Annotated in this window: 51 protein-coding genes and 1 tRNA gene; 27 read left to right on the top strand and 25 right to left on the bottom strand. The window is 54.6% G+C overall.

Annotation, left to right across the window (positions count from 1 at the left end):
• Positions 1 to 86: 86 nt before the first annotated feature.
• Positions 87 to 662, top strand: a complete 576-nt coding sequence (locus PJE062_RS13415) for a cytochrome b (protein WP_050773925.1) — start codon at positions 87 to 89, stop codon at positions 660 to 662.
• Between the two features lie 46 nt (positions 663 to 708).
• On the opposite strand, the gene PJE062_RS13410 is transcribed toward PJE062_RS13415, so the two are convergent.
• Complete coding sequence (locus PJE062_RS13410; RefSeq protein WP_008549638.1) at positions 709 to 1,257, bottom strand: sugar O-acetyltransferase; 549 nt, start codon at positions 1,255 to 1,257, stop codon at positions 709 to 711.
• A 177-nt stretch (positions 1,258 to 1,434) separates the two neighbouring features.
• Between PJE062_RS13410 and PJE062_RS13405 the strand changes: the two genes are divergently transcribed.
• Positions 1,435 to 1,974: a hypothetical protein gene (locus tag PJE062_RS13405; RefSeq protein ID WP_208982304.1), complete on the top strand. Its 540-nt coding sequence runs from the start codon at positions 1,435 to 1,437 to the stop codon at positions 1,972 to 1,974.
• A gap of 9 nt (positions 1,975 to 1,983) precedes the next feature.
• Here the strand turns inward: PJE062_RS13405 and PJE062_RS13400 are convergent, their stop codons facing one another.
• Entirely contained in the window at positions 1,984 to 2,613 is a 630-nt protein-coding gene (locus tag PJE062_RS13400) for an NAD(P)-dependent oxidoreductase (RefSeq protein ID WP_008550085.1), read from the bottom strand.
• A 67-nt stretch (positions 2,614 to 2,680) separates the two neighbouring features.
• On the opposite strand from PJE062_RS13400, the gene PJE062_RS13395 reads away from it, so the two are divergent.
• Positions 2,681 to 3,271 (top strand): TetR/AcrR family transcriptional regulator, encoded by a 591-nt coding sequence (locus tag PJE062_RS13395; RefSeq protein WP_008549617.1) that lies wholly within the window; start codon positions 2,681 to 2,683, stop codon positions 3,269 to 3,271.
• A gap of 12 nt (positions 3,272 to 3,283) precedes the next feature.
• On the opposite strand, the gene PJE062_RS13390 is transcribed toward PJE062_RS13395, so the two are convergent.
• From PJE062_RS13390 to paaG, 4 genes are read right to left on the bottom strand one after another with little or no spacing between them, the layout of a single operon-like run.
• Positions 3,284 to 3,895, bottom strand: coding sequence for a TetR/AcrR family transcriptional regulator (locus PJE062_RS13390; protein WP_008549518.1), 612 nt, complete (start codon positions 3,893 to 3,895; stop codon positions 3,284 to 3,286).
• Between the two features lie 15 nt (positions 3,896 to 3,910).
• Positions 3,911 to 5,224 (bottom strand): phenylacetate--CoA ligase PaaK, encoded by a 1,314-nt coding sequence (paaK, locus tag PJE062_RS13385; RefSeq protein WP_008549939.1) that lies wholly within the window; start codon positions 5,222 to 5,224, stop codon positions 3,911 to 3,913.
• A gap of 34 nt (positions 5,225 to 5,258) precedes the next feature.
• Positions 5,259 to 5,690: a hydroxyphenylacetyl-CoA thioesterase PaaI gene (gene paaI, locus PJE062_RS13380; protein WP_008550030.1), complete on the bottom strand. Its 432-nt coding sequence runs from the start codon at positions 5,688 to 5,690 to the stop codon at positions 5,259 to 5,261.
• A complete protein-coding gene (gene paaG, locus PJE062_RS13375; protein ID WP_008549812.1) occupies positions 5,690 to 6,520 on the bottom strand; it encodes a 2-(1,2-epoxy-1,2-dihydrophenyl)acetyl-CoA isomerase PaaG in 831 nt (276 codons plus the stop codon). Before paaG ends, paaI begins: the two co-directional genes overlap by 1 nt.
• Positions 6,521 to 6,767: 247 nt before the next feature.
• Here paaG and paaN point away from each other — a divergent pair, with 247 nt between their 5' ends.
• A complete protein-coding gene (gene paaN, locus PJE062_RS13370; protein ID WP_008550029.1) occupies positions 6,768 to 8,432 on the top strand; it encodes a phenylacetic acid degradation protein PaaN in 1,665 nt (554 codons plus the stop codon).
• Between the two features lie 75 nt (positions 8,433 to 8,507).
• Here paaN and iolG read toward each other — a convergent pair whose 3' ends face one another.
• From iolG to PJE062_RS13340, 6 genes are all read right to left on the bottom strand, one after another.
• Complete coding sequence (gene iolG, locus PJE062_RS13365; RefSeq protein WP_008549805.1) at positions 8,508 to 9,500, bottom strand: inositol 2-dehydrogenase; 993 nt, start codon at positions 9,498 to 9,500, stop codon at positions 8,508 to 8,510.
• A gap of 134 nt (positions 9,501 to 9,634) precedes the next feature.
• Entirely contained in the window at positions 9,635 to 10,459 is an 825-nt protein-coding gene (iolB, locus tag PJE062_RS13360) for a 5-deoxy-glucuronate isomerase (protein ID WP_008549959.1), read from the bottom strand.
• Positions 10,456 to 11,364 carry a myo-inosose-2 dehydratase gene (iolE, locus tag PJE062_RS13355; RefSeq protein ID WP_008549775.1) on the bottom strand — a complete coding sequence of 303 codons (909 nt, stop codon included), beginning with the start codon at positions 11,362 to 11,364 and terminating at the stop codon, positions 10,456 to 10,458. Before iolE ends, iolB begins: the two co-directional genes overlap by 4 nt.
• 5 nt (positions 11,365 to 11,369) lie before the next feature.
• Positions 11,370 to 13,202: a 3D-(3,5/4)-trihydroxycyclohexane-1,2-dione acylhydrolase (decyclizing) gene (gene iolD / locus PJE062_RS13350; RefSeq protein ID WP_008550098.1), complete on the bottom strand. Its 1,833-nt coding sequence runs from the start codon at positions 13,200 to 13,202 to the stop codon at positions 11,370 to 11,372.
• Positions 13,199 to 15,139 carry a 5-dehydro-2-deoxygluconokinase gene (gene iolC, locus PJE062_RS13345; RefSeq protein ID WP_198136864.1) on the bottom strand — a complete coding sequence of 647 codons (1,941 nt, stop codon included), beginning with the start codon at positions 15,137 to 15,139 and terminating at the stop codon, positions 13,199 to 13,201. The genes iolD and iolC overlap by 4 nt, the downstream gene beginning before the upstream one ends.
• Positions 15,140 to 15,280: 141 nt before the next feature.
• On the bottom strand, positions 15,281 to 16,132 hold the full coding sequence (locus PJE062_RS13340; protein ID WP_008549568.1) for a MurR/RpiR family transcriptional regulator: 852 nt from the start codon (positions 16,130 to 16,132) through the stop codon (positions 15,281 to 15,283).
• Between the two features lie 341 nt (positions 16,133 to 16,473).
• Here PJE062_RS13340 and PJE062_RS13335 point away from each other — a divergent pair, with 341 nt between their 5' ends.
• From PJE062_RS13335 to PJE062_RS13315, 5 genes are all read left to right on the top strand, one after another.
• A complete protein-coding gene (locus tag PJE062_RS13335) occupies positions 16,474 to 17,400 on the top strand; it encodes a sugar ABC transporter substrate-binding protein (protein WP_008549715.1) in 927 nt (308 codons plus the stop codon).
• Positions 17,401 to 17,520: 120 nt separating this feature from the next.
• Complete coding sequence (locus PJE062_RS13330) at positions 17,521 to 18,627, top strand: ABC transporter permease (RefSeq protein ID WP_008549515.1); 1,107 nt, start codon at positions 17,521 to 17,523, stop codon at positions 18,625 to 18,627.
• A gap of 2 nt (positions 18,628 to 18,629) precedes the next feature.
• On the top strand, positions 18,630 to 19,409 hold the full coding sequence (locus PJE062_RS13325) for an ATP-binding cassette domain-containing protein (RefSeq protein ID WP_008549691.1): 780 nt from the start codon (positions 18,630 to 18,632) through the stop codon (positions 19,407 to 19,409).
• A 201-nt stretch (positions 19,410 to 19,610) separates the two neighbouring features.
• Positions 19,611 to 20,723 (top strand): Gfo/Idh/MocA family protein, encoded by a 1,113-nt coding sequence (locus PJE062_RS13320; RefSeq protein WP_008550096.1) that lies wholly within the window; start codon positions 19,611 to 19,613, stop codon positions 20,721 to 20,723.
• A 303-nt stretch (positions 20,724 to 21,026) separates the two neighbouring features.
• Positions 21,027 to 21,102 (top strand) — tRNA-Phe (locus PJE062_RS13315).
• A gap of 96 nt (positions 21,103 to 21,198) precedes the next feature.
• Here the strand turns inward: PJE062_RS13315 and PJE062_RS13310 are convergent.
• Positions 21,199 to 21,660, bottom strand: coding sequence for an Lrp/AsnC family transcriptional regulator (locus tag PJE062_RS13310; RefSeq protein ID WP_037036903.1), 462 nt, complete (start codon positions 21,658 to 21,660; stop codon positions 21,199 to 21,201).
• 113 nt (positions 21,661 to 21,773) lie between these two features.
• Here PJE062_RS13310 and PJE062_RS13305 point away from each other — a divergent pair, with 113 nt between their 5' ends.
• Both PJE062_RS13305 and PJE062_RS13300 read left to right on the top strand, forming a co-directional pair.
• Complete coding sequence (locus PJE062_RS13305) at positions 21,774 to 22,916, top strand: amidohydrolase (RefSeq protein ID WP_037036900.1); 1,143 nt, start codon at positions 21,774 to 21,776, stop codon at positions 22,914 to 22,916.
• A gap of 14 nt (positions 22,917 to 22,930) precedes the next feature.
• A complete protein-coding gene (locus tag PJE062_RS13300) occupies positions 22,931 to 24,100 on the top strand; it encodes a diaminopropionate ammonia-lyase (protein WP_008549870.1) in 1,170 nt (389 codons plus the stop codon).
• A 17-nt stretch (positions 24,101 to 24,117) separates the two neighbouring features.
• On the opposite strand, the gene PJE062_RS13295 is transcribed toward PJE062_RS13300, so the two are convergent.
• From PJE062_RS13295 to PJE062_RS13275, 5 genes are all read right to left on the bottom strand, one after another.
• Positions 24,118 to 24,882: an ABC transporter ATP-binding protein gene (locus PJE062_RS13295; protein ID WP_008549493.1), complete on the bottom strand. Its 765-nt coding sequence runs from the start codon at positions 24,880 to 24,882 to the stop codon at positions 24,118 to 24,120.
• A complete protein-coding gene (locus PJE062_RS13290) occupies positions 24,879 to 25,934 on the bottom strand; it encodes an iron ABC transporter permease (protein WP_008549811.1) in 1,056 nt (351 codons plus the stop codon). Before PJE062_RS13290 ends, PJE062_RS13295 begins: the two co-directional genes overlap by 4 nt.
• Positions 25,934 to 26,923, bottom strand: a complete 990-nt coding sequence (locus PJE062_RS13285) for an iron ABC transporter permease (protein WP_014285022.1) — start codon at positions 26,921 to 26,923, stop codon at positions 25,934 to 25,936. The genes PJE062_RS13290 and PJE062_RS13285 overlap by 1 nt, the downstream gene beginning before the upstream one ends.
• A 9-nt stretch (positions 26,924 to 26,932) precedes the next feature.
• The gene (locus tag PJE062_RS13280; protein WP_008549973.1) at positions 26,933 to 27,856 is read right to left on the bottom strand and encodes a Fe(3+) dicitrate ABC transporter substrate-binding protein; all 924 of its coding nucleotides are present in this window, start codon (positions 27,854 to 27,856) and stop codon (positions 26,933 to 26,935) included.
• Positions 27,857 to 28,005: 149 nt separating this feature from the next.
• Entirely contained in the window at positions 28,006 to 29,283 is a 1,278-nt protein-coding gene (locus PJE062_RS13275; RefSeq protein ID WP_008550037.1) for an MFS transporter, read from the bottom strand.
• A gap of 298 nt (positions 29,284 to 29,581) precedes the next feature.
• Between PJE062_RS13275 and PJE062_RS13270 the strand changes: the two genes are divergently transcribed.
• From PJE062_RS13270 to PJE062_RS13240, 7 genes are all read left to right on the top strand, one after another.
• Positions 29,582 to 30,475: a GNAT family N-acetyltransferase gene (locus PJE062_RS13270; protein WP_208982302.1), complete on the top strand. Its 894-nt coding sequence runs from the start codon at positions 29,582 to 29,584 to the stop codon at positions 30,473 to 30,475.
• 14 nt (positions 30,476 to 30,489) lie between these two features.
• Positions 30,490 to 30,939 carry an ABZJ_00895 family protein gene (locus PJE062_RS13265; protein ID WP_008549832.1) on the top strand — a complete coding sequence of 150 codons (450 nt, stop codon included), beginning with the start codon at positions 30,490 to 30,492 and terminating at the stop codon, positions 30,937 to 30,939.
• Positions 30,940 to 31,124: 185 nt separating this feature from the next.
• Positions 31,125 to 32,714 carry an FGGY-family carbohydrate kinase gene (locus tag PJE062_RS13260; protein WP_008549655.1) on the top strand — a complete coding sequence of 530 codons (1,590 nt, stop codon included), beginning with the start codon at positions 31,125 to 31,127 and terminating at the stop codon, positions 32,712 to 32,714.
• A gap of 29 nt (positions 32,715 to 32,743) precedes the next feature.
• Positions 32,744 to 34,384 (top strand): signal transduction protein, encoded by a 1,641-nt coding sequence (locus PJE062_RS13255; RefSeq protein ID WP_008549576.1) that lies wholly within the window; start codon positions 32,744 to 32,746, stop codon positions 34,382 to 34,384.
• A gap of 172 nt (positions 34,385 to 34,556) precedes the next feature.
• Complete coding sequence (locus PJE062_RS13250) at positions 34,557 to 35,552, top strand: LacI family DNA-binding transcriptional regulator (RefSeq protein WP_008549623.1); 996 nt, start codon at positions 34,557 to 34,559, stop codon at positions 35,550 to 35,552.
• 269 nt (positions 35,553 to 35,821) lie between these two features.
• Positions 35,822 to 36,289, top strand: a complete 468-nt coding sequence (locus PJE062_RS13245; protein WP_083793253.1) for a nuclear transport factor 2 family protein — start codon at positions 35,822 to 35,824, stop codon at positions 36,287 to 36,289.
• A gap of 100 nt (positions 36,290 to 36,389) precedes the next feature.
• Entirely contained in the window at positions 36,390 to 37,178 is a 789-nt protein-coding gene (locus tag PJE062_RS13240; RefSeq protein WP_198136862.1) for a serine protease, read from the top strand.
• Here the strand turns inward: PJE062_RS13240 and PJE062_RS13235 are convergent.
• On the bottom strand, positions 37,175 to 37,843 hold the full coding sequence (locus PJE062_RS13235) for a DUF6058 family natural product biosynthesis protein (RefSeq protein WP_037036897.1): 669 nt from the start codon (positions 37,841 to 37,843) through the stop codon (positions 37,175 to 37,177). The two genes, PJE062_RS13240 and PJE062_RS13235, sit on opposite strands and share 4 nt — an antisense overlap.
• Positions 37,844 to 37,931: 88 nt before the next feature.
• Positions 37,932 to 39,614, bottom strand: a complete 1,683-nt coding sequence (locus PJE062_RS13230) for a methyl-accepting chemotaxis protein (protein WP_008549834.1) — start codon at positions 39,612 to 39,614, stop codon at positions 37,932 to 37,934.
• Positions 39,615 to 40,030: 416 nt separating this feature from the next.
• On the opposite strand from PJE062_RS13230, the gene PJE062_RS13220 reads away from it, so the two are divergent.
• From PJE062_RS13220 to PJE062_RS13210, 3 genes are all read left to right on the top strand, one after another.
• On the top strand, positions 40,031 to 41,632 hold the full coding sequence (locus PJE062_RS13220) for a peptide chain release factor 3 (RefSeq protein ID WP_008549619.1): 1,602 nt from the start codon (positions 40,031 to 40,033) through the stop codon (positions 41,630 to 41,632).
• A gap of 15 nt (positions 41,633 to 41,647) precedes the next feature.
• Positions 41,648 to 42,691: a class I SAM-dependent methyltransferase gene (locus PJE062_RS13215; protein ID WP_008549741.1), complete on the top strand. Its 1,044-nt coding sequence runs from the start codon at positions 41,648 to 41,650 to the stop codon at positions 42,689 to 42,691.
• Positions 42,692 to 42,856: 165 nt separating this feature from the next.
• Positions 42,857 to 43,555, top strand: coding sequence for a pseudouridine synthase (locus tag PJE062_RS13210; protein ID WP_008549867.1), 699 nt, complete (start codon positions 42,857 to 42,859; stop codon positions 43,553 to 43,555).
• Positions 43,556 to 43,564: 9 nt separating this feature from the next.
• Here PJE062_RS13210 and PJE062_RS13205 read toward each other — a convergent pair whose 3' ends face one another.
• The 3 genes from PJE062_RS13205 to PJE062_RS13195 form a co-directional block, all read right to left on the bottom strand.
• Positions 43,565 to 43,969 (bottom strand): hypothetical protein, encoded by a 405-nt coding sequence (locus PJE062_RS13205; RefSeq protein WP_008549836.1) that lies wholly within the window; start codon positions 43,967 to 43,969, stop codon positions 43,565 to 43,567.
• A gap of 93 nt (positions 43,970 to 44,062) precedes the next feature.
• Complete coding sequence (locus tag PJE062_RS13200) at positions 44,063 to 44,899, bottom strand: GyrI-like domain-containing protein (RefSeq protein WP_208982300.1); 837 nt, start codon at positions 44,897 to 44,899, stop codon at positions 44,063 to 44,065.
• 484 nt (positions 44,900 to 45,383) lie between these two features.
• The gene (locus PJE062_RS13195; protein ID WP_008549762.1) at positions 45,384 to 45,722 is read right to left on the bottom strand and encodes a hypothetical protein; all 339 of its coding nucleotides are present in this window, start codon (positions 45,720 to 45,722) and stop codon (positions 45,384 to 45,386) included.
• Positions 45,723 to 46,270: 548 nt separating this feature from the next.
• Here PJE062_RS13195 and PJE062_RS13190 point away from each other — a divergent pair.
• Positions 46,271 to 47,596 (top strand): hypothetical protein, encoded by a 1,326-nt coding sequence (locus PJE062_RS13190; RefSeq protein ID WP_008549547.1) that lies wholly within the window; start codon positions 46,271 to 46,273, stop codon positions 47,594 to 47,596.
• 83 nt (positions 47,597 to 47,679) lie between these two features.
• Here the strand turns inward: PJE062_RS13190 and PJE062_RS26970 are convergent, their stop codons facing one another.
• Positions 47,680 to 47,805 carry a hypothetical protein gene (locus PJE062_RS26970; protein WP_256377930.1) on the bottom strand — a complete coding sequence of 42 codons (126 nt, stop codon included), beginning with the start codon at positions 47,803 to 47,805 and terminating at the stop codon, positions 47,680 to 47,682.
• Positions 47,806 to 48,689: 884 nt separating this feature from the next.
• On the opposite strand from PJE062_RS26970, the gene PJE062_RS26910 reads away from it, so the two are divergent.
• Positions 48,690 to 49,376 carry a potassium channel family protein gene (locus PJE062_RS26910; RefSeq protein ID WP_008549642.1) on the top strand — a complete coding sequence of 229 codons (687 nt, stop codon included), beginning with the start codon at positions 48,690 to 48,692 and terminating at the stop codon, positions 49,374 to 49,376.
• A 188-nt stretch (positions 49,377 to 49,564) separates the two neighbouring features.
• On the top strand, positions 49,565 to 49,885 hold the full coding sequence (locus PJE062_RS13180) for a carboxymuconolactone decarboxylase family protein (protein WP_008549612.1): 321 nt from the start codon (positions 49,565 to 49,567) through the stop codon (positions 49,883 to 49,885).
• A 162-nt stretch (positions 49,886 to 50,047) separates the two neighbouring features.
• On the opposite strand, the gene PJE062_RS13175 is transcribed toward PJE062_RS13180, so the two are convergent.
• The gene (locus tag PJE062_RS13175; RefSeq protein WP_198136860.1) at positions 50,048 to 51,862 is read right to left on the bottom strand and encodes an ABC-F family ATP-binding cassette domain-containing protein; all 1,815 of its coding nucleotides are present in this window, start codon (positions 51,860 to 51,862) and stop codon (positions 50,048 to 50,050) included.
• A gap of 385 nt (positions 51,863 to 52,247) precedes the next feature.
• On the opposite strand from PJE062_RS13175, the gene PJE062_RS13170 reads away from it, so the two are divergent.
• The 3 genes from PJE062_RS13170 (at position 52,248) to PJE062_RS13160 (ending at position 56,002) form a co-directional block, all read left to right on the top strand.
• Positions 52,248 to 53,834 carry a peptide ABC transporter substrate-binding protein gene (locus PJE062_RS13170; protein WP_008549809.1) on the top strand — a complete coding sequence of 529 codons (1,587 nt, stop codon included), beginning with the start codon at positions 52,248 to 52,250 and terminating at the stop codon, positions 53,832 to 53,834.
• 105 nt (positions 53,835 to 53,939) lie between these two features.
• Entirely contained in the window at positions 53,940 to 54,863 is a 924-nt protein-coding gene (gene oppB / locus PJE062_RS13165) for an oligopeptide ABC transporter permease OppB (protein ID WP_008549535.1), read from the top strand.
• Between the two features lie 11 nt (positions 54,864 to 54,874).
• On the top strand, positions 54,875 to 56,002 hold the full coding sequence (locus PJE062_RS13160; RefSeq protein ID WP_037036889.1) for an ABC transporter permease subunit: 1,128 nt from the start codon (positions 54,875 to 54,877) through the stop codon (positions 56,000 to 56,002).
• Positions 56,003 to 56,005 lie beyond the last annotated feature (3 nt).

The following is a 56,005-nucleotide window of genomic DNA, read 5'->3' as shown; positions in this document are numbered from 1 at the left end:
CTTGTTCTCATTATGTAACGTAAAATGCGCCCCAGAATTGATCAGGAACTCGTAGGCAGGTTCCTTGAAAATGGATGGAGCATGCAATGACAACTCGATATCACCCGGTTTTGGTTACCTTGCACTGGATTGTCGCCCTTATGATTTTCATGGCACTGGTGGTGGGAGGCCCCATGCTGGCCGAAATGGATAACGCAGACCCGGAAAAGCTGACGGGCATGACAGGGCATATGATCTGGGGCATGACGGTTGGGGTGCTGATCATCCTGCGCCTCATCACCCGCTTTGTGACGAACAAACCCCGCAAGGCTGACGCGGGCAACGCCGCCCTCAACACGCTCGCTGGGCTGGCGCACTGGGCGCTTTACCTGCTCATTGCAGCGATGGTTGTCTCAGGCCTGACCATGGCCATAAACGCAGATCTCTTCGCAATCGCATTTGGCGGCTCTGGCCAGGCACTCCCGGCAGACCTGATGATCTATCCGGCACGCGTCGCCCACGGAGTGATTGCCACCTTACTGAGCGCGCTGATCCTGCTGCACATCGGCGGATGGGCCTTCCACCAGTTTATCCTGAAGGATCGATTGTTCAGCAGAATGTGGTTCGGCAAGCGAAAAGTATCTTCCGAGGCAGAAGAAACGCCTCAGGCGCTGAAGGCCTGATAGAAACAAGAGATGGCTGCTGGGATACACCCCGGCAGCCGTTGCTTTACCCGCGAATGCGAGCGGGATTGCCCACCACGGTTGCCCCGGCAGGCACGTCCTTGGTCACCACGCTGCCAGCACCAACAATGGCCTCATCGCCAATTGTCACGCCCGGCATGATGATCGCAGCCCCGCCAATCCAGACGCGTTTGCCGATGGTCACCGGCTTGGCAACCTCCAACCCGGCACAGCGTTTCTCTGCATCCTTATGGTGCTGCGCGCAATAGATCTGCACGTTCGGCCCCAGCATGGTCTGCGCCCCAATCCGTACCGTGGCGCTGTCCAGAATTGTGCAGCCTGCGTTGAGGAAGACCCTCTCTTCCAGATGAATGTTGACGCCATAGGAGCAATGGAACGGTGTTTCGATGATCGTGCTGTCCGTGGCACTGCCAAGCAAACCACGTAGGGCAGGGCTGATCAGCCCACGTTCACTTGGGTGCAGCGTGCGATGTTCATGCACGGCGCGATAGGCCGCCTGCCGCATCGCCTCCAGCTCATCATCAATGCAGGTGTACCACTCACCCGCCTCCATCTTTTCACGTTCTGTTTTCATGTGGGGCCATTCCTTGAGTCTTGCCGTAACTCTCGGAAAAATCGAAGAGTCTTGCAAGCAGCATTTTTACTGTCACCTGCATTTCGCCACGATCTGAGCAGCACATCAGCGGAATCTGCTGGTTTGCTTTGCCATAAAATGCGATGTAGAACATATAGTGAACAAATGGAGCTGGAGATGCAATGGCTACCTGGGTTCTATTGGAAGGAGAGGGACGGCCAGAGAAATATGTTTGTTGGCGGCTCGCTGCTGTCCTTCGAAGTCGCAATCCTGCTTTGGGAAGAGCTGGCAATGCCGCCATGCCTCATGTGGCAATGGCAGATTTTGCATAAAGCCTATGTGCGAGCATCCGGAGGAGAAGCAACAAAGCCGCTTGGCACCATCTCCTCTCAGATCGCCTACTGTCACTATGTTGGCTCACTCAAGGCGCAACCACCTGAAAGAGAAGAAATGAGAAAACCAAAATATGTCTGGGGCCCCGCTGAAGGAGCAAAGATCGGCGATGGCAGAGGCATTGGCCGCGTTCCCGATAATCCCGAGATTTGCATGCGCGTTGACCGCTTCACCCAGGAGAACGGTGCGATAGGCTGGTACTATGTGGTGTCCGAAGGTCGGGAGTTCATCGAAGACGGACACCGTCTCAGTAAATGGGAAGCCGTTTTGGCGGCTGAAGAAGTTTATGACAGCAGCGGCATCTGTAAGGCCTCTTTGATCTGACCGCACGCCTCAGGTGGAAATCCCCACGGCACGGCGAAGATACTGTGCATCTGAAAGCTGGCGACTGAGAAAACCGGCGATGTCTGCTGGGTTAATCTTCAGCGAAAGGCGCGGTTCAGATGCAGGGAAGTTCTCTTTGTAGCCACCGGTTGCCAGCTCTGGAGCAAACGCGCTAGGCCGCACGATGGTCCAGTCCAGACCGCTCACCCGCACCAGCTCCTCCTGCAGTTCATGGTCTTTGAACACAGGCCGCAACAACGCACCAAACATGATCCGCTTCCAAAAGAAGTTAAGGTTCGCCCAGCTCTCATGCGCCCCAAGGGTGGACTGACAGATCAGCCGCTTCACCCCGTGCTTTTGCATGCCCAGAATGACATTGCGGGTGCCGTCTGACCGGATCGTGCTGCTGCGCGACATGCCGGCTCCCAGTGTAATCACCACCGCCTCATGCCCTTCCACAGCTGCTGCCACCTCATCAGCAGAGGCCGCATTGCCTGCCAGAAGCGTTAAGTTCTCATGCTCAATCTTCAGCTTGTCGGGTGTACGGGCAAAGGCTGTCACCCTGTGCCCATCTGCCAGCATCCTCTCAGTGGCAAGCTTGCCAACGGTGCCCGTTGCACCAAATATGATCGTTTTCATAGTCATGCCTTTTTAACTTTACATGGTGTCAAGTTGACATCATGTCAATCGCATCTATATTGACACCATGTCAAGTCAGAATATTCCCACCCGAGATCGTATCCTGAAGTCCACCTGGCAATTGCTGGAAGCGGGGAATGGCAATGCTGTGCGCATGTCAGATATCGCAAAGGCCGCCAAAATCAGCCGTCAGGCACTCTACCTGCACTTTCCCAATCGTGCGGATTTGCTCACTGCCACAACGCGTTATTTGGATGAAGTACACGATATCGATGCAAAACTGGCAAAAAGCCGGAGCGCAGCATCCGGCACGGAAAGACTGGAAGCCTGGGTCGAGACCTGGGGCAATTACATCCCGACGATTTTTGGTGTGGCTAAGGCGCTCATGGCCATGCAGGAGACGGATGAAGAAGCCGCCGCGGCCTGGGAAGACCGAATCCTCGCCATCCGCGATGGCTGCGAAAAGGCGGTGCAGGCACTGAAAGCCGATGGCAAGCTAACGGATAAAATGAGCGAAGAAGAAGCAACCGATTTGCTCCTCACGCTCCTTTCCGTACGCAATTGGGAACAGCTGCGTATCACCTGCAACTGGACGCAAGACCGCTACATAGACATGATGCAGCAGCTCACCGCGCAGGCATTGGTAAAATCAGAGTAAGGGCAGGGGAGATCAGCTCGCCGCAGTTCCCTGAATGGAACGCGAGCCATTCAGCAGAAGCTGCACCACCAGATCCGCATATCCTTCGCGGCTCAGGTCGCCCCCCGGTTTAAACCAGAGGTAAGACCAATTGAGCATGCCGAACAGGCTCATGGTGACGGGCTTGATCAGCGCGTCGCCATCACCAAACTGCGGATTGGTGGCAGCCACAGCATCAGCAAAAATGGCAACCAGCTTGCGCTCTAGCTCAATGATGTCCTGTTTCTTCTCGGTTGGAAGAAACGAAAGCTCGTTGATCTGCAGCTTGTGCTCTGAATCTGCGTCCTCATAGGCCATCATCAGAGCACGGCACAAGCTACGCAAACGCTCCAGCGGCTCTTGCTCAGCCTGCCCAGCACTCTCCACCGCATCCACGAGCTCCTCAAGGTGCGCACTGATAATATCAATCAGCAGCGTCTCTTTGTTCTCATAGTAGTGATAGAGCAAAGCCTTAGAGAAGCCGCAGATCTTGGCGATCTGCGCCATGGATGTTTTGTCGTAGCCATGCTGCGCGAAGGCGCGCGCCGATAACTTCAATATGGATTTGCGTTTATCGTCATAATCCGCTGCTCTGGTGCGCGCCATGCTTTTGTATTTCCGTTAATCTTCTTTAGGCCGCAAGTCCACAACCCGCTTGGCCTTGCCTTGGCTTCGTTCTATGGAATTTGGCAGGCCCACGTCTACCCCAACCGAAATTCCGATGTTGTTTTTCACATGAACCGCCAGCTCTTTTGCGCTCGCCAGACGATCTGCATCAGAGGTGGCATGGGCAGCCGCTTCCACCTTCACCATCAGCTGATCCATGCGACCTTTGCGGGCCAGCTCAATCTGGTAGTGAGGGGAAAGGCCATCACAGCGCAGCATCTGCTCTTCGATCTGGCTTGGGAACACGTTCACACCGCGCACGATCATCATGTCATCTGAGCGTCCGGTGACCTTTTCCATGCGCCGCATCTTGCGGGCCGTGCCCGGCATCAGGCGTGTCAGGTCTCGGGTGCGGTAGCGGATGATCGGCAGACCTTCCTTGGTCAGCGTAGTGAACACCAGCTCACCCTCAGAACCGTCGGGAAGAACCTCACCGGTCACCGGATCAATAATCTCAGGGTAGAAGTGATCCTCCCAGATGTGCAGACCGTCCTTGGTCTCCACACACTCCTGCGCCACACCCGGTCCCATCACTTCCGAAAGGCCATAGATATCAACAGCATGCATATCGAAGGCTTGCTCGATCTCTTCGCGCATGGAGTTGGTCCACGGCTCAGCACCAAAGATGCCGATCTTGATGGAGCTCTTGCGCGGATCAAGACCTTCTTTGCGATACTCATCCAGAATGGAGAGCATGTAAGACGGGGTGACCATGATGATCTCAGGCTTGAAATCCTCAATCAGCCGCACCTGACGCTCTGTCATACCGCCAGACATAGGGATGACGGTACAGCCAAGCGCTTCTGCACCGTAGTGCGCACCCAGCCCGCCAGTGAACAGCCCATAGCCATACGCGATGTGCACTTTATCACCCGGCTTGCCACCCGCAGCACGAATGGAACGCGCAACAACACCTGCCCAGGTCTCAATGTCCTTCTTGGTGTAACCCACCACAGTTGGCTTGCCCGTGGTGCCGGAAGATGCATGAATGCGGCAGATGTCTTCCTCCGGAACAGCAAACATCCCGAACGGATAATTGTCGCGCAAATCCTGTTTGGTGGTGAAAGGAAACTTCGCCAGATCAGCAAGACTCTGCAAGTCATCCGGATGCACGCCAGCTGCATCAAAACTGTCTTTGTAGAACTTTACGTTCTCATATGCATGCCGAACTGACCAGCGCATGCGCTCCAATTGCAGCGCTTGCAGCTCCTCCCGTCCAGCCGTTTCAATAGGCTCCAGATCAGGCCTGCGTTCTTCAACCTCCAACATTTTCTCCTCCTCAAATGCTGGTCATCCAAATATATTAAGTGCTTAACTCGATATGGGTCCCTTTGATGGTCCTCGAGTTTCCGCGAAATTCTGCAATGCGTGCGCCGTCCTGATTGCACACATGAATGTCGTAGACGCCGGATCGGCCTTGCACGGTAATTTCCTCGGCAGTTGCCGTCAGAACATCATCCTCAAAGGCCGGGGCGAGATAAGTGATGGAGCATTGAAACGCCACAACACGCTGGTTATGGCTGTTGCATGCAAAAGCAAATGCGCTGTCTGCCAGGGTAAAAATGTACCCGCCGTGGCATGTCTTGTGCCCGTTGGTCATGCGCTCAAGGATCTTCATGGAGATCACAGCACGGCCCGGTGCAATCTCATCCAACGTCATGCCCAGAGCGCGTGTTGCTTCGTCTTCTTCCCACATGGAGGCCGCAACGGCCTCCGCCAATTCCTGCTTGTCCATTATCGCTTGCCTGAATACTTCGGAGCCCGCTTTTCCATGAAGGCAGTTACACCCTCCAGATAATCCGGCGTGCGGCCCGCTTCGCCCTGATAATCCCGCTCCAGATCAAGCTGCTCATCCAGCGTGTTGCCTTCAGAGGCATTCAGCGCCTGCTTGATCAGGCCAAGACCAATGGTCGGCCCCACAGAAAGCTCCTGAACCATGGCTGTGGCTTCCTCCAGAAACGTCTCGGCAGAAGAGCACTTCCAGATCATACCCCATTCCTCTGCCTGTGCAGCGGTGATCGGCGTGCCCAGCATGGCAAGCCCGCGCGCCCGGGCCGATCCCACAAGTCGCGGCAGGAAGTAAGTGCCACCAGAATCCGGTACCAGCCCGATCTTGGCAAACGCCTGAATGAACTTGGCTTTCTCAGAGGCAATCACGATGTCGCAGGCCATGGCAATGTTGGCGCCAGCACCAGCTGCCACACCATTGACCGCACACACGATCGGCATGTTGATCGACTTCAGTTTGCGGATGAGGGGATTATAAAAATCACCGATGGTCTGGGTGAGATCCGGCGGAGGGGAGTCGGGGGTCGGCTTCACGCGATCACCAAGATCCTGCCCTGCGCAGAACCCTTTGCCTGCTGCCGTCAGCAAAATTGCGCGGCAGTTTTCGTCCGCATCTGCGGTTTCCAGCGCGGCATAGAGCGCACGGTGCATCTCGTCATTGAACGAGTTCAGTTTGTCAGGACGGTTCAGTGTAATCACATGGTAGGTGTCTTTCACATCCACCAGAATGCTCTGCTCGGAAATGACGCTCGTCTCGCTCATGGTCTCTCCCTCCATATAGGTCTGTCATCACTCCCCAGTGAGCCACCGAATCTCCTCCAATGAACTTCCAAATTCATGAGGAGAGCCCTCTGGAAAACCTAATCACTTCGTAGGCTGGTCGATGGTTCTAGCAATTTTTGCTTGAAATGACTGACCGGTCGGTAAATTATTGTCTGGAAGTGAAACCGCTGTCAATTGGAATTCAACTCACACATTGGTCGAAGAAACACTGCGGCAACCGCAGGTTTTTCGAGGAGGAACAATGAGTAACTTTTTTGAAGCACATAAAGACACGCTCTTTCAGGCAGTAAAGACAAGTAAATCAAGAGATTACTGGTCTGCTTACCCTGAAATCGCCTCTGGCAAGATCTATGGCGAAACAGCAAAAGACGATCAGCTTGCAGAATTTGAGGGGATTCTTGGCAAGCCATTCGCACTGGGCCAGCCAACCAACGGCAACTGGACCGGTGCCGAAACCTCGCCCTATGGCAAGGAGTTGGGCGTCACTTATGAAGATGCAGATCCGGCAGAGCTGGTCAAAGCCTCACAGGAAGCAGGCAAGAGCTGGGCCAAAGCATCCGTTGAAGAGCGCGTCGGCGTTGCGCTGGAAATGCTGGACCGCATCAACAAAAAGTCCTTCCTCATCGCCAATGCGGTGATGCACACCTCCGGTCAGGCCTTCATGATGGCGTTCCAGGCAGGTGGCCCACACGCGCAGGACAGAGGCCTCGAAGCCGTTGCCTACGCCTATGACGCGATGACCCAGACACCAACTGAGGTGACCTGGACTAAGCCGCAGGGCAAGCATGATCCAATCGTGCTGGATAAGAAATTCCGCGTTGTGCCACGCGGTGTTGCGCTGGTCATCGGCTGTGCGACCTTCCCAACCTGGAACACCTATCCGGGCATGTTCGCAAGCTTTGTCACCGGCAACCCGGTTATCATCAAGCCGCACCCGATGGCGATTCTGCCAATGGCCATCTCCATTCAGATTGGCCGTGAGGTGCTGAAAGAAGCAGGCTTCGATCCAAACGTCCTGCTGCTGGCTGCAGATACCGCGGATGCACCAAAAACCAAGGAACTGGTCACTGCTGACGCTGTGAAGATCATCGACTTCACAGGCTCCAACGCCTTTGGTGAGTGGGTGCGTGAAAACGCAGGAGATGCATTGGTTTATACTGAGGAAGCAGGTGTCAACGCGATCACCATTGAGTCGACTGACAACCTGCGCGGCATGGCCAGCAACATCGCGTTCTCCCTGTCGCTCTATTCCGGTCAGATGTGCACCACTCCGCAGAACATCTTCGTTCCCCGTGATGGCATTAAAACCAACGACGGCAAGAAGAGCTTTGAGGAGGTGGCAGACGCCATCAAGATCTCGTTGGACAAGCTCCTCGGCGATCCGGCCCGTGCAGCAGCGATCCTCGGTGCCGTACAGAATCCGGCCACGCTGGAGCGTATCGATGCTGCTGGCAAGCTCGGCAAGGTGATCCGCTCATCCGAGCCTGTAGAAGGTATGAGCGGCGCTCGTTCTGCAACGCCAACACTGGTGGCAGTCGATTCCAAGAACGAAGAAGCCTACATGCAGGAACGCTTCGGTCCGATCTCCTTCATCATCGCTTGTGATGATATCGACGATGCTATCGCCCGCGCGGCAGGCTCCGCAAAGAGCCATGGGGCCATCACGGCAGCGCTGTATTCAACCGATGAAGCTGTGATCGACAAGGCCACCGATGCTTATGCCTGGGCAGGCGCACCGCTTTCTGTGAACCTAACTGGCAACATCTACGTGAACCAGTCAGCCGCTTATTCTGACTTCCACGTCACCGGCGCCAACCCAGCCGGCAACGCCAGCCTCACAGATGGCGCCTACGTCGCCAACCGCTTCCGCATCGCAACAGTGCGAAGACAGGCAGCCATGGCCTAAGGCAAGTTTTTGAGACACTAAAAAAGGGCCGGTGCTATGCATCGGCCCTTTTCATATTCAAATCTGAAAGCAGACTTAAGCGTTTGCCAGCTCGCGTGCTTTTGCAACTTCAGCTGTTGCAGCTTCTGCCAGCTCAAGAGCTTTCAAACCGTCGAAACCGTTTGGAGAGATCTCGGAGCCGCTGGTCAGTGCGTCAACAAAGGCAGTCAGCTCAATGCGGTAAGCTGCTTCATAGCGTTCCATGAAGAAGTCCATCAGAGGCTCAGCAGTGTAACCTTCGCCGTTTGCAACAGTCACGGTGGTGGTGCGCATGTTCTCAGCAGAAACCATGCCCTTGGAACCGTGAACTTCCACGCGCTGGTCGTAGCCGTAGGTCGCGCGGCGGGAGTTGGTGATGGTGCAGATCTTGCCGCTTGCAGTCTTCAAAGTTGCAGTAGCAGTGTCCACGTCACCAGCTGCGCCGATCTCTTCAGAAACGATCGCGCTGCCCATTGCATTCACTTCAACAACTTCTTCGCCAAGCAGGAAGCGAGCCATGTCAAAGTCATGGATCATCATGTCTTTGAACAGACCGCCAGAGCGCTTCACGTAGTCAACTGGTGGCGGGGAAGGGTCACGAGAGGTGATCTGAACCATCTCAACATCACCAATCACACCAGCTTCGATCTGGCGCTTCACTTCAGCGAAGTTCGGGTCAAAACGACGGTTGAAGCCAACCATCAGCTTTGCGCCGGTCTCTTCAACAACCTTCAGGCACTCACGAACGCGGTCGCCATCCAGATGGATCGGCTTTTCGCAGAAGATTGCCTTACCAGCACGTGCCGCCTGCTCAATCTGCTCAGCGTGCAGATCGGTTGGGGTCGCGATGATCACAGCGTCAATCGCCGGATCATTCATGATGGCGTCCAGACCATCAACGCGTGCACCAGTCTGAGCTGCGATTTCTTTTGCAGCATCTTCAAACGGGTCGTACACAGCCGCCAGTTTTGCATTTGCAAGCTGGCTTACAGCTTTTGCGTGGGTTTTGCCAATACGGCCAGCTCCCAACAGGCCAATTGAAACAGTCATAGCTTATCTTTCACAACAGCGTTTATATCGCGCACTCCAGCAGAGTTGCCTGGTGGGTCTCCCAAAAGAAGGCGCGTTTATTAAACGCATGCTCCCGCTTAAGAATTTACGGGAACATGCGGATATCAAATGCCTCAGGCGTCCGCAGGTTTTGCGTCGCGCTGAGCAATCCAGTCATGGTCAGGGTGGTTCTGGAAGCGCCATTTGCGCATCGGGCCAGCCATCACATTCAGGTAGTACATCTCATAACCATAAGGCGAGCCACATGGGTGGTGACCTTTTGGTACAAGCACAACATCTCCGCTGGACATCGCAATCGCTTCATCCAGCTCACCATCTTCAGTGAACACACGCTGGAAGCCGAAACCCTGCTCCGGGTTGAGGCGGTGATAATATGTCTCTTCCAGATAGGTCATTTCCGGGAAGTTATCTTCGTCATGACGATGCGGAGGATAAGACGACCAGTTGCCCTGAGGGGTGTAAACCTCGGTCACCAGCAGGCTTTCTGCAAAGTCCTGATCTTCCATGGCGATTGGGTGGATGTAGCGGGTGTTAGCACCAACGCCGCGCTCAACGCTTGGAATGTCATCCGGGCCAATCACGCGGGCAGGGTAGCTGCCGTCCTTTGCAGGGGCAGTACACACAGCCAGTGTCAGCTTGGTAACAGCGGTTGCGCTCCACTCAGCTCCGGCAGGAACGTACACACACCATGGTTTGATGCGCTCAAACACGTTCTTACGCTCACCAAGGGTGCCAAAGTCCTGACCATCAGAGGTGATGGTCGCTTTGCCTTCCACGATAACCAGAATGGCTTCTTTGCCCTTCATCAGTTCCTTGGCGCTTGCGCCTGGCTCCAGATGATAAAGGCCAAAGCCAACGTAGCCCCAACCAGCGCTTTCAGGCGTGATGTCATGCACCTTGCCCTCTTTGCCATTAGGTTTTATGAGAAGCTTGCTCATGCGACTACCTTCTTATCAAGACCAGCGCTCACAGCCATCTCGCGCAGTGCTTTCAGGCCCATGCTCTGGTAGGTGAACGGATTGCGTTGATCAGGATCCTGTTCTGCTTCAATCACCAGCCAGCCTTCATAGCCATGCTCAGCTGCAATCTTCAGCACAGGTTCAAAATCAACGCCGCCTTCTTTATCGCCAGGAACGGTGAACACACCGCGGCGCACGCCTTCCAGGAAGCTCAGGCGCTCGCCTTCAACCTGCTCACGGATGGTTGGACGAACGTTCTTCGCGTGCAGGTGACGCACACGAGCCATATGCTTCTTGGCAACTTCAACCGGGTCCGCACCGCCAAACCATGCATGGCCAGTATCCAACAGCAGGTAGGTGTTCGGGCCGGTCACTTCCATAAAGCGATCGATCTCTTCACCAGTCTGTACCACAGTACCCATGTGGTGGTGGTAAACGAGGGAGATACCCTGTTCAGCGCAGTAAGCAGCAATCTCTTCCACATCTGCACCAAACTTTGCCCACTGCTCGTCAGCCAGCACAGGCTTGTCTGCAAGCGCGGTGTCATCAGCACCGTGGATTGCGTTGGAGGTTTCGCAGGTGATGCAAACCTTACAGCCCATTGCTTTCAGCAGGTCGAGGTGAGGCTGGATCGCCTTCTTCTCGTCTTCAACGCTGTGCGCCAGAAGGTTCAGAGAATGCCAGCCGGAAACAAAGGCAAGACCGTGTGGTGCCAGTGCAGCTTTCAGCGCTTCTGGCTCGGTTGGCATCTTGTGACCTTTTTCGATGCCGTCGAAGCCGATTTCACCGGCTTCTTTGAGGCACTGCTCCAGAGAAATGTGCGCACCGAGAGTACGGTCGTCGTCATTGCTCCATGCAATTGGGTTGGTTCCGTAACGGATCATTGGCCTTAGTCCCCCAAACGCTGATTGGTCAGCGCGCTTTCGTAGCCCTTGCGAGCTTCATTTACTTCTTTTCTTTTTGATACTTCCGGCACAGCCACATCCCACCAATGACCACCTTCCGGCATGGTTGGCAGCGGATCGGTGTCGATCACAATGCAGTAGGACTTGGTGCTAGCTTTTGCGCGCTCAAGAGCTTCACCCAGCTCTTCAATGCTCTTAACGTGCTCAGAGGTTGCCCCCATTGCACCCGCATGTGCAGCAAAATCGATGTTGGATGGCTCAACGTGATATGCGTCATCCAGAAGGTTGTTGAAGTTGTCACCACCGGTCGCCATCTGCAAACGGTTGATACAGCCGTAACCGCGGTTGTCCAGCAGAACCACGATGATCTTGTGACCCAGCATGACGGAGGTCGCCAGCTCGGAGTTCATCATCATGTAGCTGCCATCGCCAACCATGACGACCACTTCATTCTCAGGCTTGGCCATCTTAACGCCAAGACCACCGGCAATCTCATAGCCCATGCAGGAGAAGCCGTATTCCAGATGGTAACCACCCGGCTTGTCGGTCTTCCAAAGCTTGTGCAGTTCGCCCGGCAAGCCACCAGCCGCACACACAACAGTGGTGTCTGCGTTGGACGCACGCTGAACTGCGCCGATCACCTGCGCATCAGTTGGCAGCTCATTGCCGCCCTCAGGTGCTGCAGTTGCGCTCTCAACAGCGGCGAGCCATGTCGCACGGTGAGACGCACCATCGGTTTCAGCTTTCCAGTTGCCCAGATTCTGGCTGAGAGCCTGCAGGCCAACACGCGCATCACACACCAGCGGAAGTGCGTTGTGCTTACCACTGTCATAAGACGCGGCGTTCAGCTGCAAGATACGACGATCCGGGTTCTTAAACAGCGCCCAGGAGCCCGTGGTGAAATCCTGAAGGCGGGTGCCCACAGCGATGATCAGATCAGCATCTTCCGCAATCGCATTCGCAGCTGCAGAACCGGTCACACCAATACTGCCCAGATTCAGTTCATGGTCCCATGGCAGAGCGGACTTACCAGCTTGCGTTTCAGCAACTGGTACATTGTGTGTCTCAGCAAAGCTCTTCAGATCATCCGTTGCCAGAGAGTAGTGCACACCACCACCAGCAATGATCATTGGCTTCTTCGCAGCGCGGATAGCAGCAACAGCAGTTTCCAGCTCCAGTGCATCTGGTGCAGGGCGGCGGAAGTGCAGGGTGCGCTCTTCAAAGAAGCTCAGCGGCCAGTCAAATGCTTCTGCCTGCACGTCCTGACACATGGCCAGAGTCACAGGACCACACTCAACCGGATCAGTCATAACCGCCATGGCGCGTGGCAGAGCAGTCAGCAGCTGCTCAGGACGCTGAATGCGGTCATAGTAACGGCTCACAGGGCGGAAGGTGTCGTTTGCACTGACAGTGCCATCCTGAAAGTCTTCGATCTGCTGAAGCACAGGATCCGGCGCACGGTTTGCAAACACATCACCTGGAAGCAGCAGAACCGGCAGGCGGTTCACGTGAGCCAGCGCCGCAGCAGTCACCATGTTGGTCGCACCTGGACCAATGGAAGTGGTCACAGCCATCGCACGGCGACGGTTGGACGCTTTGGCATAGGAGATCGCCGCGTGAGCCATGCCTTGCTCGTTGTGACCGCGATAGGTCGGCAGCGTGTCTTGGGCGTGATAAAGCGCTTCACCAAGACCCGCCACGTTACCGTGACCAAAAATAGCCCAGACGCCAGCAATAAAGCTGTCTCCCTCAGGCGTTTTCTGGGCTGCTAGATAGCGAACCAGAGCCTGTGCGGCTGTTAATCTGATCGTACTCATGCAACTTCTTTCTTATCCGCTCGGGCCTGCTCCCAGACAGAACCGAGACCTTCAAATTTCGCAGCCATGTTCGCAATGGCTTCTTCGTCAGAAATGTTTCCGCCAAGCCACTTCTCAGCAGCTTCAGCAAAAATGGTACGGCCTACAGCAAAACCTTTCACAAGGTCATACTTGCCTGCAACCTCAAAGCTCGCTGCGAGCTCTTCAGCCGGTGCATCAAGGCCAAGAACAACAATACCGCGGCACCAAGGATCATTTTTCTTGATCGCATCACAAGCTTTCTGCCAGCCTGCGTCGGTCTTCAATGGCTCCAGCTTCCACCAGTCAGGGTAAACACCCAGATCATAGAAGCGCTGAATGATGGTCGCGGTGGTGTCATCATCAACCGGTCCAACCTTGGACGGGATGACTTCCAGCAAAAACTCAAGATTATTTTCGCGGCATGCATGCGCAAGGCGAAGGATCGTTTCTTCCTGACGGGCCTTCATCTCAGCGCTGTCGTCCGGATGGTAGAAGCACAGCACCTTAACCACGTGCTCAACCGGCCATTCTGCCAGCTGTGAGCCAAGGTCCGGACCAATCTCCAGCTCCAGCGGGCGAGAGCCCGGTAGTTCAACAGGGCGGCCAATCCAAAGACCGGATCCGGTTGCTTTGAACAGAGCTTCCTCACCAAGACGGCCATCACACAAAATACCGTAGTCGTCACCACCAGCACGAACCTGCTGAGCAGCTTTGAGGCAAAGCTCTTTAAACTCAGGGATCTTGTCTTCAGAAGCGCCAACTTTGGCAGCCATGTCTTCCAGCTGAGAGCGATGGTCGAAGGCAAACACCTTCATGTTGGACCAGTCGCCCTTGCGGTTAGTCGCCCAGTGGATCTGCTCCAGCTTCTTGTCTTTACGCAGAGCGTGCTCGGTAGAACCGTTCTCAAGGAACCACTGCAACTCTTCCCAGCTTGGGTAAGCAGGTGCACAGCCGTGACGGGAGACTGCAAACGCACCACATGCATTGGCATAGGTGAGGGTGGTTTCCCAGGTCTCATCCTTCAGCCAGCCACGCAACAGGCCGGACATGAAGCCGTCACCAGCACCAAGCACGTTGAACACTTCAATCGGGAAGCCCGGACCGGACTTGCCGTCATCAAGGCTCGCGCCAATCTCGTCTTCAAACACCACAGCGCCCATAGGGCCACGCTTGCAAACCAGAGCAGCCTTGCTGACCTTACGCACGGCGTTCAGGGCTTCAAGGGTATCGGTAGAACCGCCAGCGATATGGAACTCTTCTTCCGTACCCACGATCAGATCAAATAGGTGCAAGTGCTTTTGCAGCTCCGCGGTCACTTTCTCAGATGCGATGAAGCGCTCTTCACCATCACCATGACCAGCAAGACCCCAGAGGTTCGGGCGGTAATCAATGTCCAGAGCAGTGCGGGCGCCGTTCTCTTTCGCAAGACGCAGCGCTTTAAGAACAGCAGCTTCTGTGCGTGGGTGCGAAAGGTGCGTACCGGTAACAGTTACACAGCCAGCTGAGGCGATGAATTCAGGATCAATGTCATCTTCGCACAGTGCCATGTCGGCACAGTTCTCACGATAAAAGATCAGCGGGAACTGTTCCTTATCGCGAATACCTAGAATAACAAGTGCAGTCAGACGCTCTTTGTCGGTGACAAGGCCATCGACACAAACGCCTTCTTTAACCAGCTGCTCGCGAATGAAGCGGCCCATGTGCTCGTCCCCTACGCGGGAGATCAGGGCAGACTTCAGCCCAAGACGAGCTGTTCCCACTGACATATTGGTTGGTGACCCGCCGACATACTTATTAAACGAAGACATGTCTTCAAGTCGGCTGCCAACCTGCGTTCCATACAGGTCGACCGATGACCGGCCGATTGTGATGACATCAAGTGATTTCAACGGATTCTCCCAATCAGGTACTAGCATTTCCTGAAAGATTACATATTCCAAAAATAATCACAAGTGGAATGTATGTTCAAAATAGAATGAGCTTCATTCCAAAATTTGGGGAAGCTCTCTTCCATTTTCGGTGCTGTGTGGGCTTCCCTTTGATTCCTTAGAGATACTCTAGGAGAGGGAGGTCCACTTTCGTGCATCGCCAACTGCAACAGCGATAGAAGTTGCAAGGCACATGGTTGTGGAGAGTGAACGGAAAGCGCCGTGCTCTGCCTCATTTACCTCCAGAACGGTTGAAGAAACGCGGGCGATTGGAGACAGAACACTGTCCGTCAAAGACACCACCGCCACGCCGCGACCAAAGGCCTTGCTGGCAAACTCAACCACCTCTGGAGAGTAGGGGCTGAAGGTCGCCACAAACAATGCATCGTTCTCATTGATGAACTGAACACGCTCTTCTAAAATCCCTCCCGTGTATTCCAAAAGATTGGTTCTGACGCCCATCTTGCCCAATGTATAGTGCAAGTAGCTAACCACCGGGTATGCACGCCTAAGTCCCAATAAGTGTATGTTTTCTGCAGCTGACAGCGCTTCGATGGTGCGTTCCAGCGCCACCGTATCCACTTGCCGCAGCAAATCATCCAGCGACTGCTTGGAGCGTTCCACGAAGTTGCCCAGAATGCTGCCAGGGGTGTTTGTTCCGCTTTCACGGATCTTGGTCAGGCGCTCTGTATACTCAGAGCTGCGGCCAACCAGTTGCCCCTGGAAGATCTGCTGCATCTGCGAGAAACCATCAAACCCCAGTGTTTGCGCAAAGCGTACAAGAGTAGACGGCTGCACGCCTGCAGCACTGGCAATCTCCGCTGTTGTGCCGAGAGCGATTCTGTCCGGATTTGCTAATGCGTACCGTGCGCACTGCAAAAGTCTCTTCGGCATGCTCTCCGAAAGAGTACTTATTCTAGCCTTCAGGCTCTCGTAATCCGAGGGAATGTCTGGGCTAATTGCATCTAAATTCTGTGTCATGAAAAAAATCTATTCCAAAACTTGAAAAACCGCAATGTACGTTCTATAAATTTGGAATGAATTTTCCGAATTGGAAAAATTTGGATGAATTCTACGATTGTAGGGCCGGTAACACGCGCTCTGTCCATCTACCTTGTATCTTGCAGATCCAGCACGGATTTGCCGCAAACAGGCTTGCGTTGATATAAAAGGGGATGGGTGCTTTCGCCCGTGGGACGGCTGAGCACTACAATATATGCGGAGACGCATTCGAACTCTGGTGTTTATGGACGAGATACACACCGGACTTCTAGGGGAAACCCTGACTTAAAATTGGCATGCGCCAATCTTGGGAGGTTTATATGAAAAAGACTTTACGCGCGTTCGTAGCTGCTGCTGCGATCATGACTGCACCTGCTGTAATGGCTGCTGACATTATTGTTGTGAGCCACGGCCAGGCAAACGACCCATTCTGGTCTGTTGTTAAAAACGGTGTAGACAAAGCAGCAAAGGACAGCGGCGCAAACGTTTCTTACCGTGCTCCAGAAACTTTTGACATGGTGGCCATGAGCCAGCTTATCGATGCAGCCATCGTTCAGGAGCCGGACGGAATTGTTGTGTCCATTCCAGATGGCGACGCGCTTGGTCCATCCATCACCAAAGCAGTGGAAGCTGGCATCCCTGTCATCTCTATGAACTCCGGTAGCGACGTGTCCGCAAGCTTCGGCACCCTGCTTCACGTAGGTCAGGACGAGTTTGACGCTGGTAAAGCAGCAGGTAAGAAGCTTGCTGACATGGGCGGCAAGGTCGGCATCTGCGTCAACCAGGAAGTGGGCAACGTTTCCCTCGACCTGCGTTGTGAAGGCTTTGCAGCTGGCTTCGGTGGCAACGTGACCGTTGTTCCAACCAACAACGATCCGGCAGAAGTAGAAGCTAAGATCAAAGCGACTCTGGAATCCAACGAAGACATCGACACCATCATGGGTCTTGGTGCTTCTCTCGTGGGTGAGCCAGCAGTAGCAGCGGTTGAAGCTGTCGGACGCACTGGTGAAGTAAATGTAGCAACCTTCGACATGTCCGCAGGCTTCCTGCAGGCAGTTGTTGACGGCAAAGCAGCATTTGCAATTGACCAGCAGCAGTTCCTGCAGGGCTACCTGCCAGTTATCTTCCTCGCTCTCAATGCAGAGTATGGACTTATTCCAGGTGGCAACGTTCCATCCGGTCCAAACCTGATCACTGCTGACAAAGCAGGCCAGGTTGTTGAGCTGTCCGCTCAAGGCATCCGCTAGGACGTATCCCCGAAAAGTGAAATTCGGTTTTCGGGTAAGGATACGTGACTGGCTCTAAGGAGCTTTGCTATGGGAGGGGTGCACACATCCCTCTCATCCATGCAAACTGAGGGAAATAAAATGTCCGATCTTGCTGTTGAGAGCGCGGACGAAAGAGTAAAAAAAATCTCGCTCATCTCCCGGCTCATGAAGCGTCCGGAACTCGGCGCTATTGCTGGCCTTGCTCTCGTAACAATCTTCTTTCTTTTCACTGCTGACTCCAAGATGTTCACCCTTGCGGGGGTCATGAACTTCATGACGCCTGCTGCCCAGCTCGGCATTCTGGCAATCGGAGCAGCACTTCTCATGATCGGCGGCGAGTTTGACCTCTCCGTTGGCTCCATGGTTGCGTTCACAGGGCTGATCTTCGGCGCGGCAATGGTCACCTTTGACCTGCCGTTGTTTGCAGCGATTATTGTCACCTTCATGGCGGCAGCTGCGATGGGTGCCCTCAACGGGCAGATCGTTATCCGCACAGGTCTGCCGTCCTTCATTGTAACGCTAGCGTTCCTCTTCATCTTGCGTGGTCTGTCTCTGGTTGGCCTCAAGGCTGCAACTGGTGGCTCCACCCAGCTCCGCGGCATTCGTCAGGAGTTTGAAGGTTCGTGGTTGGCTGAGTTCTTCAGCGGCGAAGCGTTTACACCCCTGTTCTACTGGTTGGCGGAAGCTGGCTGGATCGACACCTTTAAGTCCGGCAAACCAAAGGTCGACGGTGTTCCGGTTGACATCATCTGGTTCCTGCTGCTCGCTCTTGTGGCTACCTGGGTGCTTCTGCGCTCCCGCTATGGCAGCTGGATCTTTGCAGCTGGCGGCGACAGCAACGCAGCAAGCAACTCCGGTGTTCCGGTGCGCAAGGTCAAGATGTACCTGTTCATGTTCACCGCATGTTGTGCAGCGCTTGTCGCAATCCTCACCGTGATGGATGCAGGCTCCACCGATGCCCGTCGTGGCTTCCAGAAGGAGTTTGAGGCCATCATTGCAGCGGTGATTGGCGGTTGTCTGCTCACCGGTGGTTACGGGTCAGCAATTGGTGCATTCTTTGGCTCCATCATCTTCGGTATGGTGCTGATCGGCCTCAGCTACACCAATATCGATCAGGACTGGTATCTGGTCTTCCTCGGTTCCATGCTGCTGATTGCGGTGTTGTTTAACAACATGATCCGCAAGCGCGTCACAGGGGAGCGCTGATCATGACATCACCTATCGTAGAGATGAAGAACATCGAAAAGCACTTCGGTTCCGTAATTGCTTTGGCTGGTGTTTCCTTCTCTGTAATGCCCGGCGAAGTGCATTGTCTGCTTGGTGATAATGGTGCAGGTAAATCCACCTTCATCAAAACCATGTCCGGCGTGCACAAGCCAAGTAAGGGCGAGATCTTCGTTGACGGTCAAAAGCAGGTCTTTGAAAGCCCGCGCGATGCAATGAATTCTGGCATCGCAACGGTGCACCAGGATCTGGCCATGATCCCGCTCATGTCCATCACCCGCAACTTCTGGCTGGGCCGCGAGCCAGTCAAGAAGTTCGGACCAATCTCTTACTTCGATCACAAGTACGCAAACGAAGTGACCATGGAAGAGATGTCCAAGATGGGCATCAACCTGCGCGAACCGGATCAGGCCGTGGGTACATTGTCTGGTGGTGAGCGCCAGACAGTCGCAATCGCGCGCGCCGTGTACTTCGGCGCGAAGGTCCTCATCCTTGACGAGCCGACTTCAGCTCTGGGCGTACGCCAGACTTCAAACGTGCTCTCGACCATGGATAAGGTCCGCAAGAAAGGTGTTGGCGTCGTGTTCATTTCGCACAACGTTCGCCACGCCATGGCAGTGGGGGATCGTTTCACAGTGCTGAACCGGGGCAAAACCCTCGGCACTGCGAAGAAGGGCGAGATCACCGCTGAGGAACTACAAGACTTGATGGCTGGCGGGCAGGAGCTTGCCAGTCTGGAGGCATCATTGGGCGGCACCGTGTGATGCGTATTTCCGAGAACTAAACTCAGTTCCCGGTCCAGGCATACGCAACATACAGGTTGTTCAATGACACATTGAGGAGCGGCATTACCCGATCGTGCCGCTCCTTCTTTCTAGCAATGCTCCGTTTCAAAGCGCGTTCTGTGGGAACCAATTAAGAACAAGAACCCGCTTCGCTCTGGGAGCACTTTCAGGATTACTGAGATGGAAAAAATCGGCGTAGGTCTGATTGGAACCGGATATATGGGCAAATGTCATGCTCTGGCATGGAATGCCGTATCCGGTGTGTTTGGTGGTGAGCTCAAGCCAGAACTGGTAACGCTTGCTGAGGTGAATGAAGAGTTGGCAGCAGCGCGCGCAAAAGACTTCGGCTTTGCCAAGTCAACGGGCAACTGGCGCGATATGCTGGCCGATCCTGATATCCATATTATCTCGATTACCACGCCGAACGAGTTCCACCCGGAAATGGCGATTGCAGCACTCGAAGCTGGCAAGCACGTTTACTGCGAAAAGCCAATGGCACCTTCTTTTGAAGATGCCCAGAAGATGCTCGAAGCATCCCGCAAGTCCGGCAAGAAAACCTTCCTCGGCTACAACTACATCCAGAACCCGATGATGCGCCGTATCCGCGATCTGCTCAACTCAGGTGAGATCGGCGACGTGCTTCAGATCCGTCTTGAGATGGACGAAGACTTCATGGCCAACCCGGATGATGAATGGGGCATCAAGAGCGGCGCAGCTTCCGGTTTCGGTGCTCTGGATGACTTCGGCGTACACACCATGTCCCTGCTCATGGCACTGGACCTGCGCATTGCTAAAGTCATGTGTCACATGACCAAGCCTTACGCAACCCGCAAGGACGCATCCGGCAACGACAAGACCGTTGAAACCTACGATGCTGCTACCGTGCTGTTTGAACTGGAAAATGGCGGCAATGGTACTCTGCAGCTCAACCGTTCCGCATGGGGCCGCAAAGGCCGCATCGCCGTACAGATCTTCGGCTCCAAAGGCTCTATCGTTTATGATCAGGAACGCATGAACGAAATGCACGTCTACAAGGCGGAAGGTGACGTCGCAGGGCAGGGCTACACCACCATTCTGGCTGGTCCTGCACACGAACCATACGACCGCTTCATTCCGGCTCCGGGCCACGGCCTCGGCTTCAACGACCTGAAGATCATCGAAGTCAATGAGATCCTGAAGAGCCTGCAGGGACAGGAAAGCCACCTGATCGACTTCGAGCGTGGCATCTTCATCGAAGGCCTCGTTCAGTCCATGGCCAAATCCCACGAACAGTCTGGTTGGGTCACGGTTTAAGATCCATAGATATTGGGATGAAAAGGGTGCTCTAAAGCGTATCGCTGAAAAGTGGGAACCGGTTTTCAGATAAAGATACGCGGGAAACAAAGGCTAAAGCAGTTCATGTGCTTCAACGAAAATGCGAACTGCTTTAGCCTCGCCCTTTTTTGTGCGGTGATTTCTCAGCCACAAGGTCTTCAGCGAAAAAAAAGATTTAACCCCCTAAAAGCCTTTGGGAAAACTCTTTGAGGTGCTGGACAGACAAACTTTCCCACCCTATAAGACCCTCACCTCAGCGGGGCACACTGCCCAACGCGACAGGCCCGGATAGCTCAGTTGGTAGAGCAGCGGATTGAAAATCCGCGTGTCGGTGGTTCGAATCCGCCTCCGGGCACCACTTATCTTCTTGAAATTGTTGGATAGTAACCCACCAAACAATTGGTGTGTCGTTAGCTTGGCATTTCACTCCATCTGCTCGCTAAACTCCCCCCCATCAAACCGAAACCTTCACTCCTGTCTTAATCGGGTCCATCGAAACGAAGGTTTTGAATTTTTTGATGTTTCCGTTTTTGAAGAAAATGCGGCGGGTGAATTCTTCGTAGGCGGACATGCTTTCAACGACGACGACCAGCACAAAGTCAATCTCTCCCGTAACATAGAAGCATTGCTGGACTTCCGGGGCATCGCGGAAGATTTGCTTGGCGTCGTCGATATCGGTTGGCAGTTCGCTGACCAGTTCTACCTCAACAAAAATTGTGATCGGCAGTCCCACCATCGTTGGGTCAACAACAGCGACATTGGCAGCAATAACCCCTTCGGCTTCCATACGCCGGATACGGCGCTGGACAGATGGGGCGGACAAGTTGACGGCCTCGCCAATCTTTTGCTGAGAGGTGCGGTTGTCCGTTTGGAGGATGCGCAAAATGGCGCGGTCATATGAGTCTAGAGGCGTCATGTGAAAGATTATTGCATATCGCGAATGCATATTCAGTGCATTTTTCACGTTTGATGAAGTATTAATTCAGATGACCAATTGAAATGCAGCACGCTGCTTCTCGGGAGAATTTCATGGCTGACTTTGCCCATCGTCTTCAGGCCCTTCGGCATGAGTTTCATCAAAATCCCGAACTTGGCTTTCAGGAGGAGTGGACCAAGGCACGGATTGCTCGCCATCTTCGTGAGTTGGGCATTGAAACCCATGAGGGCGTTGGTGTTGTTGGCGTGCTAAGAGCGGGTAACAGCCATAAAGCCATCGGCATACGGGCGGACTTTGATGCGCTGCCCATTGCCGAGCTCAACGAGTTTGCGCACCGGTCTCGCAATGAGGGTGTGATGCATGCCTGTGGTCATGATGGACATACCACCATGCTGCTGGGGGCTGCTGAGCTTCTGGCCAAATCTCCTGAGTTTGACGGAACGGTTGTGCTCCTGTTCCAACCCAATGAAGAGCATGGGTTAGGTGCGCAGGCCATGATCGACGAAGGTGTCTTGCAGAATTTTCCAATTGATGAGGTCTATGGACTGCACAACCTGCCCGGAGAACCTGTTGGACGGATATCTACCCGGGCAGGAGTAATCTGCTTTAGCGAAAGCCTGTTTGGGATCACCATAAAAGGGCAGGGTGGGCATGCCTCAATGCCACAGGCTGGTCGCGAGACAATGACCCCTGCAGCTGAACTGGTTCTGGCGCTTCAAACCATCGTCTCCCGAAAGCTGCCACCGTCTTCTGGGGCTGTCGTTTCAGTAACCGAGTTTATCACCGATGGTCAGCGCAACGTCTTGCCGGGGCACACGCTGCTGAAAGGAGAAGTCCGTGCTGCAGCTCCAGAATACCGAAAACAGGTCGAGATCCATCTGAAGCAGATCGCAGAGGGTGTTGGTGTGAGCCATGGTGTCGATGTTTCTGTGGAGTTCCGCACGGAGTTTATTGAAGCGATCAATGATGCCGATGCCGCTTCTCATGTGATTGAAGCAGCCAGAATGATGGGGCTGGAGCACGATGGCGCCCGTTCATCCATGACATTTTCTGAGGACTTCGCAAACTTTGCGGCGCAAGTCCCCGGTTGTTTCCTTCTGATAGGAAACGGCACGGAAGGTGCCCACGCCAAACCATTGCACGCAGCTGACTATGATTTCAACGATGAGCTTCTGGAGACGGGAGCTCGGTTCTGGGCTGAGTTGGCAAAGCAGCGTCTCCCAAAAGGCGAGTAAGCAGGAGTATCCCTATGTCCAAAAGCATTTCGTACATTAAAGGGTATCCCGATTTTGGCCCGGCAGCGTTCTCCGTTTTGCCCGAAACTGCTTTCGCTCAGGCGATTGCCGAGATCACCCAATGGGAAGGATACGCACCCAGCTCGTTGTTTTCTCTTCAATCTTTAGCGCAGGAGATCGGGGTAGGGGCGATCCTCTATAAACATGAAGGTCCTCGCTTTGGTCTTGGAAGCTTCAAGGCCCTAGGCGGGGCGTATGCTGCGTTGCGTGTGCTGCAGCGGGAGGTATCACGCCGCACCGGAGACGAAGTCTCCCTCTCAGATATTCGTGAAGGGCACTACGCAGATCAGGTGAGCAACATCACCTTGGCATCCGCAACCGATGGCAATCATGGGCGGTCTCTTGCCTGGGGATGCCAGAGATTTGGTGCGCCCTGCAAAGTCTACATCCACGCGGAAGTCAGCGAGGGCCGTGAGCAAGCGATGCAGGAGCTGGGTGCAGAAGTCATTCGTATCGATGGCGACTACGATGCATCCGTTGAAATGTGTCGGAGTGAAGCTGAGGCCGCTGGTTGGTTCGTGGTTTCTGACACATCCTGGCCCGGCTATACAGAGCCCCCAAGGGATGTGATGGCTGGCTATGGTGTCATGACCCACGAGATTTTTAATGATCTGGAGAGCCCGCCGACCCATGTATTTTTGCAGGCTGGAGTAGGGGGAATGGCAGCAGCCGTTGCTGCTTCATTACGGCAGCACTGGAAGGATGAAGCCCCAAAAGTCTGCATTGTTGAACCGGACCTTGCTGCTTGTCTGTTTGAGAGCGCCAAGCAGCGGCAGGCCGCATCCGTTGAAATTGGCGAAGAAACGATCATGGCAGGCCTGTCCTGCGGCGTGCCCTCTCCAATGGCCTGGGAAATCCTGACCAGCGAATGCTCTCATTTTCTCACCATCAGCGATGACCTGATCGCCCCGACAATGCGCCGCCTCGCACACCCCCTTGGCAATGACCCAGCCATTCAGGCAGGCGAAAGCGGCGTCGCCGGCCTCGCCGCAGTGATTGAAGCCTCCAAAGACCCGAACCTCAGTTCCGAGCTGGACCTTACCCCAGAATCCAGCATCCTCCTGATCGGCTCAGAAGGCGTCACCGACCCTGAAATCTACGCTCAGATCATGGAAGACAGCTAGCTGTAGCTGTCTCCCTCTCAAACAGGCGTCACCACGGGTGTTTGCGAAACTGGATCAGCATAAACGTTGGTTGCGATTTCATAAACGGAGCTCACCAAAGACGGACTGACCACATCGTGTGGGGTGCCTTCTGCGAAGAGGGCGCCGTTTCGCATGACGATGAGGTGGTCGGCGTAGCGGGAGGCCTGCGCGATGTCGTGGAGGACGACGACGACCGTGCGGCCCTGACTGTTGAGTTGCTGAAGCAGATCCAGTGTTTCGTACTGATAGCGGATATCCAGATAACTGGTGGGTTCGTCCAGCATGATGTAGGGCGTATCCTGAGCCAGACACATGGCGATGAAAGCCCGTTGGCGCTGGCCGCCGGAAAGGTCCTTCAAAGCACGATCCTTGAAGCTGTAAAGCCCGGATGTGTGTAGGGCCTCTTCAACAATCTCAACATCGCGGCGACTGCGAATGCCCAGTATGGATTGATGCGGCGCGCGGCCATAGCCAACCAGCTGCTCAACGCTGATCCCAGTCGGTACAACAGGGCTTTGCGGCAGAAAAGCAATCTGCCGTGCAACGGTTTTAGCAGGTAGCCGATGGATCTCCTTCCCATCAACGGTGATGCTGCCCGTGTTGAGTTTGTTGATCTGACCAATGGTCTTCAGCAGCGTCGACTTTCCGCAGCCGTTAGGACCGATCAAAGCGGCATAACTGCCTTTCTGGATGGTCAGGTTGATGCTTTGAAGTGAAAACTCTTCGTAGCCAGAAGTCACGTTTGAAAGAACGATGCTCATGCGCTCTGTCCTTTTTGAGATCTGCTCATGATCCAGATGAAATAAGGGGCGCCCAGCATGGCGCTCAGGATACCTGCGGAAACCTCAATCGGGGGCGCAATGGCACGCCCGACAGCATCCGCCAGAACAACCAACAACGCCCCCACCAGCGCAGCTGTTGGCAGCAGCACGCGATGTCTGCCTCCAACCAGAGACCGGCTGATGTGAGGAGACATAAGGCCGATAAAGCCGATCACGCCCACAACGCCCACAGAGATGCTGGCCAGCAACGTGGCGACACCCAGCAGCAACAGCCGCATCTTGTTGGTGCTCTGGCCCAGACCGCGAGCCGTCTGGTCCCCCAGTTGTTGCAGATCCAGTTGATAGGACAGCACCATGGTCAGACCCAGCAGACCGATCAGTGGCAGCCAGATAGAGTGCACATGCGCCCATGTGCGCGCCCACAAGGAGCCGGTCAGCCACACAAGTGGATTGGAGATCTCCAGCGTGGCAGCTGTCACCAGCAGGTAATCAACGCCTGCATCACACACCATGCCCACCGCAATGCCCACCAGAGCGAGACGGGCAGGAGAGACCTGTCGCAAATGCGCTGCAAACAGAACAATCACGGCAGCAACGATGCCACCTAAAGCAGCAGCCACGGGCAGGTAGCTCACGGGCATCTCAGGCAGGAACATGATCGTTCCCAATGCTGCCAGCGCTGCACCGGAGTTGATGCCCATGATCTTAGGGCTCGCCAACGGATTTCGCACAATCGCCTGCACAATCACACCGGAAACTGCAAGGCTCGCACCGGCCATAAGGGCAATCAGAACCCGGGGCAAGCGCGACTTCCAGATGATGTAAGTCTGCTTTGGCCCTTCAAGATCAAACAGGCTGTTGACGATCACATCCAGCGGAATGCTGACAGCACCCACACCAAGGCTGATCATGCTGGCAGTGATACAGGCAATGAACAACAGCAGCTGAACGCGAAACGCTCTGGTGCCGCGATGGGTTTTAAAATCCACCCGCCACTGCGGAGGCGCAGAGGTCTCGGAGAGCACGCTCATCAGTCAATCTCCTTGGCGGTGATGGTCAGGTAAAGGAAATAGGGTGCACCAATCAAAGCGGAGACCACGCCAACGGCTGTCTCCTCAGGAAAGTTGATCAGCTTGGAAACGCCATCTGCAACCAGCATTAGGGTCGCGCCGCACAGCATCACGGCGGGAACCAGAACACGGTGATCCGTCCCAAACCCGGCACGGCACAAATGCGGAATGATGAGACCCACAAACATCACAGGGCCTGCAACGGAAACAGATACACCGGTCAAAATAGAAGCAAGTAGAATGCCGAACAGCAGGGTAAAACGTGGGTCTGAGCCAAGCCCCTTCGAGGCAGCTTCTCCAAGCGCCATCAGGTTGAGCTTGTGAGACATGAAGAATGTCATCACGCCGCCAGCCAGACACCACGCTAGCAGAGGCGTGGCCTGCTTCCAGCGCACATCAGCAATGTCACCGGTTGTCCATTGAATAACGGAAAGCGCTAGTTCGTCATCCAGCGTAAACGTAAAGCGCACCAGCGCAAATGCAAAAGCACTGACAGCCACACCGGAAAGGATCAGGCGCAGAGCGCTTAATGTGCCCTTCAATCCACCCGCCAGCGTCAGGGTCAGTCCACCAGCAAAGGCGGCACCCAGCACGGCCATGGTGTCTATGTTGAAGATCACGAGGGAAGGGAATACCAGTCCAATGGCTATGCCAAGGGCTGCGCCCTGGTTGATGCCGAGGATGGAGGGAGAGGAAAGCGGGTTGCGCGTTGTGGCCTGCAGCAGCAACCCGGCAAGGCCCAGGTTGGCGCCAATCAACGCGGCAATCAGGGTGCGTGGGGCACGGATGTCCCAGATAATGGAAAGGCTCTGTTCATCCAGCTGCGCAGACAGCGCGCTCAGAATCTGATCAAAGCCGATATCTTGCCGGCCACCTGTGGCAAGGGACAGCGCCGCTCCTGCGAGCAGCGCCATCCCCATAAGGCTCCAGTACATGGCAGTCAATGGCATGTGCGGATCTTAGTTCTGAACTTGCTTCATGATTTCAAGCAGATCAGTGGCGGTCATCTCTGCAGCCACCATGCCGCGCAGACGAGACCACACATGTGCTTCCACATGGAACACACGGTTGTTCTTCACGGCGCTGATGTTTTCGTAAAGCGCTTCACCCTTCCAGCCATCAGCAAACGATGGTGTGGCATAGGGACCAAGAATGAGAATGTCCGGGTTGACCGCAGACAGCTGCTCCAGAGAGGTCTTCACATAGTTGGCTTCATAAACCGCACCATTGGTCGGCTTCATGCCGCTGGCAAAACCAAAGCCTTTCAGCAAAGAGCCGTTGTAAGACACAGGGGAGTGCAGCCACAGACCCTTGGCGTTCGCTACACCAAACTGGATCTTGTAGTCGCCAGCATTTTTGAACTGCGCGCCAATCTCCGCCATCTTGGCCTTGTGCGCCTCAACACGGGCTTTCATCTCATCGGCTTTGCCAACAGCAGCACCAATGGCTTCCAGCTGCGCAATCGCGGATGGGTAGTCGCCGCCAAGGCTATCAAACACCACGGTTGGGGCGATTTCGGAAAGGGTCTCATAGGCCGCCGTGTGACGGGTCTTATCAGCAATGATCAGATCCGGACCCAGTGAGGCAATCACTTCAAGGCTTGGGGTCTTGCGGGTACCAACAGAAACCCAGTCATGACCAATCTTGTCGGTATACGCGCTGATAATGCGATCACGCTTCTTGTCGTCCGCAACACCCACTGGTGCCACACCAACAGCAGCCAGTGCGTCCACAAAGCTGTACTCCAGCACAACAATGCGCTGTGGCTGATCAGGAACGGTGGTGGTGCCCAGCTCGTGTTTGACGTCCCGTGCAGAAGCACCAAAGGCAACAAGTGTGGAAAGGGCTCCGGCAATGGCAGCGGCGAAAAGATTGGTTTTCATGAGCTTGACTTCTCAAAAGGATTAGCAAAAGCAACGGTTGTGTTCCGAGCTATTGTATACCTGATAATTATAGTCAAGTTTAAATAGGAGTTTTAACCTCATATTTATTCGTTAACGCAGGCATCCGGTGGATACCTGCGCAAAACCACTTAAGACGAAGGTTGCTCCGACATCTCGTCCACTTCCATTTCCTTGGCCACTTCTTCGTCCGCCAGAATAATCGTTTGCGGTGTCGCTGTGCGGGTTGGAGCCGAAGGAACAAACACACTCTTCTCGCTCTCCGCCACAGCAGAACGCTGAGTAAGGCGCCACAGGGTGAAGGCAAGAATGAGCGCATGAGCCGCAAAAGTGGACATGAACAGACCGATCGACCCGAACACGCTCATCAGCACACCGCCCAGAAACGGCCCGATCATGGAACCCACACCCAGCATCAGCAACAAGCCACCACTGGTCTGCATGGCATCTCCCGCATCCGCGTGGTCATTCGCGTGCGCAACCAGCACAGGGTAGAAGGTGTAGATTGCCGCGCCAAAAATCACAGCAGACGCAATGGCAATATTGGCGCTGCTGGTATCGGCAAACAGGAAGATACAGTCCGCCGCCAGCGCGACCATGGCAATCGCAATCACCACAAAGCGTCGGTCTGTGCGGTCAGAGATCATGCCAATCGGCACCTGTGCAAACGCACCTGCCAGAATGGAAGCACTCACAAACAGCGTAATACTGGCAATCGGCAAGCCAACCTGACCACCATACACCGCTGCCAGTGTGCCAAAGCTACCGTTGGAAACGCCCGTTAGCGTAACAGCCACCACGGCCACCGGAGAGTTCCGCCACAACCGTTTCAGATCCAGCTTCACCTGCGCCAGTGGAGCTGGGGCAGGGGTGCGGGTGACAGCGGTAGGAATAAGCGCCACTACATAAAACATTGAAGCGATGACAAAGAACTCAAAGCCATCAATCGGTCCCATGGAAAGCACGACCTGACCCGCAGTGGTCGCAGCAAGGTTCACCATAGTGTAGGTGCCAAAGATCACGCCGCGGTTGCCCGGGTTGGAGCGTTCCGTCAGCCAGCTCTCAACAATCATCGCCGCACCGGCAAAGGCAAAGCCAGCCAGAGAACGGAAAGCAACCCATGCAATCGGGTCAACCAACAGTGAAGAGGCAAGCACAGAAAGACAGGCCAGCGATGCCATCACACCAAAGGCGCGAATATGGCCCGCCCGCTGCACAATCTTCGGCACGCTTAAGCAGCCAGTCACATAACCAATCGCCCAGCCCGTACCAAGCAGACCGAGCGAGAGAGAAGAGAACCCCTCAAACGTACCACGCAGAGGCAAATGCATGCCGGTTACACCACCGGCAAAAAACAGAAAGGCGGACCCCAGCAGTAAGGATGCAATGGGAAGCAGGAACTGGCGCATGGCAACTACTCAGAAAATGGGCAGGTATCCCTGAAAAGACGAAGCCCCGAAAATCACAGTAGACGATAGAACCACACCCCCACCCAAAACGCGACAGCTTTCTTCACACACCCCTGTTTGAGAACACCTTTTCCCAAAATCCCCAAACCTCCACGGAAACGCAGCGTAGGAAACGGGAAGATGATCACTAATGCTTAAGGCGCACCCCACACAAACATTGAGCCATCGCCCTCAAACAGGGTAGGTATCAAAACAGGCGCACCGTTTGTGGTGATTCATGAGACATGGGGGGATTGGGGTGATTTTGTTTCAGAAGGCTTCGGCGTTTTCGATGGAGCAGTTGCATCGGGTGATGGTCTCGGCGTTTTCCGATTATGTCATTCAGATGGAAATGCCTCTGGCGGATTTTGAGAGGATGATCACCACTCGTGGGTTTGATCCTGAACTGTCTTGGGTGGCTGTTGAGGATGAGCAGCCGGTGGGCTTCTGGTTCATCGGCAAACAGGCAGCGTATCCGGGTGCTATCTATGCCGTCTCAACTGGTACCGTACCAGACGCGCGTGGAAAGGGCATTGCCAGCAAGCTCTTTGCCAAGGTTGAAGAGCATGCCTTGAAAGCAGGTTACGGCAAAATCCAGCTGGAGGTGATCACCAGCAACACGACGGCTGTCAAAGCCTATGAGAAGCTGGGCTTTGCAACGGAAAGACACTTCCAGTGCTTCAGCCTGCAAAAGACTGCGTTTTCTCAACGTTTAACCACTGCTCGACCTATCATTGCTTCATGGAGCGAACTGGAGCCACTGGCCTCTGAACTCTGGCAAATGCCACCAAGCTGGCAGAACTCTGCTTACGCGGTCTGTGCTCTGGATGATGAGGCAGCCTCCTACAAGATTGAGCAGGATGGAAAGCTCGCTGCCTATATCACCTTCACCCGCAAAACCGGCTCTGTCATGCAGCTTGCTGTCGCGCCGGAGCATCGCGGCAAGGGCTTTGCTTCAGCGTTGATCGCCACAGCTTTCGCCAATGTAGAGAAGGAAGCGCTGACCTTCATCAACGTGGATGAAAGCGATGAGACCATCATGCAGGCCCTGCCAAAGATGGGGGCAATAAAAACGCTGCAGCAGTATGAGATGCACAGGCCATTGCAAACCATGGCCCAGCATGCTGAAGAGAGCGAATTGACCACATCCTAAGCCGAGTATGATCCATGACCAAGCTGCACCGTTCCCTCTGGTTTTACCTCAGCTGGTTCATCGTGAGCTACACGGTGGTACAGGTGGCGGCGACCCTGTTGGTCTTCCAATACGGCATCAAACAGGCAGGCAATATGTTCATCGAGCTTGGCCTGCCGGTGATCCTGACTAGCTTGATCTTTGTGCGCAACGAGCACAAGGCACCAACCGGGGCGACTTATTGGGGGCTATTCGTTGGCTCCCTTGCAGCCAGCCTCCCCATCTCCATGACAGTGCGCAGTTACCTGCTAGCGGGTGAGGGCTCTGTTGCTCCCGCCAGCCCGTTTCCCACGTTTGCTGGGGATGAGATGGGATTGTTCTTCATCATCGATCTGGTGATCCGCGCACTGGCCTTTGGCATCGGTTACGGCTTTTTTGCGCGATTGCTGAGTGATGCACAAAACCGCTCGAAAGAGCCAAACTAACCCCTCCTGATCCTATCAAATCCTGAAAAGTCACGGCTGGTGGAACTGTCCTCCGGCCTGCTTTGCTGTGCTTGCCTATGAGAATTTTTGCATAAATCTCATTTGCTTTGCTCTTGCTAACACGAGTTAGCAAGTGTAGTTAGCAAAGGAGAAGAACAATCGCGAGTCGAAAAGGGAGGCCGCGTATGAAACAGACATGTTACGCTGGCATTGATGTCGGTTCTGCAAGCGCACGCGTCGGGCTCTTCAATGAAAAGGGCGAGAGGCTGGCCTTTGCGGTGCGGCCCATCAAGCAGTTTCATGGTCGGGCCAACTTCGTCGAACAGTCTTCATCAGACATTTGGCAACAGATCTGCGCCGCCATGAAGGAGGCGATAGCCACCGCTGGCGTTTCTGCTGATGAAATCCGATCGCTGGGCGTGGATGCCACCTGTTCGCTGGTCGCAGTCGGGCAGGGTGGTAGCCCGGTCTCCGTCTCTGAAAACGGAGAGGCCGATCAGGACATCATCATGTGGATGGACCATCGCGCCGCAGAAGAAACCGCCCAAATCAACGCCACCGGAGATGAGGCGCTCAAATATGTCGGCGGTGAAGTTTCCATTGAAATGGAACTGCCCAAGATCCTCTGGCTTAAGAACCATTATCCGGACCGCTATGAGCGCACCGTGCGTTTCTTTGATCTGGCAGACTATCTGGTCTGGCGAGCAACGGGCGTGGACATTGCCAGCACCTGCACGCTGACCTGCAAATGGAACTATCTGGCCCATGAAGGCCGCTTTGCTGAAGACATGCTGCAAGCCGTCGGCCTGCACGATCTGCCGGAAAAAGTGCCGGAGAAAGTGTTGGACTTAGGCGCATCCGCTGGAGGTCTGACTGAACAAGCGGCTAAGGATCTCGGTGTCAACGCTGGCACACCGGTTGCAGCTGGCATCATTGATGCCCATGCAGGTGGTCTGGCACTTATTGGAGCGGAGCCGGATGGCGGGCTTGCCATCATCAGTGGCACCTCCAACTGCCATATGATTGTCAATGAAAAGCCCGTCATGGTGCCAGGCGTATGGGGTCCATACTGGGGCGCCATGCTGCCGGGCTATTGGCTGGGCGAGGGCGGACAAAGTGCTGCTGGCTCTCTGGTGGAATGGACCATCCAGCAGTCTGATGCCTACGATGAACTCAAAGCCGAAGCCGCCAAGCAGGGGCTGCACGAGATCGCGCTTCTCAATAATTGGGTGCTGGATCTAGAAGCACGGGAAGCAAGCCCGACCAGTAACCTTCATGTGCTTTCTGACCATCACGGCAACCGCTCACCACGCGCCAATCCGCATGCAAAGGGCGTTGTCTCTGGCCTGACGCTGGAAACAGGCCGGGATGCTCTGGCACGCCTCTATCTGGCAACGCTTCAGGCCATTGCCTACGGCACGCGCCATATCATTGAGGAAATGACGAAGGCGGGGCACAGCATCACCAAGCTGTTCATGTGCGGCGGGGCCACTAAAAACCCGCTCTGGCTCAGAGAATACGCCAACATCACTGGGCGAGAAATTCAGCTGGCGGAAGAAGAAGATGCCGTCACGCTGGGCGCGGCCATTCTGGGCGCTGTGGCCTGTGGTGATTTCAAGGACATTCCATCAGCCAGCGCGAAGCTGGTGCGTGTTGGCGGGCTCATCAAACCAGAAGGCAGCACTGCTCAGTTCCACGCCGCCAAATATCAGGTCTACCTCAATCTTTACGACAACCATCAGCACCATAAGGCGCTCATGGAAAAAGCAATTTAAGTATCAAAACAAGTTCAGGAGGACACCACGTGCTCAACCTGCCTCAGGCCCCAGCGCCTATCTCCGTAGCAGACAAGGAAATCCTTGTCGTCACCAATGCAGACCTGCGCGAAAGTGCCAACGTCACCTGTTGGCCAACCTATGAGGACTATGCGCAGCGGCTGGAAAAAGAGCTGACCGCGCAAGGCTTCAAGATGAAACGCGCCCATGAGTATGATGCAGCGCGCGGTCACGGCTTCATCTCTTCGCAAAAAGAAGGCTCTGAGCTGTTTGCGAAGATCGATCCGGAAGCTCCACTCATCGTGCTGCTCACCGCATGGCAATACTCGCACCATATCGCGCCATCCCTTGCCAAGCACAAAGGTCCAATCCTGCTGCTCGCCAACTTTGATGGCACATGGCCGGGGCTGGTGGGCATGCTCTGTATGGCTGGGTCTCTCACCAGTCTGGGTGTTGAGTATTCCCGTCTCTGGTCTCAGACCTTTGAAGATGACTTCTTCAAATCTGGTCTGGCCACATGGCTGAAAGACGGTGAGCTCAGCCACGACACCTCTTATCTGCAGGATGTCGCCGCAAACCATGCCCTCCTGCAAACACCAGCAGGGCAGGCCGGTCAGCAGGTTGGCGAGTACATCCTCAAAAACAAAGCAATCCTTGGCCTGTTCGACACCTTCTGCATGGGCATGATGAACGGCTATTTTCCGGTCAAAGCCCTCACAGACATCGGTATGCCGCTGGAAAGCCTCTCTCAGTCGGCCCTTCTGGTGGAAATGGAGAAGGTGCCTCAGTCCCTGCGTGAAGACTGCCTCAAGTTCTATGAGGACCGTGGCATGACCTTTATGTTCGGCAGTGATGATGCGACCGAACTCACCCGCGAGCAGGTGCTGGAACAGTGCGCCATGATGATCGCCATGGCCCGCTTCACCACCCGCTTTGGCCTGTCCGCTGTGGGTGTCCAGTATCAGCAGGGCCTGAAAGACAGCTGCGCAGCCTCTGACTTCGCTGAGGGCGCCATCGGGTCCACCGAGCGCTTCCCGATCCCGGATGAAGATGGCTCCATCATCTGGGAAGGTAAGCCAATCCCATGCATCAACGAAGTGGATATGGGCACTGCCATTCCGCAGACCATGATGTGGCGCCTGCTGGACGCCATGGGCCTACCTGCTGAAACCACTCTGCATGATGTGCGTTGGGGCAGCGAGTATGAAGGCACCTTCTATTGGGACTTCGAAATCTCCGGCTCCGTACCGTTTGAGCATCTCAAAGGTGGCCTTGCAGGGGCAACAGGCTATCGCCAGCCAGCCATGTATTTCCCGAAAGGCGGGTCCAGCATCGCAGGCCAGTGTAAGGCGGGGGCTTTCCTCTGGGCGCGCGCGCATTATGAGGGCACGCAAGTCATCATGCACATCGGCACCGGCCATGCGGTTGAACTGCCGGAAGATGAGTTCGAGCGTCGCCGCAAGGCAACCACCTATGAGTGGCCGCTGATGAACTGCACGCTTGATGGTGTGGGCCGTGATGATCTGATGGCAGGGCACCAGTCCAACCACATCACCGTGGCTTATGTGCCGGAAGATAAACTGCAGGATGTGCTGCAGGCCTTCGTGGCTCAGGCGCTCACGCAGGGCATCAACGTCAAAATCGCAGGCTCTGCGAAAGATCTGCTTTAAACCCAGCAAAACAGAGTTTGAGCATCCCGTGGTGCTCAAACTCACGCAAAAGCTGCGGGATATCCACGGACACCACCCCGTACCTGCCATATTCTGCTTGGCAATTTGAGGAAGGCTGACTACCACTCGACAGTTAAGCGTACCTACAAAAATCAGGGCGAGAAAGCACGCAATGGCCAAAAAGCCAGATGAAATTGCAAAGGCGCTGGGCGTCTCCATCACCACAGTGCGATTGGTGCTGGGCGGCAAGGCGGAAAAATACCGCATCAGCAAAGCCACCCAAGCCCGCATTCGTGAGTATGTGGAAGAGCATGGTGTCAAATTTGATCTGACGGCCCGCAGCCTCAAGCTCAAACGCACCAACACCTTCGGCCTGATCATTCCGCGCTTAGCCAACCCGTTCTTCGCCAAGCTTTCCGAAGAACTGGAGCACCGCTGCCGCGAAACCGGCTATCAGCTCATCATCAGCTGTTCCAACTCCGATGAGGAGACGGAAAAGGAACTGGCCAGCGGCCTTGTTCAGCGCAATGTGGATGGCCTGTTCGTGGTGTCCTCCACCTCTGGCAGCCAGCAGCATCTGGGCAAAACCATCTCCAAACCAATGGTGTTTCTGGACCGTGACTACGGCAACACCGATGCGCCCATCATCACCTCCAGCAACTTTGAGGGCGCCAAAGACCTCGCCGCCGCCATTGCCAAACACGCAGACGGAGAGCCGGTCTACTTCCTTATTGGTGGCAGCAATCAGCCAACCATCACTGAGCGTGCCCGCGGCTATCTGGAAGTCATGCCGCAAAATGCTGAGAACGACTGGACCCTGCAATCTGCCCGCAACCGCACACAGGATGGTGAGCAGATGATGCTGGAGCTCTGGGAAAAGCTCGGCAAAGCCCCGCAATACCTGATGGTGTCCTCCCTGCCTGTTCTGGAAGGCGCATTAGCCGTTCTGCGCGAAAAGCTGGGCCACATTCCACCCCAGCTACGTCTGGCCACCTTTGATGACAACAAGATGCTGTCCTTCCTGCCCAACGAGATCTGGTCGGTCAAACAGAACGAGGCAGAATGGGCCGAAGCGGCGCTGGAAGCCATGACCCAGACCATGAGCAGCGAGCAGGCCCACAGCAAAACCATCGCCACCCGCCTGATCCACCGACCCAAAGATCAGTAATCCGTCACTATTTGTGGCGGAAATGCGGCGGGGAATTATCCCTCTGAAAACCATAGAACCGGAAGAAGCTGCTCTTTCCGCTGCGTAACCGTTATATTCCTTAGGTATGTAGTGCAGGCAAATGCGCTAGTCTGCCTGCGGCTATGGTACTCTTTGGAGACGAACTCGGGCTTATCCCTGAAACGCACACCAGATTTCGGCTTATGGATACGCGCGAAAACGAACAGTTAGAGCATCATCGGATGCCCTGACCAGCTGGGAGCATGTAGATGGACACTATTGGGCCAATCCAAAATCGCGTAAGTCGTTTCTTCATTGATGTCGACGACCGAAATTGGGAGTCCGTCGAAGGTGTCATGACCAGCCGCGTACATCTGGATTACTCCTCCTTCGGGGCAGGGGAACCCGTGGATCTGACACCAGCTGAAATCACAACAGCCTGGAAAGAGCTGCTGCCCGGTTTCGACCAGACCCACCACCAGATCGGCAATCCGCTCATTGAATCCAAAGAGCAAAAAGCCAACGTCAAAGTCCACGCCACTGCCACCCATTTCATTGATGGCGCTGAGGGCGGTGATCTCTGGGTGGTCTATGGCACCTACAACATCGCACTGGTGCATGAAGGCGGCACGTGGAAGATCAGCCGCATCCAGTTCAACTTCAAGTTCCAGGACGGCAACATGGATCTGCCCGTCATCGCGCAGTCCCGCGCTGACGCGAAAGCTAAAGCCGAGTAACAGGCAAACCGCAGGCACCAATTAGCTCTGGGCGAATGCCCGCAAGCCGCCTATAAATGCAGGGATGTTTTCGCCGGTACCGGCTCAGCAGGATCTGCATATGCTTTTGAATGCTCTTTCCAAATGCGTGCTCAGCGCTGCACTTCTCATGGTGACCCTGAGCGCTGGCCCGTCTCTGGCGCAGGACAAATCCAGCAAATCGGAAAAGTTCTTCCCCGGCATCATCGGTGAAGATAACCGCGAGATCATCGACAGCTGGGATAAGCCGTGGAATGCCATTGGCCGCGTCAACGTCGCCGGGTTCCGCTCGCGCTCCATGTGCTCCGGCACCCTGATCTCCGACCGTATGGTCATCACCGCCGCCCATTGCCTTTACAACGCGCGCACCGGCAAAGCTCATGTGCCGTCGAAAATCAATTTCGTGGCAGGCGTGCGCCGCGATAAGTTCATCGCCCACACCACCGCCGCCTGCACTCATCTGCTGGATGGCTACACCTTCACCAACCGCCCCACGCTAAAACACGCCGCAGCCGATGTGGGGGTGATCATCCTCTCCAAACCGCTGGATGTGCCGCCCATGCCGGTGATCAGCAAAGCGCCGGAAGTGACGCAGAACCTTGACCTTACCAGCGCCGGATACGCCAGAGACCGCCCATTCCTGCTCGCCGCAGATAAAAACTGCAAGCTCTACAAAGACCGCGGCAACCTCTGGCTCACCAGCTGCGACACCAACTACGGCGGCTCAGGCGGCCCAGTTATGGTGGAAGAAAACGGCCAACTCAAACTCACCGGCATCATGGTCGCCTCCGCCCAAAACAAATTCTCCATCGCCGTCCCAAAGAACGTCTGGGCCCACTTGCTTGAGAAAACCACCTGCGAGGGAAACTAGGCCGCAACCCGCTCCGCCAAATATCGCTCCCGCACCTCGATGATACAGCGCTGTCTCGAGGACTGACTTACCTCATGCGGGGCGAAGTCGGATTCGACGGCGTCCAGAAAGTCCACGGTTTGCCGCAGCAGTCCAAGGTGCTCTTTTGAGAACTGGTGAGGCTGAGCCTCTGTCATCTTCTCAATAAACCGCACGCCAGCTTGCTTCTGGAAGATCGTGTCCGGCTGGCCGTCACGGGTGCAGATGCCATAGGTGCCATTGAGAAAGTGGCCCCAGGTACGCTCTTCCAGATCGCCATCAAATGCAGCCATCACATCAGGATGCAGCGCGTGCAGGCGCGCGCCCAGCTCTCCGGCAAGAAACGCCTCCTTGGCACTGCGGAAACGGGAGAGAAAGAACGCCTTGGCCGCTTGCTCCTGTGTCAGGCCAAAGCATTGCAGATCCTCAAACCAGCGCCGATGGCTCTTCAGGTGAAAGCGGTAAAGCTCCCGTTCCTGATACTGCCCGAAGAAGGAGACACACAGCGAGCTGTTGGTGAACAGATAGGAGGCAGCAGGCATCACCCGCCGCTCCAGCAGGCTCTGCCAGTCAGATGAAGAAAGGCCAAGCAAATCAAGGAACACCTGTTCCTCGTAAAACTCTGAGTAAAGATAGTTGAGCAGCACGTTACGCTCCTGAAGCTTGAGATGGAAAACCCACCTCAAGCTCTAACCCACTTCACTTAAGCGATGTTTCGATAGAGATCGAACTAACTTACCCCGCCCGAACCTGGCTCAAAAACGCCTGCATGGCATCCTGCATCTGATCCGAGCGCTCTGACAGGTTAGCGATGGAGTTGTGAATCTCCTCCGAAAGCTCGCCCGTTTTGCCCGCAGACACCTTCACCGTATTGATCGCCCGTGCAATTGCCGCAGTCCCATCCGCCGCGCTGGAGATGTTCTCCGCAATGCTGTTGGTTGCTGTGGCTTGCTGATCGGCAGCAGACGCCATCGCCGTGGTATGTTCACGGAAGGAGTTCACCAGCGCCGTCAGCTCATCTGTCGCGGAGATGGAAGCATCCACCACACTGCGCATTTCCTGTATCTGCGCTTCAATCTCATCGGTGGCGGACCCAGTCTGCTGCGCCAGTGCCTTTACTTCAGAAGCCACCACCGCAAACCCTTTGCCTGCTTCCCCGGCACGGGCCGCCTCAATGGTTGCGTTCAGTGCTAGCAGGTTGGTCTGGTCGGAAATGGCATGGATCAGGTCTGTCACCTCACCAATACGTGCGACAACACCCTGCAATCGGCCAACGGCTGCGTTGGTCTGCTCCACCTGAGCGGCAGCGTTCTGTGCCACATCTGAGCTGGTGGAAACCTGTCCGTTGATCTCATTGATAGAGGCAGAAAGCTCCTCTGTCGCGCCCGCAACGCCCTGCATATTGCGGCTGGCTTCTTCAGAAGATACGGAGGCAATCTCAGATTCCTCGGTGGTCTGTGCAGCAATCTCTGCAAGGCTGCTGGCAGTGGCATCCAGCTGTGTGGTGGAGCTGCGGATATCCGTCGAAATCGCCAGAACAGAGCCTTCCAGATCGCAAGCCAACCGGTCCAGTTCCCCACGGCGCTTTGCTTCTGCCGCCTCGCGTGCCTGCTTGCGCTGAGCCTCAAACTCCTGAGACTTCTGAAGCTCTTCTTTGAACACACCCAAAGCCTTGGAAAGCGCGCCGATCTCATCACCGCGGGCAGTATGGCTAATGGCAACATCCAGCTGCCCCTGTGCCAAAGCATGAGTGGTATCCGTCAGCTGTTTCATAGGCTTGGAGATCAACGCATAATTCAGATAGCCCATCAGCAACGCTGCAAGGGCAACAGCCACAGCACCAATGAGAGAAACCGATTGGAGGATTTGCAGGTCATGCTCCTGCGATCCGGTCAAAATCTCCCGGCGTATCTTCAGCTCTTTGACGATCGCCTCAAAACCAAGCTCAATCTCCTCCAGCAGCAATGCACTGGTGCCGTCCATCTCCATTTCGCGGGCAACATCATGAGTTGCTTCATCGGCCATCAGCATGATCTGCGTGTTGGTGTAAGCATCCATCCATGATTGCCAGGCGCTCAGCAGCTCTGTCATAGAGGTGGCTTCAAGTTGCAGGGCATCTACATCTGCCCCAATCTCATCAAAGATCCTTGGAATGAGCTCCGCATCATGCTCCAGCTTCTCGGCCCAGTGCTTCTGGCCCGTCAGCAAATAGTTCTTCAGAGAGATTGCCTGATCCAGAACCAGAATTTCCAGCTCTTCGAGTTCTGTCTGGATAGTGTGGAAGTGAGCAACCTCAACAGCGTCCCGGCTGACACGCAAAGATGAGAAATAGGAGAGGCTGCTGATGAGAAGGCCAACCACAGCAAGAACGCCAAAGGCAGCAACACCCTTGCTGGAAACAGACAAATTGCGCAACATAATTGATCTCGTCAAATATGAATAATATATATCAATTGTATGAAGCTTCTGATTTTAAATATGGAATCAGTAAATTCATGCAAAATCGTTTTTTCAGCCTCCAGTTAATGCAACGTAAAGATGCAAGAGTTTTGAGCAATTAAAATATCTCAGGTATTTGTTTTGCGCATTTGCAGGGTAGCCATGCCTTGCGGAAAAAGTTCAGGGAAGGGCTGGCATTGCGCAGGCACATTCTGTAAGACCCAATCCGACAAAAGTTTCAGCAGATTTTGCGCCTGCACGATGTCCTTCAAAAGCTCCGGAAATTTTCGGACCGGAGTTTGCCGGAAAGGACACTCAGACCTGCGCGTCAGATGGATACCCTCAAATCTGCGGTACATAGAATATGCAGGGGTTTGCCTGCAAAAGGAGGCTCTATGAGCACAGCAGGCACACAGGCCTATGAGGCACGCCGCACCTTCGCGATTATTTCTCACCCGGATGCGGGTAAAACCACACTGACTGAGAAGCTGCTTCTGGGTGGTGGCGCGATCCGTGCTGCGGGTCAGGTCCGCGCCCGTGGTGAACGCCGTCGTGCCCGTTCTGACTGGATGAAGATTGAACAGGAACGCGGCATCTCCGTTTCAAGTTCCGTGATGACCTTCGAGCGCAACGGCATCATCTATAATCTGCTTGATACACCGGGCCACGAAGACTTCTCTGAAGACACCTACCGCACGCTGACAGCGGTGGACGCTGCGATCATGGTTATCGATGCTGCAAAAGGTATCGAGAGCCAGACCCGCAAGCTCTTTGAGGTTTGCCGTCTGCGCGATATTCCAATCATCACCTTCGTCAACAAGATCGACCGTGAAGGCCGCCACGCACTGGAAATCCTCGACGAGATTCAGGAAGCGCTGGCGCTGGACGTCACCCCGATGAGCTGGCCAGTAGGCATGGGCTCCGACTTCTTCGGCGTTTACGATCACATCGGCAACCGCTTCTTCACCTCTACTGAGGGCCGTGGCGGTCCGCTCGACACCATCAAAGACGTGAAGGGCCTCGAAGACCCTGAGCTGGTGGGTGAGCTGTTCGACAACATCCGCGAAGAGCTGGAAGAAAACGTAGAACTCGGCGGCGCAGGCTACTCCGAGTTTGATCAGGAAAGCTTCTTGGAAGGTCACCTGACACCTGTCTTCTTTGGTTCCGCTCTGCGTGATTATGGTATCGACCAGATCCTCGATTTCATCGCAGCCCACGCACCGTCTCCGCACTCTCAGCCAGCAACCGGTGGCCGTACCATCAAGCCGGAAGAAAACAAGGTCACTGGCTTTGTGTTCAAAGTTCAGGCGAACATGGACCCGAAACACCGCGACCGCATCGCATTCGTACGCCTATGCTCCGGCACCTTTAAGCGCGGCATGAAGCTGAAGCATGTGCGCGCAGGCAAGCCAATCACCGTGTCCGCACCAATCTTCTTCTTCGCAGAAGAGCGTGAGATTGCGGAAAAAGCCTATCCGGGCGACGTGATCGGCGTGCCAAACCACGGCCAGCTGCGTGTGGGTGATACCCTCTCTGAGGGCGAAGAAATCCACGTCACCGGCCTGCCAGCGTTCGCGCCGGAAATCCTGCGCCGCGTCCGCCTGACAGACACCATGCGCGTCAAACAGATGCGCCGTGGTCTGGAAGATCTGGCAGAAGAGGGTCTGGTCCAGATCTTCAAACCAGCCATCGGCACCAACTGGATCGTCGGCGTTGTCGGCGTGCTCCAGCTGGACGTTGTGGTGGATCGCCTGAAAGCAGAATATCAGACCGAGATTGGCTTTGAGCCAGTCATGTACAACACTGCCCGCTGGGCAGAGTGCACAGACCCGCTCAAGCTGGACAAGTTCCTTGAGACCAACCGCGCACACGTGGCGCTGGACCGGGACGATAAGCCTGTTTACCTCTTCAAGAATGCTTGGGAAGTAAGCTATGTGGGCGAGAAAAACCCGGACATCAGTTTCCGCGAAACCCGCGAAATCGTGCACACTTCTTAAAGGCAGATCAGTCTCATGAAAGACCCGGCTCTCGATACGCTTCTTCTGCCTTTTGAAAACGGCAGCCTCAACTTCTTTGAAGACGGCAGTGCAGACCAGAAAGCTCTTTTCCTGCGCGCCCGCATGGGCTTTGCCATGAATGCCATGGACAAGGCCCGCGTGGTCTGCCAGCAGACGTTCGCCGCAGACAAAGACAATCTGGAACGTGCAGGCTTCACTGTCACACCAGAAGCCTCCGGCACCTATCCGCTGGTTATGGTCCTGCCTCCACGCCAGCGTGATGAGGCCCGTGCCCTCATGGCACAGGCCGTCAAAAGTGCGGGTGAGGGCGGTATCGTCATCGCCGCCGTCTCCAACACCGAAGGCGCAAAGACGGCTGAAAGCGATCTGACCAAACTAGCAGGCAACGCTGGCAAGCTCTCCAAAAACAAATGCCGCGTGTTCTGGGCAGAAGTCTCTGCAGACACCATCAACCAGCAACTGCTGGAAGAGTGGAGCCAGCTGGACGCCCCGCGTGAAATCCTCGATGGCCGTTTCATGAGCCGTCCTGGTGTGTTCGCATGGGACCACATCGACAAAGCCTCCCAGCTTCTGGTCAAAACCCTGCCGGACCGCCTTCCGGGCCGCGGCGCCGATCTGGGCGCTGGCTTTGGCTACCTGACCTCTGAAGTGGTCAAGGTGAACAAAGTCAAAGCAGTGGACCTGTATGAAGCTGAAAAGCGCGCGCTGGATCTGGCTGAAACCAACCTGAAGGGCAAGACAGGTGAAGTCGCCGTCGACTTTATCTGGCAGGACGTCACCAAGGGCCTCAACCGCGCGTATGATTTCATCGTCATGAACCCGCCATTCCACGCCGGTGGCAAGCAGGATCGTGCCGACATCGGACAGGGCTTCATCAAAGCCGCAGCCAAAGCCCTGCGCCCGTCCGGCCACCTCTGGCTGGTCGCCAACCGCCATTTGCCATATGAGGCAACGCTGGACAAAGTCTTCGCCTCCTACGAGATCATGGCAGATCAGGGCGGCTACAAGGTCATCCGGGCCATCAAGGCAAACAAGTAAGGCGGTGAAAGTTGATCTGCGTGGATGTTTGAGATGAGCTTTAACTCAAGAATGCTCCACGCAGTCTCGTCATCCCCGACTTGATCGGGGATCCAGAATTCAATCAGGAGTGCAGCGCACAGCCTGATGATCTTTCATAAATCGTCTTTGAAGGATGAAACGAGCATGAGACTTGTGAAGCTATTGGCAAATCTGGGATACGGCAGCCGCAAAGAAATGCAGGCCGCCATCCGCAATGGTTGGATCACCGATAAAGACGGGAACGCGATCAAAGCCGACAGCAAGCTGCCTCATGAAGAGATCCTGTTTGATGACGAACCGCTGGACCCGCCAGAAGGCTCCGTTATCCTGCTCAACAAGCCCCTCGGATATACCTGCTCCATGAAAGATCGCGGGCGGTTGGTCTTCGACCTGCTGCCGGATCGCTACCGTGTCCGCAAGCCCGCTCTGTCCTTCGTGGGCAGACTGGACAAGGACACCACCGGCCTGCTGCTGTTCACCGATGACGGCAAGCTGCTGCACCGGATCATCTCGCCCAAGGCAGATGTTGCAAAGATCTACGAGGTTGAACTCGACCGCCCCATGACTGGCGGCGAAGGCGACCTGTTTGCCTCCGGTGAAATGATGCTGGAAAACGAGACCAACCCGCTCAAACCAGCAGAACTGGAAGTCCTTTCCGAGACCTCAGCGCGCCTCACCCTCCACGAAGGCCGCTACCACCAGGTCCGCCGCATGTTCGCCGCCACCGGCAACCACGTCACCAACCTCCACCGAGCCCAGCTCGGCGGCCTCACACTGGAAGGCGTGGAAGAAGGCACCTGGAAGCTCCTCGCACAGGAAGAGATCGCGAAGATCTTTGGTTAGTCGCAAACATCACCGCCCAGCCTTCTCGCGCACCATGTCCAGATGCGCCAGAAACTTCTCCTCATAGGCCCAGGTGGAAAGCAGGTTGCCCAGCACCTTCTGGTTCGGTGTGCGCAGGCAGACCATGTAGAGCTGCGTGTCTAGCGCCGCCATCCACACCAGCGGAAACCACAGCAGCCAGCAGCTCATCTCGGCCAGCAGATAGCCCTCTGACTGGCCGTAGACCCAACTCGTAACCCAGTAGATCCCCACAGCATAAGCAAACGTCAGTGCCGTCATCAGCACGCCAGCCAGCAACCCCAGATACAGCCCCTTGCGCGCCCATAGCAGCAGGGACAGGTAGAAGCCCCACATCCTGCACAGGGTCAGGAGGCGATAGAACAACAGGCGCCTGAATATCCAGCCGAAGACCATGAACCTCTCGCGAACCAGCCAACACCACCGGAACCTAAGGCCACGCCTCTTAACCCAGCGATAAACCTCAGGCGCAACTTGCGCACAACCGGCTTACGAAAGCGGCCGTACCGGAATGCAGATCACCACTTCATGTGGTCCCATCTCACCAGTCATGGAAGGGTACAGCTGGAAGCAGGGGATGTTCTCCGGCTCGTATCCGCTCAGAGGCAACCAGTCGCCGAACATATATTCCCACGCCGCCTGTGACTGATCATGGGTGATCACGAAGTGACCGCAGGCATAACGCCCGCCGCCAACCATCATCTTGCCCACTTCACCTTCCACATCCGCTGGCCCGCGCAAGGTCAGGCAGGAGCTGAAGCGCATAAGCTCCGCATCAGTCACCTGCGGATCATCGTGGAACAGACACATCATCTCCGCCCCATGCGCCAGCCCCCGCGGCCCGGCCCACGCCATCAGCGTGCCGAAGGCTTCTCCAAATATCTCGGGCCGCTCCTGAAAGTTGCCGGTGCGCCGCACATAAGCCACCGTGCGTGGCTCCAGCTTGCCCACTTCCACCTTGTCCGCCACCAAGCTGGACCGGGGCCGCTCCAGAACCATGGTCTCATTGGCCCGCGCCTCTACCGAGGCCGTCGCATCCCGTCGCCATTGGCTGGCAGGCATGCCAAACCGCGCCTGAAACGAGCGCGCAAAGGTGGAAGGGGAGGCAAAGCCCATATCCAGCGCAGCATCCGTAATGGAAATCGACGGGTTCTGCTTCAGCCGCCGCGCCGCCTTTTCAACCCGCAGGCGACTGGTGAACTGGTTCACCGTCTCCCCGGTCATAGCTCGGAAAATGCGGTGAAAATGATAGGGAGAAAAGCAGGCCGCATCCGCAATCTGCGCAAGAGAAAGCTCCTCGCAGATGTTGCGCTCAATATAATCCATCGCCCGGTTGATCCGCTGCGTATAGATATTCTTCTGCAAAGCCTCATGCCGCATAACCAGCCTCCCATACCTGATGAAAACCTACAGCATTCCCTGTAAAAGCACAGGCAGTTTTTAGGGCCGGACCAATGGAAATACACGGCGAAAACAAACAGTAATACATAAAGGGCACAGCTCGCTTGGGAAGGAAAAAGCCCCACCACCCTAGGCCATGCCTCATCCATGGGCTTTGCAAATCTTGCTATGTTTGCATCCCACATGCAGCATCAACAGATGCTGGCCTGCGAATGCCACAACAGCACCGCAGACCAGCAGGGCACCCTTGGCGAGATGCGGGGTGTAAGTGCGTTTCACCTCAGGTACCAAAGCGTGTGACACGCGTGTATCAAACGCTTAAGCACAGTGATCCTGCACGAGACCTGCGCGATGGTCAGCCCATCACGATGAACACATGATCACTAAAAAAGCCGATTGCCTGAGAGTGTCAGGAACCGGCTTTATCTGGAAACGGCACTGTTGTGCTTTTGGGCTGCGGATGAGCGACCTGCTCCCGAGCGTACTCCTGAAAACTGCTGACAGCGTTCGAGGAGGAGTACGCCTCAAATATATGTCCGCAGCTTTTTTGAAGCGCTTCCAGCCGGTCGCGGAAGGCATAGTGCAAAGTGAACAAAGCATCCCGCTCACAGCTGTCCTGCATCCGCTCGCTCAGCAACAGCTGTTGCATATAGGCAAGGTTCTGCAAATCAGATGCAGCGACGATCACTTCGTCAATTTCATTTTGGAAAGTATTTGTGGCGCGACATGCGCAGGCGGAACTGGTCATTTCAATGCCCCTTGTATACGGCAGTTGAAGGACCGCGCGTCAGACGGGCTTGTGACGGCCCACTGGCGAGCGGGAGGTTCACAACCTGATACAAGGCAGGCAGGTTTATTCCTTCCCGAAGGAAGTGTTGTATTCACCGTCCTCCCGCTCATAGCAAAGGGTTTGCGCACTTCCAGAAAAAAGGCACAAAAAATCCGCTAGTTACGGGAGCGGTTACCGCTTGTATAGAGGTTGTGAAGCCTCACACATGAATGTGGAATGAAACACCCAACTTGTCAAATCGGCACTTCTGCCAAGGGTGTGGATTGGTGGAAGGCAGGGAGCATTTCAACTGGAGATTGGCAAAGCAGTACCCTCCCTCCGGCGTCATCCCGGCCCCCGAGCCGGGATCCATAACCACAAATGTTTTGTTACACATCAAAATTACAAGCATTCTTGGTCTTTGGCCTTAAAACAAAAAGCGATTAGCTGAGCGAGAAAATCATGATAGCGCTACTATAAGTTGCTATTGTGTGTCGGAATTTTGGGATTACGCTTTTGAGGAAAGTATGACCAAGCATACGTTTTTTGTTACCAGTAAGCTAAAAGATCGGAAAATTGCGTCACTTATGACAGCGCTTCAGGAGTTATTAGGCGGAAGTTCTGTATCTTTTAAAGGGCACAACCTATCTCTTAGTCTTGAAGCCATTGAAAAATCAAACACATATATAATTTCACAAGCTACGCTGACATTTCAAACAAGCCATCAAGCAGCTATCATTGAGTTTCGAAGGGGGCGGACTTGTCCTCCAACAAACATTCAGGGCAGGTATGTGCAAAACTTGGATCTTCGTGAAGGATCTGCCTTTCAGGATGAAATAATATTTCACGGAGATGGGGGGCTTTCCGAAGAGAACTATGTTTCTGTGGTTAAATTAATCACATCACAGACAAAGTTGATTACGACACCAGAAGTAGATGGCAAATCCAATGTTGCTGCTGAAGTTCTGATAGCAGAAATTACAGCGCTGACTGATGCTCAAAAGAGCATGATTGCTGCAAATGATGATTTGCGCATTAAAAATGAAGAAGCTTTTAGTGCTCGTCTGAAGAAGCTTGAAGATGAAACAGAAGTTCAAAGACACAAAATTTCAGAGGAGAGAGATAGGCTCACGTTTGAGTTTCAGGAGCGTGAGAAAGAAATCGATCAAAGACTAAAAGAGCTTGATGATCGAGATCATATGCATGTTCGTCGAGACCTTCGCGAAAAGATTACAAATGATATAGGTGAGCGAGTTCGCAGCTCACTGGTTCCTCCTAAAACAAATACTCTTGGATGGTTGGTGCTATTTCTTGCCTTTGGGTGTGCTGCAGCTTCAGGGTACTTTGCTTATTTGAGCTATAATGCATTAATGTTGGTATCTGGCTGGGATTTATCGCTTTCAACGAACTCAACTTCGGTTAGTGCATCTACGGCAGTAGTTACCTCCACACACATGTATTTAATGATAGCCCGTACAAGCATTGCATCGATCGCTACGCTTGGTTTCTTGGTTTATGCTCTTAGTTGGCTTCGCGGGATGTATCAACGTAATCTTCAGTTGAGCAATGACCTTCAGCAGTATGCATTGGACATTAACCGTGCGAGCTGGACTATCGAAACAATCATGGAAATGAAAACTAAAGAAGAACATGCACTACCTGAACAATGGATCGAAGGAGCATGTCGTGGTCTATTCGAAAAACAGAGTACTACTGCAACAGAACCAACTGCAATGGACGCACTAGGAGCACTTCTAAACGTGACTGGCCGCTTAGAAATGGGGCCTGAAGGCAACAAGCTTGAGCTTGATAAAACTGGCTTGAAGAAGGCTGTGAAGCAAGGTCAACCTTAAGTCGTTTGTTGTTTTTGCAAGCATGTTTGGGTCCCGGCTCGGAGGCCGGGATGACGTCGGTGGGGAGGGCGCGCGCCAGAGCGTCATTGACTGGTAATACCATGGCGTGGTGGTGAGGTGATGTGGTTGTCAACTTCCCCAATGCCGTCATCCCGCACAAGCGCAGCGCGATGCGGGACCCAGAGTGGCCCGGCAGCGCCTCTGTGCATTATTGCGTCCCATGCTTTCCAATGTGAATGCAGCATCGGCTGGTGATTGAGCTAACTCCGTGTTCGCGGCCCTAGGTCCCGGCTCGGGGGCCGGGATGACGTCGGAGGAGGGCGCGCGGATGATGTCGTTGGGGATGTTGCGTTGGAGCGGAGATGGCTGGCGACGTCATGGCGTAGTGGTGAGGTGATGCGTTTACGGCTCCCCTCATGCCGTCATCCCGCACAAGCGTAGCGCGATGCGGGATCTAGGGTGGCACGGTGGAGCCTCTCTGCTTTATTACGTTCCCACGTCTCTCGATGTGAGTGCAGCATCGGCTGGTGATTAAGCTGCGTTTGTGTTTGCGGCCCTAGATCCCGGCTCGGGGGCCGGGATGACGTCAGAGGAGGGCGCGCGGATGACGTCGGCGGGGAGGTGGCGTTGCTGCGGAGATGGTTGGTGACGTCATGGTGTGGTGGTGATGTACGTAGTGGTGAGGTGATTTGTTTACGGCTCCCCTTCTGCCGTCATCCCGCACAAGCGCAGCGCGATGCGGGACCTAGGGTGGCACGGTAACGCCTCTCTGCTTTATTGCGTTCCCACGCTCTTCAATGTGAGTGTGGCATCGGTTGGTGATTAAGCTGCTTCAGTGTTTGCGGCGCTGGGTCCCGGCTCGGGGGCCGGGATGACATCGGAGGAGGGCGCGTGGATGATGTTGGTGGGGAGGTGATGTCTGAGGAGGCGGCGCGCTAGGGTGTCATGACACTGGCGAAAGACGTGGTTCCACCTCCGCTCTACACACCACGACCTCCCAAAAACCATGGGTCAGCGGTCCTTCTGGATTTCCCATTTTTTAGCAGTCATTTGCGAAAATTAGTCGTAAATCACAAAGAAACTGGGGCTACCGGTGCGGTCGAAGCGGTTGAAGGATCTGTTTAATCATCGGGTTGAAGTGTTTCTCTTCAGCCAGATGATGCTCATGTTCGGGTCATTGATCCTGCCGGGGCAGACGCTGGAAGCCCATGTGTTCAGCGCGTTTTACATTTTCAACATCGCCACCGGTATGCTGATCACGCTGAAGAAGACGCAGTTCTTTCGGCTGGTGGCAGTCCTGCTGGGCTGCTCGCTGGTACTGGCGTTTCTGGATACGCCCATCTTCCCGACAATTGATCCGTTGGTTCCGCAAATCGCCATCTACTTTGCCTTTCATGCGGTGGTCGCCATCGTACTGATTGACGAAATGCTGGTCACACAGGAAGAAAACTACCGGGTCGTTCTGGGCGTGCTCAGCGGCTACATCTCCATTGGCATGGTCTCGTTCTTTCTCTTTATACTTATAGAGCACATGCACCCGGGCTCCTTCAAAGGACTGCCCATTGAAAACATAGAGACCCGCTCGCAGGAAGAAGCGCTCATGTACGCCGCCTTCATCACCCTGATGACCATCGGCTACGGCGACATCGTGCCCTTAACGCCCATCGCCCGGAAAGCAGCCATGATTGTTGGTCTGGCAGGCCAGTTCTACATGGTCGTGCTCACCGCCATCATTGTCGGCAAGTTCCTGAAGTTCAGACAGCCGCGCAAGAAAGATTGAACTGCCGGACACCACCACAAAACAGCGCCTGTGGCCTCTTCGAGAATAGCGCCTGCTGCCTCTTCAAGAATAAAGAGTGAAAGCGACCCATCTGATCCTGATTAAAGCTGAACGGGTTTCATCGGCAGTTATTAAGCGCAGCCTGTTTTAATTGCCGGGAAACACCTGAGCCAACCGGAAGGTCGCCCATGCCAATGTTCTCCATGGACAATATGCGCAAGCTGAAGAAGTTCAATTCTTTGGCCACCGGGAAATCATGGAAGATGTTTATCGCCTTCAACGCGGAGGCCATGTCTGACGGTGCGATTTCCAAAAAGAACAAGCAGCTCATTTCCCTCGCCGCCGCGCTCACCACCCAGTGCCCGTATTGCATCGAGATCCACCGCGAGAACGCCAAGGTCTGCGGCGCAACCGATGCAGAGCTCGCCGAAGTGGTTTTCATCGCTGCCGCCATCCGCGCCAGCAGTGCTATCACCCACGGTACGCACCTGATTGACCACGACGAGTAAGGGCCGCGCAGGGGGATAAGGACTGTTTGGTACCAAGTGACCAATTCGGGAAAAACGCAGAAAATCCCTAAAGAACGCAAATGAACGCACAAAACAACGCAAAGCAAAAAAGGCTCCGGATCGCTCCGAAGCCTTTTCAAATACTCTAGTGATTAGAGAGAGTTAGCCCTCGTCGGCCAGCATCTCCAGCTCCAGCCACTCTTCTTCCAGCGCGCCAAGCTCCTCCTGAAACTTCCCAATCGCATTCGTCACTTTATGAAAACGATCCGGATTGGCGGAAAACAGGTTCGGGTCTTCTAACTCCTTCTGAGCCTTAGCAATTTTCGCTTCCAGCTTTTCCATCTCACCCGGAATGGCTTTCAGGCGGTGCGCCTGCGTGAAGTTGAGGCCAGATTTCTTATCCTCCTTCTTCGCAGCAGCAGGGGCAGGGGACTTATCCTCCTTCGCCGGCTTGTCGGCTTTGGCTGCTTTACGCGCTTGCACACCTTCACCGCGCTGGCGCACCATATCGGTGTAACCGCCCGCATACTCACCCCAATTGCCGCTCTCATCTTCCATAGTGATCACGCTGGTACAAATGCGATCCAGGAAGTCACGGTCGTGGCTCACCAGCAGAACAGTGCCGGGATAATCAGAAATCAGCTCCTGCAACAGATCCAGCGTTTCAAGGTCCAGATCGTTGGTCGGCTCATCGAGCACCATCAGGTTGGAAGGTGCAGCCAGCGCACGCGCCAGCAACAAGCGTCCTCGTTCCCCGCCAGAAAGCACACGCACAGGGGTGCGCGCTTGTTCCGGCTTAAACAGGAAGTCCTTGAGATAACTCATGACATGCTTGGAGGTGTCGCCCAGAATAACCATGTCCCCGCTGCCACCTGTCATAGCGTTGACGAGCGTGTCATTCGGGTCAAGCTTCTCGCGCTTCTGATCCAGTGTGATCATCTGCAGGTTGGCGCCAAGGCGCACAGTGCCCGTATCTGGAGCGAGCTCGCCGGTCAGCATTTTGAGCAAGGTGGTCTTGCCAGCACCGTTTGGCCCCACAAAGCCGATCCGGTCACCGCGCAAAATGCGGGTGGAGAAGTTCTTGACGATCGGGCGCTCTTCATAGGTCTTGCCGATGCCCTTGGCTTCAGAAACCAGCTTGCCGGAGATATCCCCCTCAGTGGCCGCCATCTTCACGGTGCCCTGCGGGCCTTTATGCTCCTTGCGCTTCTGACGCAGCTCAGCCAACTCCCGCACCCGGCGCATGTTCCGCTTACGACGCGCCGTCACGCCATAAACCATCCAATGCTCTTCCTGCCGGATCTTCTCGTTCAGTCTTGCTTGCTCTTTTTCTTCCTCTTCAAAAACCTTGTCCCGCCACTCTTCAAACTTGGCAAACCTCTGGTCCATACGGCGAGAGATACCCCTGTCGATCCAGTAGGTTACGCGAGACAGGTTTTCCAGAAAACGACGGTCGTGCGAGATCAGAACAATGGCAGATTTCATCTGCTTCAGCTCAGATTCCAGCCATTCAATCACAGGAAGGTCCAGATGGTTGGTCGGCTCGTCCAGCAGCAAAATGTCCGGTTCCGGCGCCAACGCCCGCGCAATCGCCGCCCGTTTTGCCTCACCACCAGAAAGCGTCGCCGGATCTTCATCCCCGGTCAGGCCCAAAATCTCCAATAAGTATTTTGCCCGGTATTGATCATCGCCCGGTGCCAGTCCACCTTCAGCGTAGGCAAGCACTGTTGGATACCCCGAAAGGTCAGGCTCTTGCGGCAGGTAGCGAATTGTCCTCCCTGGCTGCAAAAAGTACTCCCCCTTATCCGGCTCTGTGAGCCCGGCGGCAATTTTCAGCAGTGTCGACTTGCCAGACCCGTTCCGACCAACTAAGCAGATCCGCTCGCCTTCCCCGACTTGCAGCTCTGCACCCGAAAGAAGAGGGGTCGTCCCAAAGTTAAGGTGTATGTCTCGCACATGAAGAAGCGGTGGTGCCATTAAGCCAGTCTTTCCAGATTCCTGAAGCAGCGCATTTCAACGCTAGGAGTAGATTTGTTGCTAGTGCTCTACCACAAATGAGCCGAGGTTAAAGTTTTTTGCCACGCCTGTGAAAAAATGGGGGCGACAAACCTCGAGCGTCATAGTGACGCGATTGGAAAAGATTCAGCAACGGAACTTGAAATAAAAGTTCGCATTTAAGCTAAGTTTAGAAATAATACTTCCATAAACGTTTATTATTCAAATAAGAGATTAAAATAATCTCCGATTGCGAGGAAATTTTGATCCCTCGACACTTGCTATAATAACGCAACAGTGAAATGTTGCTGCGAACTGCCAGTCTCCAAATCTGGCGGAATGTAACTTGAGGAGAGGGGAGATCTGTATGATCAAGTCCATTCGTATGTCAGCGCTAGCTGCAGCTCTTGTGGCTGCTACTTCGCTATCTGCTGCGGCTGAAACCGTTTACAACCGTGGTAACTCCGCTGACCCGGAAACTCTTGACCAGCATAAGACATCTACTACCTACGAAGCTCACATCCTGCGTGATCTTTACGAAGGTCTTGTTGCTTACAACGCGAAGGGCGAAATCATCCCTGGCGCGGCGGCAAGCTGGACTGTTTCTGACGATGGTCTGACATACACATTCAAGATGCGTGACGACGCGAAATGGTCAAACGGCGACCCAGTTCTTGCTGGTGACTTCGTTTACTCTCTGCGCCGCATCATGAACCCAATGACCGGTGCGAAATACGCAAACGTTCTCTACCCAATCCTGAATTCCGAAGCCGTTAATAAAGGCGACATGGAAGGTGAGAAGCTCGGCGTTAAAGCAATTGATGATAAGACTCTTGAAATCAAGCTGCACGCTCCAACTCCTTACTTCATCCAGCTTCTGGCGCACCAATCCGGTCTTCCAGTACACCCTGCATCCGTTGAGAAGTACGGTTCTGACTTCGTTAAGCCAGAAAACATCGTAACCAACGGCGCATTCGTACTGTCCAGCTTCGTTCCTAACGATGCAGTGACCGCAGTTAAGAACCCACACTTCCATGATGCAGCAAACGTTGCTCTGGACAAAGTTAAGTTCTACCCAACTGAAGACCGTGGTGCAGCTCTTCGTCGCTTCCAGGCTGGCGAACTGGATACCAACAACGACGCTCCACTGGAGCAGATCGAGTTCATCCGTAGTGAGCTGGGCGACCAGTTCAAAGTAGCGCCTTACCTGGGCACCTACTACTACGCGCTGAACCACGAATCCGAAGCTATGAAAGACCCTGATGTACGTCAGGCTCTGTCCATGGCAATCGACCGTGAATTCCTGGCAGAAGACATCTGGGGCGGCACCATGGTTGCTGCATACTCCCTCGTGCCTCCAGGAATCGACAACTACGGCGAACCAGCATACTCTTCCTGGGCAGAAACTGACCTGCTCGACCGTGAAGAAGAAGCTAAGAAAATTCTTGAGTCCAAAGGTTACAACGAGAGCAACCCTCTGAAGGTTGAAATCCGTTACAACACCTCTGAAAACCACAAGAACACTGCTGTTGCGATCGCAGACATGTGGAAGCCTCTTGGCGTTGAAGTGTCCATGCTGAACACTGACACCAAGACCCACTACGCACACCTGCGTGACCGTGGTGATTTCGACGTTGCTCGTGCAGGTTGGATCGGTGACTACTCCGACCCACAGAACTTCCTGTTCATGACCGAAAGCGACAACACCGGCTTCAACTACGCTCGCTATGAAAACCCTGAGTACGATGCACTCATGGACGAAGCAGCAGTAACTGTTGACCTTGAAAAGCGCGCAGAAATCCTGAAGAAAGCTGAAACTATCTTCATGCGTGACCTGCCATTCCTGCCTTTGATGTACTACGGCTCCAAGAACCTTGTTTCCGATAAGGTTTCTGGTTTCGAATCCAACCTGTTGGACGTGCATCCAAGCCGCTTCGTCAAGATTAACAAGTAATCTTTAACGCGACAGAAAATGCCAGTCATGCAGGATAGCTCATGGCTGGCATTTTTGTGAACTATCGGTAAATAAAAACGATAAACAACTGGAGAAGCAAGGCCCATGTTACGCTATGTCCTGAGCAGATTGCTCAGCGCGATACCGACCTTGTTCTTGATCATTACCATTTCCTTCTTCCTTATGCGCGTAGCGCCAGGTGGTCCGTTCGATCTGGAACGTCCGCTGGAAGCAAAGGTCATGGAGAACCTGAACAAGATTTACAATTTGGACAAACCTCTTTGGGAACAGTACCTCATTTATCTCAAGAGCGTATTGTCCGGTGATTTTGGTCCAAGTTTCTTCTTCCGAGATTTCTCGATCAATGAACTTTTCGCCCAAAGTCTTCCAATCTCCATGCAGCTCGGTCTTTCCGCACTGGCACTTGCCTTGGCTGTTGGTGGGTTTTTGGGGGTTATCGCAGCACTGCGCCAGAATAAAGGCGTCGACTACTCTGTGATGGCCGTTGCGACACTCGGGGTGACCATCCCGAACTTTGTTGTGGCACCAATTCTGACACTCATACTGGGTGTTCATTATGGCTGGCTTCCTGTTGGAGGCTGGGGCGGGGGCGCCTTCGTCAACATGGTTCTGCCTGTCGTAACACTGGCTCTTCCGCAGATTGCTGTTGTTGCACGCCTGACCCGTGGTTCCATGATCGAAGCACTGCGTTCCAACCACGTCCGTACTGCACGCGCCTATGGCCTGTCCGGATACACCGTCGTTGTCGTTCACGCTCTGCGTGGCGCGATCCTGCCGGTTGTGTCCTACCTCGGCCCTGCAGCAGCAGCTCTGCTGACTGGTTCCGTGGTTATCGAAACCATCTTCGGTATTCCGGGCATTGGACGTTACTTCGTACAGGGCGCTCTGAACCGTGACTACACACTCGTTATGGGTACCGTAGTGGTCGTCGCCTGTTTCGTCATTATCTTCAACCTCATCGTGGATCTGCTTTACGCAATGCTTGATCCTCGCGTGCGTTTTGACTGAGGACGTAGTTTATGAGTGTTACCTCCGACCAGCTGACAGAAGCCCCAAAAATGGGCCGCTCGCTGTGGGATGACGCCCGTGATCGTCTTCTCGCAAACAAAGCAGCAGTGACCTCTTTGATCGTGCTGGCAGTGATCACACTGCTGTCCATCATTGGCCCAATGCTGTCTCCGCACCCATATGATCAGGTTTACCGCGACTACGTGAAGACACCTGCAAGCCTGGAAGCTTATCCAAAGCAGGATGAGATCCAGCCAGCTTTTGAAAAGATCGTAAAGCGTGCTCGTATGACCATCGAAAGCTATGAGCTGACCGATGGCAAGGTGACTGCAACCGTAACATCCCGCCGTATGCTGGATGAACGGTACGCACGTTACTTCGACCGCTCTGACCTGTTCGAAAGCGCTGCAATCACCAACATCTCTGCTGACAAGAAGAGTGCGACTGTAACTGCTGATATTCAGTACATGCACTTCTACTTCGGCACCGATGCAAACGGTCGTGACATGCTCACCCGTACGTTGATTGCAGGTCGTGTGTCCCTGACCATCGGTCTGCTGGCAACCTTCGTTGCGATCAGCATCGGCGTGTTCTGGGGTGCGGCTTCCGGTTACTTCGGCGGCAAAGTCGATCTGGTGATGATGCGTGTGGTAGACATTCTCTACTCACTGCCATTCATCTTCTTCGTCATCATGCTTGTTGTGTTCTTTGGACGTAACTTCATCTTGATGTTCATCGCAGTAGGCGCGGTGGAATGGCTGGATATGGCGCGTATTGTTCGCGGTCAGACCCTGTCCATCAAACGTCAGGAATACGTTCAGGCAGCAGAAGCTATGGGTGTTGAAGGTGGCGGTATTCTGAAGCGTCACATCATTCCAAACACTCTTGGCCCAGTGGTTGTTTACATGACCCTGCTGGTACCAAAAGTGATCCTGCTGGAAAGCTTCCTGTCCTTCCTGGGCCTTGGTGTTCAGGAACCAATGACCTCTTGGGGTGTGTTGATCTCTGAAGGTGCGCGTAACCTGCAAGGTGCAGCATGGATGCTGGTGTTCCCGGCAATCTTCCTCACCTCCACATTGTTCGCGCTGAACTTCATCGGCGACGGTCTGCGCGATGCGCTTGACCCTAAGGATCGATAAGAG

It is taken from the genome of Pseudovibrio sp. JE062 (genome assembly GCF_000156235.1).
Lineage (GTDB): Bacteria > Pseudomonadota > Alphaproteobacteria > Rhizobiales > Stappiaceae > Pseudovibrio.
Note: the sequence above shows the minus strand (reverse complement) of the source record. Positions and strands in the feature narration are given on the sequence as shown.

Bases quoted from the DNA above. Each gene is read 5' to 3' on its own strand.
- PJE062_RS13415 (WP_050773925.1), top strand. From the start codon at position 87: ATGACAACTCGATATCACCCGGTTTTGGTTACCTTGCACTGGATTGTC.
- PJE062_RS13410 (WP_008549638.1), bottom strand. From the start codon at position 1,257: ATGAAAACAGAACGTGAAAAGATGGAGGCGGGTGAGTGGTACACCTGC.
- PJE062_RS13405 (WP_208982304.1), top strand. From the start codon at position 1,435: ATGCAATGGCTACCTGGGTTCTATTGGAAGGAGAGGGACGGCCAGAGA.
- PJE062_RS13400 (WP_008550085.1), bottom strand. From the start codon at position 2,613: ATGAAAACGATCATATTTGGTGCAACGGGCACCGTTGGCAAGCTTGCC.
- PJE062_RS13395 (WP_008549617.1), top strand. From the start codon at position 2,681: ATGTCAAGTCAGAATATTCCCACCCGAGATCGTATCCTGAAGTCCACC.
- PJE062_RS13390 (WP_008549518.1), bottom strand. From the start codon at position 3,895: ATGGCGCGCACCAGAGCAGCGGATTATGACGATAAACGCAAATCCATA.
- paaK (WP_008549939.1), bottom strand. From the start codon at position 5,224: ATGTTGGAGGTTGAAGAACGCAGGCCTGATCTGGAGCCTATTGAAACG.
- paaI (WP_008550030.1), bottom strand. From the start codon at position 5,690: ATGGACAAGCAGGAATTGGCGGAGGCCGTTGCGGCCTCCATGTGGGAA.
- paaG (WP_008549812.1), bottom strand. From the start codon at position 6,520: ATGGAGGGAGAGACCATGAGCGAGACGAGCGTCATTTCCGAGCAGAGC.
- paaN (WP_008550029.1), top strand. From the start codon at position 6,768: ATGAGTAACTTTTTTGAAGCACATAAAGACACGCTCTTTCAGGCAGTA.
- iolG (WP_008549805.1), bottom strand. From the start codon at position 9,500: ATGACTGTTTCAATTGGCCTGTTGGGAGCTGGCCGTATTGGCAAAACC.
- iolB (WP_008549959.1), bottom strand. From the start codon at position 10,459: ATGAGCAAGCTTCTCATAAAACCTAATGGCAAAGAGGGCAAGGTGCAT.
- iolE (WP_008549775.1), bottom strand. From the start codon at position 11,364: ATGATCCGTTACGGAACCAACCCAATTGCATGGAGCAATGACGACGAC.
- iolD (WP_008550098.1), bottom strand. From the start codon at position 13,202: ATGAGTACGATCAGATTAACAGCCGCACAGGCTCTGGTTCGCTATCTA.
- iolC (WP_198136864.1), bottom strand. From the start codon at position 15,139: ATGCTAGTACCTGATTGGGAGAATCCGTTGAAATCACTTGATGTCATC.
- PJE062_RS13340 (WP_008549568.1), bottom strand. From the start codon at position 16,132: ATGACACAGAATTTAGATGCAATTAGCCCAGACATTCCCTCGGATTAC.
- PJE062_RS13335 (WP_008549715.1), top strand. From the start codon at position 16,474: ATGAAAAAGACTTTACGCGCGTTCGTAGCTGCTGCTGCGATCATGACT.
- PJE062_RS13330 (WP_008549515.1), top strand. From the start codon at position 17,521: ATGTCCGATCTTGCTGTTGAGAGCGCGGACGAAAGAGTAAAAAAAATC.
- PJE062_RS13325 (WP_008549691.1), top strand. From the start codon at position 18,630: ATGACATCACCTATCGTAGAGATGAAGAACATCGAAAAGCACTTCGGT.
- PJE062_RS13320 (WP_008550096.1), top strand. From the start codon at position 19,611: ATGGAAAAAATCGGCGTAGGTCTGATTGGAACCGGATATATGGGCAAA.
- PJE062_RS13310 (WP_037036903.1), bottom strand. From the start codon at position 21,660: ATGACGCCTCTAGACTCATATGACCGCGCCATTTTGCGCATCCTCCAA.
- PJE062_RS13305 (WP_037036900.1), top strand. From the start codon at position 21,774: ATGGCTGACTTTGCCCATCGTCTTCAGGCCCTTCGGCATGAGTTTCAT.
- PJE062_RS13300 (WP_008549870.1), top strand. From the start codon at position 22,931: ATGTCCAAAAGCATTTCGTACATTAAAGGGTATCCCGATTTTGGCCCG.
- PJE062_RS13295 (WP_008549493.1), bottom strand. From the start codon at position 24,882: ATGAGCATCGTTCTTTCAAACGTGACTTCTGGCTACGAAGAGTTTTCA.
- PJE062_RS13290 (WP_008549811.1), bottom strand. From the start codon at position 25,934: ATGAGCGTGCTCTCCGAGACCTCTGCGCCTCCGCAGTGGCGGGTGGAT.
- PJE062_RS13285 (WP_014285022.1), bottom strand. From the start codon at position 26,923: ATGCCATTGACTGCCATGTACTGGAGCCTTATGGGGATGGCGCTGCTC.
- PJE062_RS13280 (WP_008549973.1), bottom strand. From the start codon at position 27,856: ATGAAAACCAATCTTTTCGCCGCTGCCATTGCCGGAGCCCTTTCCACA.
- PJE062_RS13275 (WP_008550037.1), bottom strand. From the start codon at position 29,283: ATGCGCCAGTTCCTGCTTCCCATTGCATCCTTACTGCTGGGGTCCGCC.
- PJE062_RS13265 (WP_008549832.1), top strand. From the start codon at position 30,490: ATGACCAAGCTGCACCGTTCCCTCTGGTTTTACCTCAGCTGGTTCATC.
- PJE062_RS13260 (WP_008549655.1), top strand. From the start codon at position 31,125: ATGAAACAGACATGTTACGCTGGCATTGATGTCGGTTCTGCAAGCGCA.
- PJE062_RS13250 (WP_008549623.1), top strand. From the start codon at position 34,557: ATGGCCAAAAAGCCAGATGAAATTGCAAAGGCGCTGGGCGTCTCCATC.
- PJE062_RS13245 (WP_083793253.1), top strand. From the start codon at position 35,822: ATGGACACTATTGGGCCAATCCAAAATCGCGTAAGTCGTTTCTTCATT.
- PJE062_RS13240 (WP_198136862.1), top strand. From the start codon at position 36,390: ATGCTTTTGAATGCTCTTTCCAAATGCGTGCTCAGCGCTGCACTTCTC.
- PJE062_RS13230 (WP_008549834.1), bottom strand. From the start codon at position 39,614: ATGTTGCGCAATTTGTCTGTTTCCAGCAAGGGTGTTGCTGCCTTTGGC.
- PJE062_RS13220 (WP_008549619.1), top strand. From the start codon at position 40,031: ATGAGCACAGCAGGCACACAGGCCTATGAGGCACGCCGCACCTTCGCG.
- PJE062_RS13215 (WP_008549741.1), top strand. From the start codon at position 41,648: ATGAAAGACCCGGCTCTCGATACGCTTCTTCTGCCTTTTGAAAACGGC.
- PJE062_RS13210 (WP_008549867.1), top strand. From the start codon at position 42,857: ATGAGACTTGTGAAGCTATTGGCAAATCTGGGATACGGCAGCCGCAAA.
- PJE062_RS13205 (WP_008549836.1), bottom strand. From the start codon at position 43,969: ATGGTCTTCGGCTGGATATTCAGGCGCCTGTTGTTCTATCGCCTCCTG.
- PJE062_RS13200 (WP_208982300.1), bottom strand. From the start codon at position 44,899: ATGGATTATATTGAGCGCAACATCTGCGAGGAGCTTTCTCTTGCGCAG.
- PJE062_RS13195 (WP_008549762.1), bottom strand. From the start codon at position 45,722: ATGACCAGTTCCGCCTGCGCATGTCGCGCCACAAATACTTTCCAAAAT.
- PJE062_RS13190 (WP_008549547.1), top strand. From the start codon at position 46,271: ATGACCAAGCATACGTTTTTTGTTACCAGTAAGCTAAAAGATCGGAAA.
- PJE062_RS26970 (WP_256377930.1), bottom strand. From the start codon at position 47,805: ATGCACAGAGGCGCTGCCGGGCCACTCTGGGTCCCGCATCGCGCTGCG.
- PJE062_RS13180 (WP_008549612.1), top strand. From the start codon at position 49,565: ATGCCAATGTTCTCCATGGACAATATGCGCAAGCTGAAGAAGTTCAAT.
- PJE062_RS13175 (WP_198136860.1), bottom strand. From the start codon at position 51,862: ATGGCACCACCGCTTCTTCATGTGCGAGACATACACCTTAACTTTGGG.
- PJE062_RS13170 (WP_008549809.1), top strand. From the start codon at position 52,248: ATGATCAAGTCCATTCGTATGTCAGCGCTAGCTGCAGCTCTTGTGGCT.
- oppB (WP_008549535.1), top strand. From the start codon at position 53,940: ATGTTACGCTATGTCCTGAGCAGATTGCTCAGCGCGATACCGACCTTG.
- PJE062_RS13160 (WP_037036889.1), top strand. From the start codon at position 54,875: ATGAGTGTTACCTCCGACCAGCTGACAGAAGCCCCAAAAATGGGCCGC.